Raw genomic sequence first — 56,686 nt, 5'->3', positions numbered from 1 at the left:
GTTGGAGCTGGCGCATTCGGGAAGAGCACGCGACGTAGGCCGACTAATGCGGGCAGCCGTGTTCGTTGGATTGCGGCGTCCGATTTGCAATGCTGGCGCAGCTCCACATCGATCGCCGCGAGCAGCGCCTTTGCCTCGGTTGGACGAAGCTCGCTGTCCCCCGACGCAAACCATCGGAAGGCGTGCGACAGCTTGGCGGGGAGATCCCCGAGAGTCGTGCTCCGCTGGCCGTTAACGCTCACCACGCTCGACTTTAAGTCGAGCAAGTCCAGGCCCATCTGCAGCGCGGCCAGCGAGCGGCCGGCTTCTGCCTCTACATCCGCGCCGGATAGCGCCAATCTTGGAATGACCAGGCCGAGACGGTCGAGCATCACGCCCACCCACCGCTCTCGGCTCATCGGTCGGCGGGCGCCGGCGAGGATCGCCAGGTCGACCCATCCGTGCCGGATTAGGCGCCTCGCAGCGTGCTTTGCGGTCACCGAGCGGAATGTGCGGACGGCCAGGAAGGCGGCAATGAGGCCGATGAGTGAGGCGGCATTGGTGTTGGCGAACGAAGCGAAGTCGGCCGAGAACCTGTTTTGAAGATCAAGCGCCCCGATCAGACCGAGGCCGAGGGCCAACGCTTTGAGGATGTGACGCGGATTGGCCTGCAGATAACCGATGATGAGGAACGGCGGAGCCAGCGCGGCTGCTAACATTGGAAATCCGTCGATCGCTGGAAAGATCAGAAACAGGTAGATGGCCGCGATCGGCAGCGACGCCACTGTCCAGATCGTATAGGACATCAGGGTCGGAGCGGGATCGTCGAGGCTGCTGTAGAGCGCTGCGGCGATCGTGGCTATCTGCGCGGCGATGCCACCTTCCGGCCAGGCGGTTGCGATCCAAACGGCGCTGCAGCCAAGCACGGCCGCGAAAAGGGCGACGACGGACAAGGCAGCGAGCCCCTGGTCACGATGGAGAGTTCTCTTGGCGCGGCGGACTTTCGGGCGAGATGCCGTTGTCGGGTTGGAAGTAACTTGCGAGCCATGGATGATCGCGGACAGTTCGTGAGTTGCAGCCAGTGCTTCGATTAATGCCGCCGACTTGGCGATCATGCTGGATGCGAGAAGCCTGTCCCATTCGTCTTGCGCGGCGGGCAGTGCAGCGTCAAATTCCGCGCATCGGCGGAGCAACTCGGTCGCGCTCAGCCGCGATTCAATTGGATCGCGCGCCCATTCGCCGAGTTGCGAGAGAAGTTGATCCAATTCCGGCGTGCGTCGCGCGCCGAGCGCAGCGAGCCTATCTTCGATCGCCGTGAGCATGGGTAGCACGAGCGCGAGCTTGTCCTGCAAGGCACGAATCGCCCACAGCTCCGGCTTTGTCGCGGCTGTGTCGTAGCTGAGGTGGGTTGATAGCACTTCGAAGTGGGTGATGTCAGCGGCCAACCGCCAGCGCGCGGAGTTTCCTTGCGTTGGAGTGTGATCCAGCAAGACATCCGCCGTCCAAGCAAATGCATCACGAACCGCAGCATCGATTGCCTTGGTCAGGGCGCCTGTGACATCGCTCGGAAACAGCAGCGTATGGACGACTGTTGCACAGCAGATCCCGAGCGCGATTTCCTCGACGCGCGCCAAGGCGACGTCGAAAACCAAATGAGGAGCAGCTACGCTTGAGAACGCGACGGTCGTCGCCGTGTATCCCGCCAGCATGAAGGCGTAACTGCGGGGAGTCCGGTCTTGAAGGGAGACGTACAGACAGAACGCTGCCCAGCCCGTGATGGCAACGGTCATCAAGGTCGGCTGATCGACCAAGATCGGAACAAGCGCCACGGCGGCGCAGGCGCCGAGCAGACGGTAAACGGCCCGTGAACGGACCGCGCCGGCGAGTGGTTGGGCAGTAAGATAGACGGTGAGCATTGCCCAGTAGGGTCTCTGTAGGCCGAGACGAAACGCCAGATAAATTGCGAGCATCGCCGCAATGAACGAATTGGCCGATAGCAGCGCCCACTTGGGGTCGAGGGTACCTGGAAATGCGATGTCTCCGAAAATTCGGGACAGAGTGATTCGTGTCATGGTTCTACGCCGGGTCCGTGAAGCACCCGAACGATAGAACTTGCAGCGCGGCAGGAATTTCGCCACTTTGCCAAATAATTGCTAAGTTATGACAATGCGTGGCTCTCTCCTCCAATACTACCGTGAATTGGATCCGGACGCGCTGGACCGTCCGGTCGCTGCGCTCATGGTCGATACTCAGGAGAAGGAAGACGAAGTTCCGATCCACACACATCGGAAAGGACAGTTGGTTTTGGCGCACCGCGGTGGCGTGACGTGCGAGGCCCCCAGTGGACTTTGGATGGTGCCTCCGCGATGCGGCGTCTGGATCCCCGGCGGCATGCCGCACAGCAATCGAGCGACCGCCAACGCCAGCATCTATTTCCTATACGTAGACATGAATGCGGCATCCGTTCCGAAGGAGTGCTGCACGCTGTCGATCACCCCTCTTCTGCACGAACTAATCCATCGCTTGGCGACGCTGCCGCCCCTCTATAATCCGGAAGGACCAACGGCTCATATCGCCGCGGTTCTGCTGAACGAGCTTATCGAGATGCCGACCGAGCAATTGCATCTTCCAGTTACGCGCCACTCAAAACTACGCGCGATCGCCGATGCCTTGATGGAAAATCCTGCGGATCGCCGCACCGTAGCAGAATGGGGCGAGGCCATTGCGCTCGGCGAACGGACGCTCATGCGCCTCGTCGTCGCCGAGACCGGCATGACGTTCAGTCGCTGGCGTCAACAACTCCACATCATAATCGCTCTTCAGCGGTTATCCGCGGGAGAGTCTGTGCAATCGGTATCTGAAGTTCTCGGCTACGATTCCGTTAGCGCATTTATAACAATGTTCAAGAAGGCGCTCGGCAAATCGCCGGCGCGGTATTTTTCCGATCGCGTCAACAAGCGGGGCGAAGGGGCGGCGGAACCGTAGTTCAACTAGATCCTGCAGCAGCGAGAGATCCGGTGCCGAGCGCGAAGCACGAGATCGAGCGCTCTTTCCGGCATCGATATATCTTCAACGACGGCCGCCAGCCAATCGCACGAACGAGGAATGTTCCCGATCGCACCCCGTCACTAGGTTGCTCGGTCGATCGAGCAGCGTCAAAGATTTCCGATGAGGCGACCAGCCGTCTTTTAAGATCACTTCCCCTGAGGATTGAAATCAAAGTTCTTCGTTTCGAACGATCTCGATCCCGAATCCGGACAGACCTTTGAAGCGATGGATTGACGATGTCGCTAAAAGCTGGCTGCATTATGATCAAGTGTGCGCGAAGTCTCGATGCTCATGCCGGCGTCGATCCTCGTCTGAGGGGCTGCGTCGTATTGTGGCTTAGCCGGCCTCTCGATGCGCTTGGAAGCCAGGTTGCATGACTTGATCTGAACTGGCTGGTTTGAGTCGATAGGAAGTACCGTTTTGTGAGAAATCCGCTTCAAAGCCAAGTTTGAACGAATGCTCGAAACACCCGGTATGCGCGAGAGCTTGTTGACGATGAGGTCTTCAAGAGCCTCGATGTCGGACACCATCACGCGGAGAAGATAGTCGCTGTCTCCCGTCATCAGGTAACACTCCATCACCTGGCTCAAGCGATCAATTGTGCGCGTGAAGTTCTCAAGTGATAGCTGGACTTGCTTTTCAAGCTTGACTTGGATGAAGGCGGTAACGCAGATGCCGAGGACCGCTGGATCCAGTACGGCAATTCGTCGATCTATCACCCCGAGCTTTTCAAGCGTACGAACTCGGGCGAGGCAGGGCGACGGTGAAAGATTGACGCGGGAAGCAAGCTCGACGTTGGTTAAGTCGGCGTTCTGCTGCAGTTCATTCAGAATCTTTATGTCGATCCTGTCGAGAGCCGTGGTTGTCATATCGTCTTCTCCCAGGGCAAGCGGTAGCTTTATCGAGGCCCGGCCCCGCGCGTTATCTCGCGTGGTGACATCTCGATGACAGAGATGCTAACCGCAGTTGCGACTGCGAAATTTCGACAAAATGACGACTTATATCGAAAAACCGTCAATTTCTCAGGGCTGGCCGTGCAGGGATGAGGCAACCCGTGGCGGGGTGCCGTCCACTCGAAAACAAGTGTGCGTGCTCAAACGCCTGCGACCGAACGGCTAGAGTCCGAACACAAAAGGCGGATCCTGCGACCGATAGAAGAAATAAAAAGCAATCGTCTTAATCTGCCACTGACGCCTGCTCGGAGCGTTCTTGAAAGTATTTGGCAGGAGATTTCCCCAGAGCCTTCTTGAACATCGTAATGAATGCAGTGGTAGAGCCGTAGCCCAACGTGGCTGCAACCTGATGGACCATCGCGCCACCGGAGAGTTCCCGCAACGCGACCATTAGGTGTATTTGCTGTCGCCAGCGTCCGAAGGTCAGACCTGTCTCCCGCTCGACCAGCCGAGAAAGCGATCGTTCGCTCATCGCTACACGATCGGCCCAGCCAGCCAATGAAGATCTATCGGCTGGAGTTCTGGTCAGAGCGTCGGCTATGAGCTGAAGTTTTGGGTTACCGGAAATGGGCAGCGAAAGATCCTCGACCGGCTGGACGGTCAATTCATCAAGCAGAACTCTGGCAAGCCGACCACAATGACTGTCAGGATCATAATGTCGCGGCATGACCGCGAGCCGGAGAATCATCTCGCGGACCATCGGGCTGATCGACAATGTGCAGCATCTTTCCGGAAGGGCCGCTGAATCCGGCTCGACGAACAGAAGGCAAATCATCGCGTTTGCTGTTGCCTTGTTGCTGTGCTCAAGGCCGCCCGGGATCCACACGCCGGACTGCGGAGGTACTATCCAGCGAGTGCCTGGAACGTCGCAGGTGATTCCACCACGGAGTGCCAAAACGAGCTGACCTTTTCTGTGACTGTGGATCGGCGTCTCGTTCTCGTTATCTAAGACGTCCATTCGAACGGCAGTGGCCGCGACGGGACAATCGTCCGGATCGAAGTCAGAAAAACCCAACTGCACGGTCATGTCCGCAATTGTCGATATTTGGAGATGATTTGGCAAGGTAACTTAGTCCTTTCGCCGCTGCGGAAGTGTAGGGAATAGCGCCATCTATTGAGGCAAGATGCAAATGCGCGTTCTCATTTCCCGAATGGTCAATTCGAATCTTCAATTGCAAAGTGAGCTCAGTGGAAAACTGTTCTCTCTTGAGGAAGGGCTGGAGAAAGCGCGTCTGAAGGTATCGGGGCCTTAGAACAGGTATACGAGCGATGGACCTTCTCGGTAGCCTCGGCATTTTCGTGCGCGTAGCGGAAGTTCTTTCGTTCTCGGCCGTGGCGCGCGAGCGCGACGTAAGCCAGGCCGCCGTCGCCCGCCAGATTTCGCAGCTCGAAGAGCGTTTTGGCGTTCGCTTATTCCATCGCACTACGCGAAAGATCAGCCTCACCGATGACGGGCAGATGCTTGTCGTCCTTGCACGACCGATATTGGACGGCGTCGAGGATATGCTGACGGCTGTGGGACGACAGAGTACCTCTCCCATCGGATTGGTCCGGGTTGGCGTGACGGGTACCGCTGGTCGCTTTCTGGCGCAACGTCTGCCCGAGTTACTGGCGGATCACCCGGGGTTGAAGGTCGAATTGGTGGTGAGCGATCGAATCGGCGACATGATCGAAGATCGTCTCGATCTTGGGATGCGTGTTGGCGAGATATCAGATGCGTCATTGATTGTTCGTCACGCCGGCACATTTTCACGCGTTGCCGTGGCCGCGCCCAGCTATATCGAAAAGCACGGCGAGCCTTCCTTGCCCGCGGAACTTGCACAGCACACCTGCATCGTCCACGCCAGCAACCAGAACTCCGACATGTGGACGTTCGTGACCAATGAGAGTGCCCAGCAATTTCGCGTGTCGGGCGGATTTCTCGCCAATGACGCGAGCGCCGTGCATCTGGCTGCACGAAGCGGATACGGGATCGCCCATCTCGCGCTGGTCGACGTGTTCGACGATTTGCGCAGCGGCCAGCTCGTCCGTGTGCTGAACAACTTCCCGTCTCCGAACATTCCGTTCAGCCTGGTCTACTCCTCGCGCCGGCATCTTGCGCCACGTACGCGCGCGGTCCTGAATTTCATCCTGCAGGAGCTACGAGAAATTCGCGCTTTGCTTTCCGCGGATCCAGGCGAAGGTCGAGACCAAGGAAGCGACCGAAGCACTCCGGCTTTCAGCGTATGAAGTTGCACGACGTTCTGGTTCGACAGGATGTGGTTGGGGTCGCTGGCATGTTCCGCTTTGTTCGCGTTGGTGCGTGAGAAGTCGAAAAAATAGGCGCGTACTGCACAAAGCAATGACGATTTGCTCAGTCCAAGAGCAGAAAGCATCGATAAGTGTCCAGGGAACAGCATCGAGATGGCCGGCGATGCGATGACATCAAGTATGGCAAGCGCATTTGCGATCCAAACAGGTCGAAACCCAGCAGAGATAAATCGCCTCCGCTCGCCGCGCGCGCCGGTGCGTAATGATGCTAAAGTCTGTGTGCTGCAGCATAAAATGCTGATCAGCTAGGTGGGCGACAAACTGTTTGAGCATTAATGCTGAGAAAGCGGCGGCACAATTGCAGGACAATTGAAGTTTTCAGAGATCGCAGATCGACGGCCCGCTCGGAATCGGGAGTGAGAAAGTGAAGCTTAAGCAAGTCTATCTTACTGCCGTCGAACCCGAAGGGTTAGCCAAGTTCTACGAGGCTCTCGGATTGACGATCCGCTTCGCTGATCGTGGCAAGTGGATCCAATTCGTAGGAGAGAAAGCTGCCTTTTGCATCGCAAGCCCGGCTGAATCCGTATCCGAGCAGTCTCACAATGCGGTCCTCGTATTCGAGGTGGATGATTTGGAAATGGCTGTCGAACGCGCGCGGGCGGAGGGGGCTGAGGTGCTTGGTGAAGTCCGGGACATGGGAGCGCATGGCCGGGTGGCCCATCTCAGGGACCCGCAACATAATACGATCCAGCTCATTCAAGTGGCGAGTAGGGCGGCAGATCAACCCTCTGAATGACTTCAGTTCTATGTGTCGGGGCAATTTATCACCATGAACTTCCGAGTGACGCCTATGCCTAGTCAAGAAACCCCGGTGTTCAGCAGCACAGAATTCCGCAGCGCAATGCGCAACGTGCCGGGCGCCGTGTCTATCGTAACTACGGGTACGCAGCCGGGCAGGCACGGCTTGACGCTGACAGCGGGCTGTTCGTTGTCGACCGAGCCATCGAGCGTGCTCGTCTGCGTCAATAAATCGGCTGGCGCCCACGATACGATAAAGCAGAGCAGATCATTCTGTTGGAATATCCTCGCGGCAGATCACGTTGCGCTGGCGCAGAAATTCGCGGGGCAGGACGGGAGCAAAGGCGATATACGTTTCAGCGAAGGTGTGTGGCGCGAACTCGCTACGGGAGCGCCAAGTCTCATCCAGGCAATTTGTAGCTTTGATTGCCGGGTTTCAGATTCGTACGACGCTGGAAGTCATACGATCTTCATCGGCGAGGTAGTTGCACAGGCGACAAACGCTGATCTCGAACCTCTTGTCTATGTGAATGGCGAATTCACTGTACCTAAGCGCTAAGCGACCGCCGGCGAGTACCCTTCTTATGTCGGGCCCGAGCCCGGGATCTGCGTTCGAAGCTTTGCAGATCGTCGCGAACGCGGTTATCCGCGGGAGATCATCCATCAAGTCGACCAACATGGAGCCAATTCTGATGTACGGGGGGACGATAAACGTCGACGAAGGCGGCCGCAGCAACAACGCCAGAGTAGGTTCGATTCAAGCGAAGGAAAGCCAGCCGCAAGTCGTCGGGGGTTTGAGCATCGCCGTATTCAAGCCGCGGTCTACACTCGTACCATTCAGTGTCCGCTAATGTTGTCGCTTTGGCTCAATGTTCTCGCGAGTGGCATTCTGCTCGGTCTCGTCTACGGCCTCGTGGCGCTCGGCTTGACGATCATTTTTGGTGTCATGCGGGTCGTCAACTTCGCGCACGGGGAGATGGTCGTCTTCGGCGTCTACATCGGCTATTGGGCGGTCCGCCTTTGGGACGTTCCAATCATTGTCGCGGCGGCAATCGCGGCGGTCGTTATGTTCGTCTTCGGATACTTTTTGGAAACCCTGATCGTAAAGCGGTTCGTCAACCGGCCCCATCACTATCAGTTCATTGTTTTCATCGGTCTGTCGCTGCTCTTCAGCGGCGCGCTGCTGGTGGCGTTCGGACCGGATCCGCGCCCGACTCCTTCTCAGCTGTCGTTTCAAACCGTATCGCTCGGTTTCGTGACATTGGACCTGGCGAGACTTCAAGCGGCGGCGACTGCCGGTCTGCTCATTGCCTTGTTAGGAGCGTATCTGAAGTTTTCATCGTTCGGTCGGTCTTTGCGAGCGTCCGCAGACAATCGGTTGGGCGGCCTGATCGTGGGGTTAAACATTCCTCGGGTCTATGCGGTGACCTTTGGTGTCGGAGCGGCCTGCGCGGGCGTAGCCGGCGCATTGATATCTCCTTTGTTCGACGCCCAACCATATCTAGCTGTCGACTTTACTCTGCTGGCTTTCGTGACGGTTATCGTCGGCGGCCTCGGCAGCTTCAGTGGAGCACTCTTGGGTGGATTGGTGATCGGCGTCGCCGAGGCAATCGCGGCGTTGATGTTCGCTCCGTCGATGAAGACGGCGCTTCCTTATGCGCTCCTGATCATCATCCTGATTTTCCGTCCGAGAGGGCTTTTTGGTGCAAAAGAGATTTGATGGTGCGACTGAAATGGGGCCGTGGCTCGCTGGAGCAATGCTCTTCGTTGTCCTCGCTTTAGTCGGTGCTCTGGCAAGCCCGTACGTCATCTCGTTGATGACGATTGTATTGCTCTTCACTTTCTTGGGGCAATCTTGGAATTTGATGCTCGGGATCGGTGGGCAACTATCGATCGGTCACGCCCTATTTGTCGGCCTAGGAGCTTATTCAGTGGGCGTCCTCGATGTAAAGTACGGCATTTCTCCGTGGATAGGCCTTCTGGTCGGAATGTTCATTGCCGGATCCGTCGGCGCGGTGCTGGCGTGGTTGAGTTTCCGGTTCGAAGTGCGCGGTATCTATTTCGCGCTGCTGACGGTTGCTGCCGCGGAGTTCGCCAGGATTATGTTCAGTGGCTGGGAGTTTGTTGGCGCAATGCAGGGGCTGTTCTTTCCTGCGCCAACCGGCGCAATCGAAATCTCGATGCTTCGAGGGGATGCGCGTTTCTACTACTTTATCGCTCTTGCTCTGGCGGCACTGGGGATCGTGGGAACTGAACTTATCTCGCGATCGTATTTCGGATATGTCTGGCGCGCAATGAGGGATGATGACGGGGCTGCACGCGCGCTCGGCGTCCGCACATTCCGGCACAAAATCCTCGTGATCTCGATATCGGCGGCGACGGCGGCGGTGGGTGGTGGAATTCTAGCACTCGTGCAAGGATCGATATTTCCAGATTCGATTATGGGCATGGGGCTCTCCGTTGACGTCCTGATAGGGCCCGTGGTCGGCGAGTTAGGCACGACGTTCGGTCCGCTGGTCGGATCGCTCACGGCTATTCCTCTGAACCATTTGATGAGCGCCCTCGGCGACAGTCTTCGGATCCCGGGGCTGAACAATATTACGTACGGTATCGTTCTGATTTTGGTGATCTGGTTCCTACCCGACGGCATTTGGCCGGCGATCGTCCGGCTCTGCAAGGCAATCCAGGTGCCGTCCCGAGTGTGGCTCCCGCAACCGAGGAGGGCCGAAAAATGACAAGTCTGCTCGAGGTAAAGAACCTCTCCCGATCGTTCGGGGGACTGGTCGCGGTGAACGACGTGAGCTTCGCACTGGAAGCCCGAAGTATCACCGCGCTGATCGGGCCGAACGGGGCAGGAAAGACGACATGTTTCAATCTCGTTGCCGGCGCCATGAGGCCGACCAGTGGGCAGGTGTTCTTCGAGGGGCGTTCGATCGAGAATACACCGCCTGAAATAGTCTGCAGGATAGGTATCGCGCGAACATTCCAAATCGTGCGACCGATGCGGGATATGTCAGTACTCGAGAACGCAATGGTCGGAGCCTTCAGCTGGACCAAGAACGTAAACGAGGCGAGATCGAAGGCATACGATTCTCTCGAAAGCGTTGGACTCGCCGGCAAAGCGGATGCGAGGACGGACCAGCTGACGCTGCCGGACCGGAAAATGCTGGAGATGGCCAAAGCGCTATCGACGCGACCCAAACTACTGCTGCTGGACGAGGTAATGGCGGGCCTCCGACCCACCGAAGCTGCGGGAGTGGTCCGCGTGCTGCAGAAACTTGCCGACAGTGGACTAACGATCCTGCTCGTCGAGCACGTTATGCGGATCGTGATGGAAATCGCGTCGAGCGTAGTAGTACTTCATCATGGCGCCAAAATCGCGGAAGGAAGTCCTAGAGAGGTGGTCGCGGATCCGAGGGTCCTTGAAAGCTATCTGGGGACGGGCTTCCATGCTTGACGAGGCGCTTTTATCGATCGACGGGCTTTGTGTCGCATACGACGGATCGAATGCCTTGAACGGCGTCTCCTTGCAGATCCACAAGGGCGAGTTGATCTGTGTCGTGGGTGCGAATGGTGCGGGAAAGACTTCGCTGATCAGATCAATCTCAGGCATCGTTCCGTCTTCGAGTGGTGTCGTGAAGATGAAGGGCGTTGATATTACCGGGATGCCGCCGTGGGACATCTGCGAACTCGGCATTGCGCAGGTCGCCGAAGGTCGACAGATTTTTGGAAGCCTTTCCGTCGAAGAAAATCTGCTCCTGGGCGGATCGCTTAAGCGCGCGAAGGCCAACCACCTCGAAACGCTCGAGTTCGTCTATCAATTGTTCGAGAGGCTTCGAGAGCGTAGGCGACAATTTGCCGGGACGTTATCCGGCGGCGAACAGCAGATGTTGGCTATTGGACGCGCAATCATGTCGAAGCCGGAAGTAGTCATGTTCGACGAGCCGTCTATTGGGCTGTCGCCCGCTTTGACGGACGTGATGTTTGGAGTAGTGAAGTCCTTGCACGAGCAAGGGATAACGGTGTTGTTGGTCGAACAAAACGTCGCGAAATCTCTCGCGTTGAGCAATCGCGGCTATGTCTTGGAAAACGGCTCTATCGTACTCCACGGATCGAGCCACGAACTGCTGAACAATTCCGAGATTCAGCGCGCATATCTCGGAATGTAGTGAGCGCTTCGCCCTCCGGGTGTCAGGCCGCTCAACGAGACCGGCTCTGTCCTTCATGGCTAACCGGCTTTGCAGGTCGGCGGAAGCGCTGGGAAGCCGGAGCATAAAATGCCGCGATACGGCGCTCCGGCGACTGTTTGTGTCGATATGCGCTGACACGGAAACGGTGTACAGCAATCAATTCGGAGGCATGTCGCTTAAGCTTTCCCTATGGAAAACGATGACGACCTCATAATCGAGCGCGACCTCGACATAGTCACGCTGACCATGAATAGGCCACCAGCAAATGCCGTGAATAACGGACTAATCGATCGCTTGCTGAACACTATTCGTGCATTGTCTACTCAAGTGTCGCCGCCAGGCATTGTATTGACGGGTCAAGGTGATCGCTTCTTCAGTGCGGGCGGCGACATAAAGGAAGTGGCCGGCCTCGAAATATCTAGACCCCGCATGAGGGTCTTCCATGCGCTTCTTTGCGAGATGGAGAGATATCCAGGCCCGGTCGTATGTGCCGTGCGAGGGTATGCGGTCGGAGGGGCGCTCGAATTTCTTCTTCATGCCGACTACGTCGTCGCAAATCGCGAGTGCAAGATCGGGTTTCCGGAAATCAACCACGGCCTCTTGCCCGCAGCCAAAGGAATGCGGCAAGCAGTCCAGAAGCTGGGGCTTCGTGAAGCACAAGCATTGCTCTATTGGGGCGAGTTAGTCGACGCGCAGAAAGCGCTCGAAATTGGCGCGATCAACGAGATCACAACCACCGCGAAAGTGATGGGCCGTGCCGTGGAGGTATGCAAGCATCTTCGCGGAAAGGAGAAAAAGCTGTTTGCCGCGATCAAGCGCTCGTTGAACTTGACAGGACAAATGGATGACGCCTCGCTCGAGGTGATGACGATTGAAGATCTCAACGCTTATCTGACCGAGAATAGTTCAGCGGACGCGCGTGCCCGCTTTCTATCGAAGAATTCGAAGAAGGAATGAATGACCGCATTGGCATCTCCTGAAGAAATCCGCCTGGAGTTCATGAGCTTCGAGGAGGTATCGGCTGCCCTGGCGCAAGGAGGTTCGACGGTCCTAATCCCATGCGGCGCTGTCGAGCAGCATGGACCGCATCTTCCGCTTTGCATGGATGCCGATCACGCTGACGCGCTCGCGGCGAAAGTGGCGCGGCATCTTGGCAATGCCCTGATAGCCCCTACGATCAAGGTCGGCTGTTCAGCTCACCATCTTGTCTTTCCCGGCACCATCTCCCTTCGCCCGGAAACGTTTGAAGCAATCTGCCTGGACTACTGCACAAGTCTCGCGCTGCATGGTTTCAGGCGGATTCTGCTCTTCTCCGGACATATCGGAAACTTTCCCGTCCTGCGCGACATTCTTCCTCGGTTGAGGCGCGCGGTTCCGAAAGATGTTGAGATCGACGCATTCTGTGACTCTATCGCTTGGATCGACAGGTGGCGAAGCGCCGTTAAAGATGCCGGAGGTGACCCGAATGCAGTCGGTGGGCATGCCGATATAGCGGAGACATCTCTCATGATGTGTCTCCGCCCCGATAGCGTGCGGCTGGATCGGTTCGAAGTGGGACACCTAGGCGTGCTATCTGAAGAGCAGCTTCACTCCATGTGGAAGAATGGGATCAAGTCGATCACGGACAACGGCGTCATTGGCGATCCGCATGGTTCGACCGTCGAAATCGGCGAGCGATGCCTTGAGGCGATAACAGATCTTCTGGCCGCCTCGTTCGGTAAATAAGTTGACGCCGGTTGCACCTCATGTGTGCCGCCAACACAGGAAGCTGCCAGCGAAGGAAAACGACGTTGCGGCCCGCAACAAGTGTTGGTCAGGGACAGGAGCGTAGTCTGGCTGCTTACAGCACAAAATTTGGAAAGTTATGTAACGACGACCAGCATTCGAACGAAAATGTTGCTCCGCCTATGAAACGCTGTGCCGATCTCGAATCTCCCAGAGGATTTAAAAGATGGCACTTACGTTCGGGTTTTGGTCGGAGCAAGAAACCCAGGTCGGGCAGAGCTATGCTCGCCGACTTCATGAATTGGTGGACGAGGTGCGCCTCGCGGAAAAGGTCGGGTTCGACTGCGTCGCGCTTTCCGAGCAGCACGTAGCGCTCGGTGGCATCTCGAGCTCAGCGCCTGAAGTCGTGTATGGCTACCTCGCCGCCGTGACGTCGCGCGTGAAGCTGCGGTCCGCGGTTACCCTGATGCCGCACAGGATCAATCATGCTTTGCGGTCGGCAGAGCGATTGGCGGTCACCGATATCCTATCCCATGGCCGCATGGAGTTTTACGGCGGCCGTGCCAATACGACCATCGCAATGCGCGCGTTCAATGTCGATCCAAGTGAAACGCTTGCGCAGATGGAGGAAGGTCTCGCGCTTCTGAAGAAGTCGATGCGCGAGGATATCTTCACTTTCGAGGGAAAATATTACCAGATTCCACCGCGAATGCTCGTCCCGAAGCCGGTTCAGAAGCCGCATCCGGTCATCGGCATTGCCGCGACCAGCGAACGCAGTCACAGCTGGGCCGGCTCCGAAGGGCTGGCCGTGATGAGCAGCAACATCTACCAAGGATGGGAAATCCAGGAAAAGCTGATCAACGCGTATCGCAGTGCTTGGAGACGGGACGAGTTCGGCCCGCTTGAGCGTCCTCGCATCGGCATTCCGCTCTTCTTCGGCATCGGCCCCACGGACCAGAAGGCGAAGGACGACTACGCTGAGCCTCTGATGCACTATGCGAGGATCTCCACCGACGCGTATCCCCGCTTGGCGAAACTTGCTGATGACTATGCGTACATGAGCGAAAGCGTCCCAGCGATGGAACGTGCCGCAAAGGACTGGGACTATCTGCTTAACCACTCCGCGACGACGGTCTGCGGAAGCCCCGACACCGTCATTCGCCAGATCGAAAAGTTCCAGGCGCTGGGGATCGATGAGGTGCTTCTTCATCTCGATTCGGTGAACCACGAGAAGATCATGGAAGCGATCGAGATGGTCGGGCGCTATGTGATTCCCCATTTCAACGACAGAAACAACGTCGTGCGGCCCACGGAAGACATCCTCGGGCAAATTCGAGCTATGCGGCCTCAGAAGTAAATTCGCAAAGAAATAAAAGGGAAAGACCAATGCAACAGCATGGCTACAAGTATCTGATCATCGAGAAGCGCGCCAGCGGCGTTGCCGTCGTGACGATGAACCGGCCGGAAATTCTGAACGCGATCAATTGGGACATGCACGAAGAACTGGAGCAGGTCTTCGTGGATCTCGATAAGGACAAGTCGGTCCGTGCGATCGTGCTGACCGGTGCGGGGCGCGGCTTCTGTTCGGGCGGCGATCAGAAGTCGCTCGACAAGGGCAAACTTCCGTCGCCGACAAGGAGCGGACGTCACCTTATCCGCAACATGCTCGAAGTCGAGGTGCCGCTCATCGCGGCGGTCAACGGCGTTGCCGTCGGGCTTGGCGCAACGCTCGCCCTGTTTTGCGACGTCATCTTCGCAAACCCGACCGCGCGATTTGCTGATACGCACGTAACCGCCGGCGTCGTTGCAGGCGACGGTGGTGCGGTGATCTGGCCTCTCTTGATGGGGCCTGTGCGCGCGAAACACTATCTCATGACGGGCGATTTCATTTCCGCAGAGAAGGCAGCGTCGATGGGGATGATCAACGAAGTCATTTCGAACCGGGACGTCAAAGACGCTGCGATCGAATACGCCGAGATGCTTGCGGGGGGCCCGCAGGAATCGATCATTTGGACGAAATACAGCGTCAACAAGATCATCAAGCAGTATGCACACCTGCTTCTCGATACTTCGGCCGCGCTGGAGATGCTTACCTTCGCATCGCCAGAGCGTCGTGAGGCTGTAGCCGCATTTGCGGAGAAGCGGAAGCGCTTCGCGGAGCGATAAGATGAACGTCGAATCCCTTACGTCGGGAGCTCAACTCGTCGACGTGACCATTCCGCAGCTTCTGGGCGCGCGAAGAGCGGAGCGCCCGGACACGGTCGCGTATCATCAGAAGCGTCACGGCGAGTGGATCGCCGTGACGTGGAAGCGGTATTCGGATCGGGTCGCGAGCCTGGCGGTCGCCCTGCAGAAAGCCGGGCTCGAGCGCGGCGACCGCATCGCCATCATGGGGGACGTGTCCCAGGAGTGGCTGCTTGCGGACATGGCGACGATCTGCGCCGGCGCAGTAATGGTCGGTGTCTACTTTACCTCATCGCCGGAAGAAGTCGGCTACTATCTGAGCGATTCCGGAGCGTCCTTTGCCTTCGTCGGCAGCGAGCTTCAGCTCGGTATCGTCCTTGGATCCGGCCAGGCTGAAAAGCTGAAAAAGATCATCATGCTGGATGGTGCATGGAACGGGACCGGCGGAGCGGCAAATGTCGTCTCCCTGAAGGAATTTTGTGGGACGGCTCCAGTCGACACCGACGCATTTTTGCGGGAGCAGGCGGCGAAGGCCAAGGCCAGTGACCTGGCGAGCATCGGGTATACCTCCGGCACGACAGGCTTCCCGAAAGGTGCGATGCTGACCCATCTCTCGTTGCTCGCCGGCGCGCACTGCGTGACGACGTTTACCACGCGCATGCGCACCGACACGCATCGCGTTGTCGTCCATCTGCCGATGTCGCATACCGTCGCGCGCGCGCAAGCCACGACAATGCCATTGATCGCAAAAATGGTTCCGTATTTTGGCGAGACGAGCGCGGATTTCGCTCAAACGATCAAGGAAGTCAGGCCGACCTACTTCATGGCGCCGCCGCGGTTCTTTCAGCGGTTTGCCACGCAGATCCTCAGCAAGGTTCATTCCGGATCTGCGAGGCAGAAGCAGGACTATCAATTCGCGATGAAGATCGCCCGCAAGGCGCTTGATGATCGTCAGGCTGGTGGTGAGCCAGACCCCTTCATATCCGGGCTCTTCGAGGTCTGCCGGAAACAGATATTCCGTCCATTGCTTGCCGAAGTCGGATTCGAAGAGCTCACGGTTGCCTTCACGTCCTCGGCGGCGATGCCTTCCGAACTGATGTCTCTGTGGCAATTGTGGGGACTTCAGCTCAAGGAGTGCTACGGCCAGACAGAACTGGTCGGAGCCAACCTGGTCCAGATGGCAGAATGGCCCGAGGCTGGCACTGTCGGAGTGCCTTTGCAGGATCCGGCGTGGGAGACAGCGGTTCTTGAAGACGGGGAAATGATCACCCGCGGACCGGGGCTCTTTGTTGGATACTGGAATAAGCCCGAGGAAACCAAGTCGGCTCTGCGGGACGGTTGGCTCTATACCGGAGATATCGTCGAAGTCGGGCCGACCGGGCTTTTCAAGCTGATTGATCGCAAGAAGGAAATCATCAATACCTCCAACGGAAAGTCAATTAGCCCGACCCAGATCGAAAACGAGATCCGGCATAGTCCGTTCATCTCCGAAGCGGCGGTGATTGGAGAAGGAAAGAAGTATCTCACCGCGTTGATCGAAGTCGACGCGACCGCGACGATGGATTGGGCGAAATCGCGCGATCTCAAGATCGCGCAGTATTCGGACCTGGCGAATTCCGAGGTGGTCGTCCGAATGATTGAAGGCGAGATTGCCAAAGCAAACAGCCGGCTGGCGAGAGCCGAGCAAATCAAGGCCTTTCGAATACTACCGGAGGAGCTGTCTCCGGAGAATGGCGTGATGACGCCGACACGAAAAAAGCGCCGAAAGCAACTGATGGAACGATACCGGTCGCTGATCGATACGCTTTACGACGACACCGAAGAGAACCTGATCAAGACCGAGATGGGAATGTGATCTGAACCATTGCCGCTTATGCGAATCATACGTGTCTGGCGCGCCTCGCAGCAGCTTTCGAGCTTCAACGCGCACGGTTATCCATAAAGTTTCCTACCGAACCGCCTCATATTCGTTGCAGTCAACAGAAGGGGACATCACATGAAGGATCGCATCGGAAACCGGATAACGCGCCGCACCGTACTCGGCAGCGGCGTTGGCATCGCTGCCGGGCTTGTATCGTGGCCGGTCAAGGCGGCGACCCCCGCCAAGGTGCGAGTCGGCGCGATCATGCCCAGCAGCGGTGTGTTGGCGTTCCCCGGACAGGCTTGCGTGCGCGGTATCAACGTTGGTGCGAAGTTCGCCAAAGAGAAGTTCGGAATCGACATCGAAATCATCCATGCGGATACGCAGAGCAGACCGGAGAACGGGCGAATCGCCGCCGAAGGCCTCATCAGGCAAGGTTGCACGGTACTCATTGGAGCCTGGGACTCAGGAGCAACCATCTCGGCGCTTCAGGCCGCGGAGGCCGCAGCCGTTCCGATGGTGGTGCATATCGCAAGCGCGACCCAGGTGACATCGCAAGGGTTCACCCAGGTCTTTCGCTACTACCCCACGTCGCTGACGATCGTCAGGAAGTCTCTCGCCGACTTGAAGTCGGTCCTGTCGACGCTGAAGGATCCGCCGACGAGCGTTGCCGTTCTACATCTCAACAACACGATGGGCCAATCGACCGCGGCAAGCATCGATCAGGCCTGGAAGGAAGAGAACGTTCCGGTGAAGATCGCTCAGTACGTTCCGTATGACGAGCGGGCCAAGGACCTCTCGGTTGAGGTCGCGAAGGCCAAGGCGTCGGGGGCCGATGCGCTTGTGTCGGTGACGCGCGTCAATGACGCCATCATGATCATTCGGGAATGCATCAAGCAGGGGTGGAATCCCAAGATGATCTTCTCGCCGAACTCCAACGGCGTGCAGGATAAGGCGTATTACGACGCGCTGGGCAAATATGGCGACGGCGGAATCGCGACAGGCTTGTGGTGCAACCCGAAGGCACCGGACACCGAAGCCATTCTCAAGCGGTTCGCCGCCGACTATCCAAACGACTGGTTCGATGGAAACGCGGGATGCGCGTTCGAAGCCGTGCAGATTGTCGGAGATGCGGTGACCCGCGCAGCTTCCCCGGAATCTGCAGCAATCCATGCTGCGCTCAAGACGACTGACATGACGCCGTTCCTGATGTCGAGCGGCAAGATCAAATTTGATGCTACCGGCCAGAATATGGGCAGCGACATAACCATGCTGCAGGCGCAGAATGGAAGGCCTCGTGTAGTCTCGCCGCGGGCCGTTGCGGAGGCGGAACTGCAGTATCCGCTGGTTCCGTTCAACGCGCGGTAAACGAGAGAAGCGATGCGGCCCCGACAATCGCGCCGGGGCCGCAGCTCTTCGATGGTCGAGCTCTCTGACTCTCCGATTATCGCGTTATACGAACGGCTCCCGGCTGGCGAAGCTGGACCGCTCAGCGAGGAAGCGACGGGGGCTCTTACCCATTGTCTTCTTGAACATGGTTATGAAGGCGCTAGGCGTTTCATAGCCCAGATCGAGTGACACGGCCTGGACGGAAGATCCGTCCGATAGTCGCTGCAACGCGACCAAGATGTGGAGCCGCTGTCTCCAGCGCCCGAACGTCAGCCCGGTTTCCTTGAATACCAGACGGGCGAATGTGCGCTCGCTCATCGCATATCGAGCAGCCAACTCCTCGACCGTACTCCGATCGGCAGGATCATTGAGAAGGGAGGCGGCCAGATGCTGAAGTCGACTATCGGAGGAGATAGGTAGGTACATATGTTCGGTGGACATCTGCACCAGTTCGTCGAGCAATACGCGCCCAAGTCGACTTGTCGGTCCCTCGATCGGATACAAGGGCGGAAATACGGACAATCGATGTATCAACTCGCGGACGAGCGACGATATCGTGAATGTGCAGCAGGTGGTTGGAAGCGTACTCGCCTGCGGATCGATGAAGACGACGTAGACTTTTCCGTTGTCTGACACGCAGTTGCTGTGCAGAACGCCGGCGGGTATCCATACGGCACCCTGCGGCGGAACGATCCATAATCCGCCCGGTACACGGCACATGACCGATCCATGAGAGGCGACCACCAACTGCCCCTTCTTGTGCGAATGAAGTGGCAGCTCGTCGTTGTCCTGACCTGTCTCGAGGCAGAAGGAGACGACTGGTCGGTCGAACTGGTCTGGATCGATCGGATCGTAATTGATCCGAAGGTCCGGCAAATTCATTCGGGCAAAGCCGTCATCCGTTTCAAAAGCGGGTGACTTGCGCATCGAATTCACTCGTTGAAACTGCAGTTCCAATCTGTCGGGCGGCGATAAGGCGAAGGATCCCCTCAAAGGATAGCTCGCTGAAACATGATCGTCACGGAAAAGTAGGGCGGCGGAGGAAAAATTTCGCGGCAGAACACTGAATGCGGCCCGTCCGGCGCGCGGCCGCGAGGCGATCGGTCCCTGGTGGTCGCGGTCGCCGCTTGGCATCCTGCCTGCGGATCGTTGAGAGAGCCTCGACCCGGTTGCGCGACGAAAGCGACTGCAATTCATGCGTGCGAATCCGGCCGCGGCAGAATGGCGCGTTTCACCCGTCTCCGTGCAGAAGAGTTCTTATCGGCTCTGCTCCTATGCGCGGTGCGGCAGAGAATGCCGGGTATAGACGATAGCGCGCCCCCTTTAGCTGCGCATTCTGTCAGATGGGTTGGATCTTCGGCAAAACATGCCGGACAACTCAATGCTACCAAGGAAGGAGTTCGCTGGAACCAACGAGAATGACCGTTCACAGCGATCCGCTGATCAAGGTGGCCGATGCGCAATCGTGGAATGACGAAGTGCTGACCTTCGACCAGGAGACGCATTGCATTGTCGGCGGCGTCATCGTTGGCCCGCACGCTGCGACATGATCGGAGAGATATAGCTGGGATGGGCGCCGATGCGATTGATATCGGCAAGACCATTTATCCGCATCCTGCGTTTGGAGAGACGATAGGCATGGCTGCGGAAATCTATGAAGGTGTTTGCATGGACGTGTTGCCGAGCGGGAAGAAAGCGCCGAAGCGCGTGAGCCATTAGAAATCGAAAAGCGAAAGGCGGCATGCGGCTGTCCCGCCGCCGGCTGGCATAAAGGACCCGGAATATGGCGGAAGATGCTCGGAGTGTCTTCAGCATACCTTTGAGCGCTCAAGAGGAGGAGTTTGCGGCAGCATGCCGAGACTTCGTTCTGGAGAGGGAGCCTAATCTAGCGTCGTCCATCGTCGTAGTGAACAACCAGCTCACGATAGCCAATGACGTACATGTTCGGGAGGCATTTATGGAAATCGGTCTCGCTAGATTGATCCGAGTTCTACATCTCGCAATCGATGGCAAAGCGGTTGCGGTTAAGAGAGTGCCAAAACTTTTCTTCGACCTGGCGCGCTTCAGAACAAAGATTATCCGCACGCTACGCAGAAACAATTGAGGATAGCCACTCAGAGAATATCTTCACTATGGCGACATTGATCGCACCTGACCTGCCCTGCACGCGTTGCGGAAGTCGCCCGCGCCGCTGGCTGCCAAATGTAAGAGGGAGGTGCATCACCTCGTGCGGAGCGGGGGCGCGGCCGGCTTAGCGAGGAGGACGTGGAGTTCTTGGCCTTAGACAACGTTGTGGAAGACGCGTTCGCCGCTCACTCGCGCCGTCGTGTTCTTCGCGTGGCAGTGTCGGAGTCGGTATGTGACTGAGATCTGTGCGATTAAGATGCCGGAAAAGTTATGCAGTGGCATCGTCTTCAGCACAAAATGCTGTGCGGAATGTCTGATAGTTCTGCTGCTGAGATCGTTCGTTGAGCTGTCTTCGATCGAAATCCGCATTCGGCGTTTCGCGAGAGATCACCATCTTTCGCTTCCTCCCTTTACTTGGCCCGGCTCCATCGCCGGGCCATCTTGTCTCACCGCAGTCGGCTGAAATGATTGGCCAACGATTCGGCTCATCGATGATCGTCAATGTGGACCACTGCCGGTTCAGCGGCGTATGATTTTCTTGAGAAGTTCGGTAAGCGTTCGAAATTCTTCCCGGGTCAAGGGAGCGAATGTCTCGCTTGAAATCTCACCAACAGTCTCGATCGCGGCATCCGCTACGCGCCTGCCCTTTTCAGTCAAATCGATTTCCCGCCGTCGTGGATCCAAGGGATCCTTGGAGCTCTTGATCAGGCCGCGTGATTTGAGACGATTGATAACGCCGGTGATTGTGGCTGAGTCGTAGTGAATCAGCCGTCCTAGGTGGTTTTGAGAACAAGGTCCGACCTCTCTCAATTTCGCCAGCGTTGAGAATTGGGGTGCAGTTAGTTCTTCAATCATCTTCGCGGCAAAGATGGACGTGTGAGTACGGAGCGCGACGCGCAATAAGAAGCCCGGTGCGTCATCCAGCCTGTAGGACTGTACAGCTTGCTTCAGCTTCTCCGCCGAGCGCGCCTTTGTTTTCGATTGCACGACTTTCGTCCCCTCGCGGTACGTTGCCTGAGCTCATTTTTAGAAAAGTGTGACTGTTCAGCTCCGAAAGTCTTCGGCGCTGGTCGATTGTCTACATTCGTTGAACTCAGGAATCCATCTTTGTTCGACCTCAGTCCTGCTTTATCGCGCTCTGCCGCGTCGAGGCGCTTCGGGCGATGGCGGGCCCCTTTTTCCGGCGCATCGGCTTCCGGGCGCTGAAATCTAGGACATCGAAGGATTGAAACCGCGCGGCGGTGAACATTGGGTGCAAGCGACTTGTCGCGCCCTGTCTCCGTTCTGGGGCCGATGCACACGGTCTCATTAGTTGTGTACAAGCGTAGCACTTGCATACGAGTGATAAATGGCTTAGCGTCCGCGGATTGCCTTCGAGAGGCGCCAAGCAGGCCCTGCAATCTTCGGCGGAGGCAGCCAGATACCATCGGATTTGCGGATGTCGGCAACTGACAACATGAGTTCCGTTCGACCCGACCTGATTGAGAAGGTCACGGGGCGCGCCGAGTACGTGACCGACCTGACGGTTCCGGGAATGCTGCATGGGTTTGTGGTTCGCTCGCCGGCCATTCATGCCCGCATCGTTTCGATCGACACGAACGCTGCACGATCGATGCACGGCGTCGTGGACGTGCTCATCGGCGAAGATGTCGCTTCGTTCGGTTGCTGGGGCGTTGTGCTCAAAGACCGGCCGATCATCGCGACCGACCGTGTGCGATATGTGGGCGAACCCGTCGCCGTAGTGATCGCGGAGACGATCGAGATCGCGGAAAATGCCGCAGAACTGGTCGATGTCGAATACGAGGAGCTTCCGCGCGCAACGACCATCCAGGAAGCCATTGCGGAAGATGCGCCGCTCATCCATGAGCGCCACGAAAACCTCGAAGACTTTTACTTCAAGGGCGGGGCCCGGCCGACCCAGAACAGCAATATATTCCACACTTACCGGAATAACGTCGGAGACGTTGACGCCGCGGAGGCGGCCGCGGCCTACATCCACGAAGACCGTTTCACCTTCCCGGCGATTTCTCACTTCGCAATGGAGCCGCATGCGGTCATTGCGGATTTCCAGCGGGACTCCCTGACGGTCTGGGCAGGTGCACAAACGCCGACCGCTGTTCAGAAAGTGCTGTCGCGGCTCTACGGACTGCCGTTGGCCAAGGTCCGGGTGATCGTTCCGTTTGTCGGCGGAGGCTTTGGCGGCAAGGCCTCGGTGAAGATCGAGCCGTTGGTTGCGGCCGCTTCGTGGAAGGTGCAGCGCCCGGTTCGGGTTGCCCAATCCATGGCCGAATCGATGCTCACCTGCCGAAGGCTGGGTGCCGACATCACGATCCGAACGGCGGTGGACGCCAAGGGGCGGATCCTCGCGAAGAGCGCCAAGCTGCTGCTCGATGGCGGGGCATATTCTGACACGGGCTCGGCCGTCGCCACGAAATCGGCAAATCGCATCATCGGCCCTTACGTGGTGCCCAATCTGCGCCTCGAGGCGTGTGCGGTCTACACGAACACCGTTCCAGGTGCGGCTTTCCGCTCGATCGGGGGGCCGCAAGCTGTTTGGGCCAAAGAATCGCACATGGATAATGTCGCGGCGGCAATCGGCATGGATCCGGCCGAGTTTCGGTTGCTGAACCTCGCGTCCCGCGGTGAGCGCATCCGACCCGATTTGCGGCCGCTCGACATGGATATGAGCGATCTGATGGGCCGGGTGACCCAGTCGTTCGCATCGGAGGTGAAGGCGTCCAACCGGCAGGCGCGCGGACTGGCAGTCGCCGCAACCGATCCCGCCAATACGCCGATCAGTAACGCGATCGTACGTCTCAAGATCGACGGGTCGATCCTCGTTTCGGTCTCCAGCATCGAAGTCGGGCAGGGGGCGCACGCGACCATGGGACGGATCGCGGCGCAGACCTTGAAGCAGCCGATCTCGGCGGTAACCGTCTTGCGCACCGATACCTCCGTGGCCCCTTACGATTGGGGCACAGGCGCAAGCCGATCGACCGTTGTCGTCGGCCTTTCCGTCGAAAATGCCGCACTCGACGCGGCTGATCAGATCCTCGAAATGGTTGCTGACGTCTGGGAGCTTCCCCGGGAGAACCTGTCGCTTGTTGAGGGCGGTGTCTCGACCGGATCAGAGGTTCTCACTTTCCATCAAATTTTTCACCGCACGTTGGGTGTCGATTCGGGAGAGGTCATCGGCCGCGGTGCGATTACGCCGCGCTCGAACAAGGGCGCTCTGGTCGAGTCCCCTCTGTTCTGGGAGACTTCCGCGGGCCTCGCTGAAATCGTTGTCGATGAAGACACCGGCGAGATCCATGTCCCCCGATATGCCAGCGCCGCTGACGTCGGCCGCGTGATCAATCGCGTCGCGGCGGAAGGGCAGGACGAGGGGGCTGCCATCATGGGCCTCGGACACGCGCTTTATGAAGTGCTGGAGTTCGAGGATGGCCAGCCGATCAATGCGACGCCGATCGATTATTCGATACCGCGCATCTCCGACGTTCCTGCCGTGTTTGACACCATCCTTGTCGAAAACGGCGACGGTCCTGGTCCAGGCGGCGCCAAGGGAATGGGCGAGGGGGCGATCCTTCCGGTCGCGCCAGCGATCGCCAACGCGCTGTTCTCCACCTACGGCATTCGGATCACCGACCTACCAATGACGCCCGAAAAGGTATGGCGCGCCCTGCAGAAGAGGAGCTGAATTCATGGAATTCAATATGTCGATGGTGGTGCCAGCGACACCGGCGGAGCTTTGGAGCACGCTGCTCGACGTCCCTCGCATATCGGGTTGCATCCCCGGCTGCGAAAACGTCGAGGAAATCGAGCGGCTTGCAACTTACAAAGCGACCGTCAAACAGAAGATCGGCCCCTTCAAGCTCGAGGTCCCGGCCGACATCATCGTTGAATCGATAACGGAGCCGTCTCACGTCCGCACGCGCGCCACGGGTCGCGACAAGATCACCGGGACGAGGCTGGCGGTTGTTCTCGACGTGACCGTGACGCCGGAAGGGGCGGGGTCCACATTCGCAGTGGACGCGAAGGTCGACGTGCAAGGTCGCCTCGCGACTATGGGGTTCGGCGTCATCAAGCGTCGCGTCGATCAGAACTTCGAGGAGTTCGAGAAGCGGCTCAAAGAAATGTTGGGCGCGGCCTGATCATGCTGCCTTCACCCTTCGCATTCGAGAGGCCTTCGACGATCGCCGACGCCGTGCGTGCGGTCGGAGAGTCCGGCGACGGCATGTTCTACTCCGGCGGAACCGAACTGCTGCTGGCGATGAAGATGCGCGTCATCCATACGGACCGGCTTATCGACATCAAGGGAATCCTTGGACTTGATCGCATTGTTCTCAGCGATGCGAATGACATCGAAATCGGTGCGCGCTGTACGCACAACAAGATCGCCAGTGATCCTGTTATTCGCGAGCATGTGCCGGCGCTGTCCTCGCTCTGTGCCAACGTCGCGAACGTCAGGGTCCGCAGCGTCGGAACGATCGGAGGCAATCTGTGCTTCGGTGAGCCCCACGCCGATCCGCCGACGATGCTCGCGGCTCTGGACGCACGGCTGGTGCTTAATGGCCCCGGCGGCACGCGTGTCGTTCACGCTGACGATTTCATCCGGAGTGAGCTGGAAACGGTGCGGGAGCCGGATGAGCTACTGACGGTCATTGTGTTTCCGCGCCCGACCGGACCTGTGACCTATCGGCGCTTCAAGCATGGTGAGAGGCCCTCGGTAAATGTCGCGATGGCTTGGTCGCTGGGCGCCGGCGGAAGGACGATCAGAAGCGCCCGCGTGCGGGTCGGAGCGCTCGGTTCTCGACCTCAGCCTTTGAAGGCCATCGAAGATGTCCTCCAGGGCATATCCGTCGCCGAAGTCCGCCCGGCTATCGAGGCGGTGCTCCCGACGGCGCTGGGTGAGCTGGAAGTCAACGAGGATCGGCATGGCGGCGCCGACTATAAGCGCCACCTTGCGGGTGTCTTGCTTCTGCGAAACGCGGAAGAGGCGATCGCCGCAGCCGGGAGCGTGTGAAATGACAGATGTGTTGCGAATCTCATTCTCGTTGAACGGTCAGGCGATCGCGATCGACGTTCCAACCCATACGCTATTGATCGACCTTATCCGGGATCGCCTTGGCCTGAAGGGAACCAAGCGTTCCTGTGACATGGAGGTGTGCGGCGCGTGCACCGTTCTGCTCGACGGTGAGCCGATTTCGAGTTGCACCACACTCGCCGTCGATGTCGATCAGCGCGAGGTCACGACCATCGAGGGCGTGACGCCGCCCAATGGCCTGTCACGGATTCAGAAGGCGTTCGTGCTTCACGGCGGCCTTCAGTGCGGCTTCTGCACGCCAGGCTTCATCATGGCGGTCACGGCGTTGCTAAAGGCGACGCCGCACCCGACCGACGAACAAATCCGTCACTACCTGCACGGCAACCTCTGCCGTTGCACCGGCTACACCAAGATTTTCGAGGCCGTAAGGAGCCTTGCCGCCGAGCAAGTCTCCGAAGATGCCGCCTAACCCGTTGCGAGACAGCGCAATTATCGTTTGGAGATGTCATGAGCATTGAACAGGTCAATAAATCAAGCGTCCTCATTGCCGGCGCCGGCATTGGCGGCTTGGCGATGGCGCTATCGCTGCTTCGTCGCGGCATCGATTGTGATGTATTTGAGCAAGCGTCCGAGTTGCGCGAGGTGGGAGCGGGTCTTTGGATCTCCATGAACGGCGTGCGCGTTCTTCGGGATCTCGGCCTCACCGAACAGGTCGAGCAGAACTGCATCGCGGCCGAGCGACGCTCGATCCGGCTCTGGAACACCGGTGATAGGTGGCCCCTCTACAACCGCAGCTCCGACGCGGCGCGCAACCAGCCCTATTTGCTGCTGCGTGCTCACCTGCTGAAGATCCTCGTTGACGGCGTGCGCCAGTTGAAGCCGGGCGCCATTCATCTGAACGCCAACGTTGTCGGGTTCAGTCAAAACGATGAAGGGGTTCGGGCCAAGCTCGCTGACGGCTCCGAAGTCGAAGGGCGCGCCCTGATCGGCGCTGACGGTGCTCATTCGAAGGTCCGTCTTGGCCTGATCGGCAACATCGAGAGCCAGTACACGAAGGCCATCGCCTGGCGTGGTCTCGTGCCGGTCGACCGCCTTGCGCCGCATCAGCGCGAACCCGAGGTGGCAACCTGGATCGGGCCCACCGCTCACGTCACCGCCTATCCGGTGCGCTGGCAGAACACGGTCATGATGACCTTTTCGGGCCAGGTCGACCATAACGACTGGCTGCTCGAATCCTGGTCGGAGAAGGGCTCGGTCGAGGACTGCCTGAAGGACTTCGAGGGCTGGCATCCGGATATCGTCGAGCTGGTCAGGAACGTGGATACCCTGAACAAGTGGGGCCTGTTCGTGCGGCCGTCGCTGGGTACGTGGTCGAAGGGACGCATCACCCTGCTCGGCGACGCCTGCCATTCGATGCTGCCGTACCTCGGGCAGGGTGTGAACATGGCCCTGGAGGATGCATCCGTCCTCGCCCGCTGCTTCGAGGAGAATCCCGATGACATCGCGGTGGCATTCAAGACGTATCAGGGCCTGCGGCTCGATCGCACCACCATGGTCACGAAGTCCGCGGCCGGCATGCTGCCGATCTTCCACAATCAGGCGCTGTGCAAGCCGGAAACGGCAGGTGACTACATCAAGACCCAGTGGGCGCCGGAAGCGACGGCTGCGCGGTACGATTGGATCTACCGGTACGACGCGACCACCGTGCCGCTTCACTGACATGCCCGCGAGTGTGACCGCTGGAGCGCAGCCGTGACTGGCACCAAGCAACCCTGGGACGATGTGATACCGCTGGACGAGCGCGAGACCTATGCCCTCGCCGGGCTGGGTGGCGCGGCGGGATTCGGCAAACGACCGGCATTGCTGGTCATCGACGTGCAGTATCGCTCGGTCGGCAACCGGCCGATGCCGATCCGCGAAGCGATCAAGCAATACCCGACTAGCTGCGGCGAAGCCGGTTGGCACGCCATCGCACACATCGCCGAATTGGCGCGGCTGTTTCGCGAGAAGAAGTGGCCGGTGATTTTCCCGCATGTCGCACGGAAGGTGGGCCAGGACCAGGGCGCGTTCTCCTCGAAGATTCCGGGTATCATGCGGATCCCGCCTGAGGGCTATGACTTTGTCCGCGAGGCGGCGCCGGAGCCCGGCGAGTTGCTCCTGCCGAAGACTCAGGCAAGCGCGTTCTTCGGCACTCCGCTTGCGACGTATCTGATCGGTGCCGGCGTCGACTCGCTGGTGGTGACCGGCTGCACGACCAGCGGCTGCGTGCGGGCCTCGGTCGTGGATGCGTGCGCGCTGAACTTCAAATCAATTGTGCCGAGCGACGCCGTCTACGACCGCTCGCCCACGTCCCACGCCGTCAACCTGTTCGATATCGCCAGCAAATACGCGGACGTCATGCCGACGCAGGCCGCTATCGAGCGGCTTCACGCGCTGTCGGATGACCACACAGAGGATCAGAGAACGTGAGCGGCGCCGCAGCATCCGGATTGCTTTACGGCGCGCATGTGCGTGCCAACGGCATTCGGCAGCATTATCTGCGGTTCGGCGGGTCCGGGCCGGCGGTCATCATTGTCCCCGGCATCTCGACGACTGCGGCGCAATGGGCCTTCATCGCAGAGCGTCTGTGCTCCGGACACGACGTTTTCGTGCTCGATGTCCGCGGTCGCGGCCTTTCCGAAAGCGGCCCGCATCTCGACTATTCGCTCGACGCGTGCGCATCCGACCTCATCGGATTCGCTGAAGAGCTCGGAATGGGCCCTTACGCGCTGCTGGGCCACTCGATGGGTGGACGCATCGGGATCCGCGCCGCACGTTGCCGGCCGTCGTCCATGGAGCAACTGATACTGGTCGACCCGCCGGTCTCCGGTCCTGGACGTCGCGCCTATCCGATTCCGGTCGAACCGCTTCTCAAATTGCTTGAAAGCGCGAAGCGCGGAGAAGCCGACGCGGCGCTGCGAAGCCCCTCTGCTCCGCGGTGGCCCGAGCAGCACATCCGCACCCGGGCCGAGTGGATGCATACCTGCGACGAGCGTGCGCTCATCGAGAGCCACAAGGGCTTTCATCACGATGACATTCATCGCGACCTCGCCCATCTCAGCGTTCCGACCGCGTTGATCGTCGCGGGGCGGGGAGGGGTCATTCTGCCCGAAGATGAAGAAGAAATTCGCGGATTGCTGCCGTCAATCGCGATCAGGACGCTGCGAAGCGCCGGTCACCAAATGCAGATCGACGACACCGAGGGCTTCCTTTCGATCGTTGAAGAGCTTCTAGCGCGACCGCGCGATCGGTTCGACGGCCGCTTGTCTAGGTTCGGCAAACAGGAGATCAGTGAAGATGTCCCGACAAATCGTTGATGTTGAAATGCTCGAGCTCTTCAAGGCCGAGCTGGCACTCTGCAAGGTGAAGAAGGGCGAAGTCGTTGCGGTCTTGAGCGGCGGCGAGGATCAGCAGGAATACGCCCAGGCCTTCATGCTGGCCGCGCAGAGCCTGGGCGCAACGACCTTTCATCTCAACGTGCCCAAGTACGGCCAGGGCAAGGTCGCGGGCTTGCAGGGCCGGCATGCGCTCACGGGCAACCAGCCGGCGATCGATACGCTGAAGCGCGTGGATATGGTGATCGATCTCCTCGGGTTGCTGTTCTCTCGTGAGCAGCTCGAAATTCAGGAAGCGGGCACGCGCATCTTGCGCGTGATGGAGCCATTCCACATCCTCAAGAAGATGTTCCCGACTGAAGATCTGCGCCGGCGAACGGAGCTCTCTCGAACCCTCCTGCAGTCGGCCCGCAAAATGCGGATCACGTCGCCGGGCGGAACGGACGTAACTTATGGACTGAAGCAATACCCCGTCATTTCGGAATACGGATACACGGATGAGCCTGGGCGCTGGGATCACTTCCCGTCAGGCTTTGCCTTCACTCAGGCGACCGACGGCGAGGTCAACGGCACGGTGGTTCTGATGCCCGGTGACATCCTCTGCGCGTTCAAGCGTTACATCCAGTCGCCGGTCACGCTGACCATCAAGGACGGCTATATCGTCGACCTCAAGGGCGAAGGCACCGACGCGCTGCTCATCAAGAATTATATCGACAGCTTCGGCGATCCGCGCGGCTGGGCGATCTCGCATATCGGCTGGGGGTCGAACGAGCGTGCCGCCTGGCACCACATCGCGGCTTCCCAGGAGCTGTCGTCGGAGCACATCATGAATGCGCTCTCCTTCTACGGAAACGTCCTGTTCTCGACGGGGCCGAACACGGAGCTCGGCGGTACGAATGACACGCCGTGTCATTTGGACATCCCGCTTCGCGGCTGCAGCCTGTGGCTCGACGATATCTACATCCTCGACAAGGGCGAGTTTGCTTATCCGGAGCTGAGGGCGCCGGGCCGCTAGACCCTGCACATCAAGCACGCAACCCGGAGTCGCGAATGCGACTTCGAATGATACCGGAGCCGCGTTCGCGACTCCCAACGATGCCGAAGTCGCATTTCGACTCTCAAAGACGCGGCAAGCGTCTCGGGCACGTCTATCGACTTCAATCCTCCAACAGGAAACGCGTCACATGTCGGCAACCATCTCGAGTTCGGAAGACTACACGCCGGGGCAACGGTATTCGATTATGATCTCAGCGATGCTGGGCTACATACTCGATTTCTACGGTGTTCTGATATTTCCGTTCCTCTTGCCTGCGATTCAGCGATCGATGTCGTTATCGTTGACCGAGGTCGGCTCGCTGCAAGCTCTCACATTGTTCGGATCGGCCATCGGCGGAGCGCTATTCGGCGTCATCGGTGATCGACTTGGCCGAAAGACCTCGCTTCAACTCACAATCGCATTGTTTTCGGTTGCCGCGATCGTTTCGGCGTTCGCATGGAATTACTGGTCCCTTGCCGTGCTACGGTTCATCACCGGCATTGGTCTTGGCGGCGAATACGGCGTCGGCATGGTGCTCTTCAACGAGGCCTGGAAGAAGAACAGCCGCGGTTTTGGTGCGGCTGCCCTTCAAGGCTGTGCTGTGATCGCGTCATCCACAGCTTCAATCGTTGGCATCTGGCTGATTGCGACGTTTAGCGACGAGTGGAGCTGGCGCATCGGCCTGCTGAGTGGCGGCGTACCCATCCTGCTGATTATCTTCATTCGCTTCTTCATGCCTGAATCCAAGATCTGGCTGGAGTATGAGGCGCAACGCAAGGCCGGCCGGGCTACTGCAGAAGCTCGTACACTTCCTCTTGCGGATCTATTCCGCAACGGGCTGGCACGGCAGACCGTCATCGCCTTCGTATGGCTGATGAGCTACATGCTCTGCTACTATAGCGTCGTCTCCTTTATTCCGACGCTGCTGCTGCGGGATATGCATACGCCGGGTGATGTTGTTCGCACGACGGCAGTTCTGCTCTCCGTGGTCAGCGGCATTTGCTATCTCGCGAACGGCTTTTTCAACGACAGGGCTGGCCGCCGCTTCGGAGCGCTTGTGCCCGCGCTGTTTTGGGTCGGGTCTCTGGTCGGTATGGCCGTCTGGGGCAGCCAGCTCTACGCCGGATCGAAGACTGAATGGCCGATGTTCTGGCTCTACATCGGCTTCGGCATGGGCAATGTGGCGCTGGGCGTGACCGGTGTCTGGATATCCGAGCTCTATCCGGTCAACCTGCGTGCGACGGCGGTGTCGACGTTCTATATGGGCGGTCGCGGGCTCGGCAGCATAGCGCCTGTGATTGTGCCTCTTGCGGCCGCTCACTTCGGTGGAAGCTTGCTCAACGGAATGGTTGCGGTGGCCCTTCCTGCTGCGACTGTGTTCATTATCGCCTCTCTTCTGCTTCCAGAAACCCTCGGTCGCGATTTGTCCGCGAAGGGCTTTAAGGTCGACATGGAAACGGAACCCACAATGAAGGCCGCTTCGGTGTCGGGTGTTTGACCCTGGTGGAGGGACGCTTGACCGGCGAGATAGGCGTTGTCGACCCGCTTGTCTCGTCGATGCATGCGGCGGAACTCATGCACACCCGCTGACGGGACGGCACAGCGCTTTCAGAATCGCCAGGCATTGCTTGCAAGTTTTGCGCTTGCGAACAAGTTTTGTGCTTGTACACAAGTAATGATCAAAATATCGTTACGCTCGCTGATCTTGGGTCAACGGCTCCTGGATAAGGGGCGAACTTGCGCGTCCGGAGTTGAGGGCGCGCCTGGTCGATAGCCGGCCTCAGATCATTCGTCGGACAATTCGAGGATCACTCAAGATGCGCATGTTAGTTGTAATGACCATCGCCGCCAGTCTTTCCCCTGCCGTGTCTCTCGCGCAAGCTGCCGACGACCCGTTTCCTGCGAAGCCGGTCACCCTGACCGTCAATTACGGCGCAGGCGGCGGATCGGACGCGATTGCCCGCGCGCTCGGACGAGCACTTGAAAAGCCGCTCAAGCAACCGGTTGCGATTGAGAACATTGCCGGGGGAGCCGGAACGCGCGGTGTCACCGCCGTCGTCACGGCCGAGCCGGACGGATACCAGATCGGTGTCGCAACGAACAGTCCGATGACGATCGCCGTGCATACGGTCAAGGGATTGTCCTGGGGAAACCCCAGCACGTACGATATTCTGGGCGGCATTGGCATCGTCTACAACACCATCTGCATTCAGGCGGACTCGCCGTTGAAGACGCTGGATGACGTGGTGAAGTACGCGAAGGAGAACCCCGGGAAGCTGAAGGTCGCCAGCATTGCGGGCGGAATCAATCAGTACACTTGGGACGCTTTCGCCAAGAAGGCGAACATCAACGTGAGGTTCGTCCCCTATAGCGGCGATGCGGACGGCGTTGCCTCCTTCCTCGGAAAGAACACCGAACTTGCGGCGCTCACCTGGCCGGGGCTGAAGGCCCAGGTCGAAGTCGGAAAAGCGCGTCCGCTGGCGGTGTTCGGTCCCGAGCGGATGAGCTCGAACCCGGATGTCCCGACGTTCAAGGAACTGGGCTACGACGTCGTCACCACCAGCGACTACGTGGTCTATGCTCCGAAGGGAATTCCTGAGGCCAAACGTCGCGTTCTCGTCGAGGCCGTGAAGCAGGCCGTGTCCGATCCCGACTTTATGCGGGTGCTCACCGCTCAGAACATTCAGGTGCAATTCACCGATGGCGATAAGATGACCCGTCAGTTCACGGAGATCTTCAACGCCACGGCCCAATCGACCCCGGGCGGAAAGTAGGCCGCAGATGGACCAGGCGATAGTCATCAAGACCGACGCTTCGACAGCGGCCAATGCTCCGGCATCGACCACCGGAATCAGGCTCACATCGCTCATCCTGACGGTCGCGGGACTGTTCTATCTCTATCAGGCCATCGAACTGCCGATGGGCGACCCACCGGGAACGGGCGTCGGCGCCGTACCCGTCCTGGTGGCGGTCTGCTGGGTGCTATTCGGCGCATTGGTGACGGTTCGTAACCGCGGCGTATCTGCTGATCTCGGTGCCTGGCCTCGGGGCAGCGCGGCGCTGCGCGTCGGGGTCGCCTTTTTCCTTTGCGTGATGTTCATCGTCGGGCTGCCCTTCTTTGGGATTTTCCTGACGACCGGGATCTTCCTCCTGTTGATGGGACGTCTTGCCGGCGCACCATGGACGAGTGCCGTCGTTCTCAGCGCGGCAACACCTGTTGCGTTCTGGATTGTCTTCTCATTGGGCTTGAAGGTATCGCTGCCGTTCGGCTCCCTTTTCACTGTCATTTTCAGGGGCTGACCATGGATCTGCTCGGTAACATGCTTGGCGGGTTCGCCGTGGCTCTCCAGCCCGTGAACATTGCGGCCGCACTGCTCGGGGCGCTTGTGGGCACCGCCACCGGCGTTCTGCCAGGTCTCGGCGTGCTGGGCGCGATGGCAATCCTGATGCCGATCACGATCCATTTTTCCGCAGTGACCGGTCTGATCATGTTGGCCGGGATTTACTACGGTGCCATGTACGGCGGATCGACCACGGCGATCCTCCTCAGAATCCCCGGCGAAAGCGGATCTATTGTCACGACGATCGACGGTTACGAATTCGCCAGAAAGGGACGAGCCGGCGCTGCCTTGATGATTTGCGCCGTGGGATCGTTCATCGCCGGAACGATCAGCATTGTCGGGCTCAGCCTGTTCACCACGCTGCTAGCCGACGTTGCGCTGCGCTTCTCGTCTCCGGAATTCTGCCTTCTGGCGCTTTTGGGCGGTTTGACGCTGGTGCGCATTACTGGAAACGATCCAGCCCAGAACATGGTCATGCTTTTGGTCGGCATGGCTCTGGCGACGATCGGCGTCGATGCCGTCAGTGGCGACACGCGCTTTACATTCAACACGAGTACGTTGGCATTGGGGTTCGATCTCGTGCCGGTCGCACTGGGCCTGTACGGACTGAGCGAGCTGTTCCACGTCCTCGCCTCGAACGAAGGATTTCCGCGTGCCACCACCGTGCGTTTGCGGGAAATGGTCCCGACGCGCCGCGAGTGGTCGCGTGCGTGGCCTGCCATCGTGCGAGGGTCGGGCATCGGCTTTCTTATCGGACTGTTGCCCGGCCCGGGCTCTCTGACATCGACCTTCGCCTCCTACGGCGTCGAAAAGGCCATCGCCCGAAAGCACCGGGACGAGTTCGGCAAGGGAGCGATCGAGGGCTTTGCCGGGCCGGAAGCGGCGAACAATGCGGTCGCAACCTCCGCGCTGGTGCCTGTTCTGAGTCTCGGGATTCCTTTCACGCCGAACGTGGCGTTGATGCTCGGGGCGCTTATCGTTCAAGGCATACAGCCCGGGCCGCTGCTGCTGTCCCAACATCCAAACGTCGTGTGGGGCCTCCTCGCGTCCATGTATATCGGAAATGTGGCGCTGCTCGCCCTGAATTTGCCGCTGGTCGGGATGTGGGTCCGGTTGCTGCGCGTTCCGCAATACACATTGATCGGCTTCATTTTCGCCGTCAGCTTCATCGGCGTCTACACGATGCGAAACAGCTACTGGGACCTTTGCGTTCTGGTCGGCTTCGGAGCCGTCGGGTCGGTTTTGCGCCAGATCGGTTTTGATCTCGCGCCGATGATTCTCGGCTTAGTGATCGGACCGATCTTCGAGAAGGCGTTGCGCGAAACGCTGTTCCTGAGTGGCGGGGATCTCACGATCTTTGTCACGCGGCCGATCAGCGCCGTGCTTTCGGCCCTTTGCGTAGTGGCAGTCGTCGGTCCCACCATTGCCGTGTGGATCACGCGCGGGAGCCGCGTTTCGCAGCAATCGTAAGGGATAGTTCGGCACCGCTTCGAATGCGGCGCAAGCCGCCAAGCGGTGCTGCATGGAGGGACGCGGGAGGGACCGCAGAGCGGTCGTTCGATTGTGACCTCGAACAGTGTCCTGTGAGAAATCGAGCGCCATAACGCCGCAACGGCCGTCACCGCCATGCGCCCGCGGGACGGCGCGCATTTATTTGCGCTCGACGCGTCCCGACATGTATGCGATCAATTGCGACTGACTGGGAATATCGCAAGAAGACGTGCTGGGGGCCTTGTGTCTGGGTTTGGTCGCATTGTCGGCAGCATCAAGCTGGCCGCACTGATTGTTTTCGCATTTCTTGCCGTTTCGACGTCAGCCCATGCGGCGCCCCCGACAGCGACTGTCACCGTTACCCCGAATCAGCTGGCGTATGGTCAGCCGGCGAACGTGACAATCTCGTTCTCTGAAGCCGTGACCGGCTTTACTCTCCTTGCCTTGACGCTCACCAATGCGACCGCGTCCAATCTCGCAACCTCGGACAACATCACCTACACCGTCGACCTCACTGCAAATTCGGGTGCGCCGGCGGCAACCAATCAGGTCGTTGTGGACCTGTCCGGGGTGGTGAACTTAGGCTTGGAAGCCGGCATCGGCACCGCCGTTTCAAATAACTATACAGTCGGACCGATCAGCCAGACCATCACCTTCGGCGCCCAGACGGGACGGACCTTTGTCAGCGGCGGCACGTTTGTGGTCAGTCCGCTGGCCTCGGCAAGCAGCGGCCTGGCGGTAACCTATTCCTCGCTGACCCCGGGCGTCTGCACGGTTTTCGGCGGTATCGTGACCATGATCAGCGCAGGCACGTGCACGGTGGCCGCCGATCAGGCCGGCAATGGAACCACCGTCGCGGCCGCGAGCCAGGTGACCCAGGACATCATCATCGCCAGGGCGATCAGCAGCATTACGTTGGTTGCGTCACCCAGCCCGAGTCTTCCGGGACAGGCCGTCACCTTCACCGCGACAGTGTCGGGCTCATCGCCCACTGGCACGGTGACGTTCCAGGACGGCACGACGACGCTGGGCACCGGCACCCTCAGTGGCGGACTGGCAACGTTCACCACATCGGCGCTGACCACCGGAACGCATGCGATCACGGCAGTCTATGGCGGCGATACCAACAACATGTCGAGTACGTCTTCGGTGCTGAACCAGGCTGTGAGCCAGGCGGCGACGGCGACAGTCCTCGTTTCGTCGGTCAATCCAAGCACGCCGGGACAGGCTGTCACCTTCACCGCAACCGTGACTGGCACCAGCGGCACGCCCACCGGCACGGTCACATTCATGGACGGTACGACGACGCTGGGCACCGGCCCCCTCAGTGGCGGACTGGCGACGTTGACCACATCGGCGCTGACATCCGGAACCCATGCGATCACGGCAGTCTACGGCGGCGATGCCAACAACACGTCCAGCACATCATCGGTGCTGAGCCAGGCCGTGACCCAGGGGACGACGTCGACGGTCCTCGTCTCATCTGCCAATCCCAGCACGCCGGGACAGGCGGTGACGTTCACAGCAACCGTGACGAGCGGGGGCGATACGCCGACCGGCACGGTGAGATTCGACGATGGCGGCGCTGCGATCGGCAGCGCGACCTTGGCCGGCGGGGTCGCCAGCCTGACGACCTCGGCGCTGACGGCCGGCACCCATACCATCACCGCAACCTATGCCGGCAATGGCACGTTCAAGGCCAGCACGTCGGCAGCGCTGCTGCAGGCGGTGAACACGCCACAGGACAGTCTGAAGCTGCGGGCCTTGCAGATCATCGCAACCAAGACCGTGGCGCAAAACTCCGGCGCAGCCATTGCCGGCGCGATCGACACCGCGATCTCCGAAGGCTTCAGCGATGGTGGCAGCCTGGTCTCGCCGGGCGGAGGCAGCATTCGTTTCAACTTCTCCGCCGATCCCGATCAGCCGCAGGCCGCAACCGCAGGCGCCGACGTGTCGGATCGATGGAATGGATCGTACGGGCGCAGCGGCGGCGGCCTGCCGGGCGGCGCCAACAGCTATGCGCAGTCGCAATTGCCGCAGGGCGCATCCCGGGTCGACAACGCGTTTGCGGCAATCAATCGCAATGCGATGCCCGCCAAGGCGCCCGCGTCTGGCTACGTCGCGCCGAAGGACTGGCTGTTGTGGGCGGATGTCAGAGGCAGCGGCATCGATCGCTGGGGCTCGTCGACATCGACACCGATTCTCTACGGCAGCCAGATCAATGCGCTGCTGGGCCTTACCCGCAGGGTCACACCGAATCTTCTGGTCGGTGCGCTCGGCGGCTACGAGACCTTCGACTACCGGTCCGATACCTTGAGCGGGCACCTCAAGGGCGATGGCTGGACCTTAGGTTCATACCTCGGCTGGAGGTTCGCGCCGGGACTGCGCTTCGACGCAGCCGCGGCGTATTCCGCCATCGGCTATGACGGCACCGCAGGCACCGCCACGGGCAACTTCAGCGGCCATCGCTGGCTGGTGTCGAGCGGGCTGACCGGCAACTACAAAACCCATGGTTTCGATATCGAACCTTCGGCGAAGCTCTATGCGCTGTGGGAGCGGGAGAACGCCTATACGGACTCGCTCGGCACTCTGCAGGCGGACCGCACTTTCTTCACCGGGCGCGCCTCGGCCGGCATCAAGCTCAGTTATCCCTGGCTCACCGGAGCCGCCGTGATGCTGGCGCCGTATGCCGGGGTCTACGCGGATTACTACTTTACCGGCGATGATGCCGCCGCCTTGGCGCTGGCCGGGGCCGTGCCGCTCGCGTCCGTCCCGCTGCTCGATGGCTGGTCCGCGCGCGTAACGGGAGGGTTGGCGGCGCGCCTCGGCAACGAGGCCACCGTCGCTCTTGGCGCCGAACTCGGCGGCATCGGCAGCAACGTGCAAATCTGGACTTTCCGTGGACGAGCATCGGTGCCGTTTTGAGGCGACGAAAAATTATACGTCAATTTCAATGGTATAGGAGTTCGCAGTTTCATTCTGAGTTGCGCGCCATTGCTCTACGGCACCTTTGAATTTTCAGCGTTTTTGGCTGTAGTTGTCCCACTCAAAAATTGGGTGGGACTTCGAAAGTCCACGCTGTGTTACTATTTCCGCATCAGCTCTATGAGACCGTCCGGAGGACCTTCGTCCGCTGTGTGATTCGGGATGGGACGGAACAGTGCGTTCAGAATGATCGCCCTATCTTGGTCCGACGTCGGTCGTTTTTCATCTTGCAAAAGGCCCATGTATGTCAGTGCCAGCGACCGTCGATGATCAGCATCATCCGCAAGATTTAGGTTTTGAATGAACACGCGGCTGATATTTTTCAGAAGCCACGCATAGAACAGCGCGGGAACGGAAATCGCGGCCAACCCAGAGATCGAGAAACCGCCGTTTGATGTCGCGGTAATCTTTCCAATAGCGGAGGCCACCGCATCCCAATAGATAAGCGCCGCGACGATCGGCGCTGCTACCATGAACGCGAAGAGCGAGAGCCAAAATCTCCACACGGTTGTCTTCTGGGCAGCGATGCTTTGCCAAGAAATAGCTGGTTCTTGGATTGTAAGCTGCTTTCGGTAGAGATTTTCCAACTCAGCTATTAGCTGGGTCTTTTCATCAATGAACGCGTCGAGCTTCTTTGCGGCGAGTTCGCTAGTCTCGTTAGCTTGCTTTACCTGCGTTGCGGTCTCTGAAGCACTCAAAAGATCATCAAACGCGAAGTTTGCAGGGTTTGCGAAAGCGACTGATTGAAAGATCGCGATTAGCTCTCGGCCTTGAGAATGACTAGGCTGTGCCCACTTAGGACAATAGACAGCAGCTAGTATCGCTGCGGCAACGTCACTCTCCTGTTTGAGTTGTCCTACTCTTTCCCCTGCCGGGCTGGCGCCAACCAATATTTGGCGTGAGTTCGCGTCATTTATGTATTGCTCAAGAGTCTCTGTTTTCTCCGCCGCAACGTCGGCGGCTATCTTCGATAACTCACTTGTGGCGCGCTCGCTTAGCCGAAGACTTCCGTACCCTTGACCGCCAAAATTGAGATTGATCCCGTTTATTGCAAGCTTGGTAAAGTAGGCTATCTCGTTATTGAGGAATTCTGTGACCTTGCGAGTGTCGCCATAGAAGCGGACGCCTTGGCGAGGGATGACAACTTTCCAACTTCCCATTTTATTACTACACCCCGTTGAGGATTATCCGAGCTTAACCATAGCAATGTCGGCCCTGCTGTTTGATGAGTGTCGGCGCCACGGAGCAAGTATCAGGATCAGTACAGATTGTCGCCTGAGTGCTCCGCCGCGCCTCGGGCGCAACATCCTATGAAGAGTCTTCCGACGTCTGGGGCTCGTCAGGGGTGATCCCATCGAAGAAGAAGCGCACAACATAGCGATCAAAAGGTCCTAGAGATTTGGTCGCCAGCACAGCGTTACTTCCCAAAAACTTGAATCGCTCAAGTGTTCTGAGGAGATCCATTTCAGGGTCTTCGAAATCGATGAGACCGGCCGCATGGATTTTCTTCGATATCATGCGCGGTAGGCCGTATTCCTCCAGATGGTACACTGCACTGGGGAGGAACGCGCGGCTCATCCTCCCTACGAACCCTGAAATATCGACAGAAGGGTTCACGATGATCTTATGAAGCTCATTTGCGTCGCCGAGGAGAGCAGACAACTTAAATGTAACAGTCCGCTCCAGTTTGAAGAAGTCCTCTATGCTTATACCATTTTGTCTCAAGGACGAAATTATCTGGGACAAGTCATCACGCCAATTGTGCGCAATCGCCTTGGTGACATTCACCACGTTAGACCATGTTGTATCCCAACCGCGGGGTTTGAGTTTGAGCACTTTATATAGCATGGAGTCCCACTGAGCAGGATTTGGCGAGTTGAGATAGCCGAACCCCTTCCACTCATCTGGGGCGTCCTTCATGTCTTTCGCCAAACGCAGCAGAAAGTCTGCGTCGCTGTCCTGCAGAACATTTTCTTTCTTGAGACGTGCGAATTGCTCCTCGCCAATGATGTTGGACATTTGGGTTCTGTACTCGACGATCCGTTCAATTTGACGGTCTGTCAGCTGGTCTGCATCGCCATCTTCGTCGAGAGTCCCCAGCATCTCATCTGGAAATGAGATTTCGAGTTGGGCATCTTCAGATTTCGGGGGCGCATCTAATAGGAAGATGTTGCCTACGAAGTACTTGAACATGCGCCCGCCGCGGCCGATGATATTTTTGTATGTAAAATCCTTGAGGTTGGTGCTGCCAACCTTACTGCGCCATACGATCACATTCTGTGCAGAAGTGTTGACGCCCTCAATGATGGAAGACGTGGAGACAATGCTGTCAAACCCGTCCTCATACTCAAACAGCTTGATCTGCAGCTGGCTGAGGCATCTGTGCATGCTGCCATTGTGAACCCCGACGGCTCGCTCAACCAGATCGGCCAAGAGCCAGTCTTTTTCGTAGTTTTCCCTCAGCCACTTGGCGAAAGCTGAGGTATATATCCGATCTACGGCCGGCAGGTTCTTGATTACAAGATCGGCAATTTTTCGGATTTCAGAGTAAGTACCAGCGTAGACGAGTGATTTTTGATCGCGGGGAGAAATCAGCTCAATAAGCTTCGCGCCTTTCTTGGCGGCGTCTCCTCCAAATTCCTTGTACGGTTCTCGAATATCCAAGTACACCGTATTGAAATCGAGGAGTTCAACAAACTCCATGTCGCGCGTGAACGCATTATCGTTGAGTTTCTTGATGTTCGGAGCAAGGTAGTACCGCTGGTTCGCCTTCTTCGAGAGTTTTAGAATCGCTTTTATGAGAGAGGGGGCACGATCGGGATCATGCTCTTGGCTCGCCTTGTAGAATTCATCTACGACGAGAAGGTCGATCTTTTCTAGGGACGCCAAGTATCCGAAGGCGCGCTCCTGCGGAAAGATGAAGATGTTCTTAGATCCAAGCCGCGTATCCGGTGCGGTTATGATCGTGTAGTGCTCGGAGAATTTCTTGAACAGTCGCCTTCGTGTTTCGTCCATTAGCGCGATTGTCGGAACGATGATCACAACTGTGTCGGGATGCTTCGCGGCTACAAATGCGTCGATGATGAAGCTCTTCCCGAAGCTCGTCGGGGCGCTTACCGCGATGCTCTTTCCGTTCAGGAGCTTGGCGAGGACAGTGGATTGCTCTCGGTGCAAGGTTGCCAATCGGCGGCCAACGTCGACCTCAAACGCGTGATGCACGTATTTCTGATCCCACGACGCGCTCTCAAGCTGCAGGTAGGGAAACAGGCCGGTCGCTCGGATCATATGATTCACTAACTGCGGGTAGGGCGTCTTGGCCCGATCCAAATCTGCCAGTAGTCGTATCAACAGATTTCTGGCAGCCATCTCATTCTGAATGGATAGCAGCCCATTGATCTCCTGACAGGTCTCAAAAATCTCCATCATTTCTGTCCTTTGTAGAAGGCCACGGCGTGGACAAACGCATCAACGATCTTCTTCTTGCTTGGGACCGGAAAGAGTATGATGTGGAAGTTGAGATCATCGTATTTATAAACTGAACTGGATTTTGCGATCTGCTTTGAAAAGTAAGACGCAGCCCTTTCCTTGTGAAATGCTGCTAGTGCCCTCTTGTAGTTCTCCGACAATTCGTTCGCGGCCGCTGTCGTGGCGCATTCGTGCAACAAAAGGATTGGTATATGAATTTTCGCCTTTAGATTGTCGATCGACTCGCGGTTGCTTAAAGCAGCTTTGATCTTCTCTCGAAGGCCTGCGGCAATCGGCAGTCCATCCAGGTCTGAGACGCTGGTTATTATCGCGTTTTCTTTTTTCAGCTTATCGGTCGACAGCGAGTTCAGAACGGAAGTCACTACTGCATCAAGTCGAGCATCCGCTATGGAGTTGTAAAATTTCGCTTCGCCGAACCAAAGTGTAAAGTCGTCGCCTTTCACCACAACATGTACGCTGTCTGCTCCCTTGGCATTGTCCTGAACATTCTGTTTGTAAAAAATCTTCGGAACTACCGGCAACGCGCCAAAGCGATGGCGCATCAGTCCATACAAGAACACTTCTGCTATTTCGCTGCCCTGACCCAGCTCATCCTTGTCAGTCAATCTGAGGTTCTGAGCAGCCGCTATAAGGCTGCTGTGACTCTGGTCAACAAGTGCGGATCGCTCTCTTTGCGACAAGGCGGTTTGAGCTATATTGTCCCAGAGGTAACTTTGGAATTTGAGATACCGCCACTCGGCGTCCTCGAAGTCGTTGATTAAGCTAAGAACCCGCTTGTTTACTAAAGTAGTGAGCTGAGACACGGAAGTGATTCCGGCAAGAGCGTCATCAATAAGGATCTCGAATGACAAGCCGGCCATTGATATAATTGTCCCCCCGAAAAATATACGCATAGTCCAAATTGATGTAGGTTCCTACCGCACATTCCTAGGTAGAGGGGGGAGCTGCACACATTTGCCCCGTTTTTTGTCTGATGAGAGTTGCGTTGGCCCAAAGCGTTGGCTCGGAGCTAGTGCAAGTAGACGCGGAGACCGCCGTAACGGCGCTGCCTGTAAGGTACTCCTGTGAGGAAAGGCGCCACCAAAACCCATAGTTGCGATCAAAATGCCAAGAAAGATCGCGGAGCCGTTGCCATCTATCGCGATCGGGAAATCGTCAGGAGGCGCCTCCCAGGGAGCGACGCTACGCTGGCCGCCTCAGGGCCGACCGAAGACTAGTCAAATCCGTAAAGAGTCTCGGGATTCTCAACAAAGATTCGATGTATCAGGGCCCTGTCTTCCACCCACACATGAACGGCCTGGACCAGGTCGCCGTCATCGGACATCGTTTCATATCGAACAGGATGCGGCCAATTGGTGCCCCACACGATCCTGTCGGGCCGAAAGTCGAGAAATCTGAGTGCGACCGCCGGCAAGCCGGCCGGTCCCTGCGGAAGCTGTCGCAGTGGACAGGCTTGCGCATTCCAGAGTTACTCCCAGCGCTGTAGCAGTGGCCACACCCGCGCTGTTCGCGGAAAGCCCAACTGCCCCCAGAATCAACAGACCACGGGAATATTTTACATGAGGACGAAAGGAGAGCACCCTCTCTCTTCCGCTACGGACATCCCGCTCGGCGAAGCAATCCTCGACTGGCGCTCCTCTCTGTGCGACACACTCAGCCAATCGGGTGGTTAAAACCTAAGTCTTTTCAATGCACTCTGGCCTCGCTCTCAGTTTCCCCTAGGTAGCGCCCGACTGCTCTTTGCAGACCCACTCACTTCATCTCTTCCAGCAGCTTCCGCGCTTCACCCAGCAACGCCTGAATCTGCCTTCGCTCGGCGATCGCATCCTTGGTGAACAGGCCGTGCACCGCCGGGGAGCGGCACGCGCCACTGGTGCGGGTTTTGGCGCCACAACGTGGGCTCGCCAGCATCGGGCCGGTATTTCTGATGTGATCGCTCATGCCTGTGCGTCCCGCTTGGCATCAGCGGAAGCTTGCCCTCGCTTGGAGCCAGCGGCCTTCGGCGGCTTCCGCGCCGCCGATGCCGGCCGATGCATCACCTGCTCTCGTCGCTTGGGTCATAACACCCCCGCGATTAGCCCGAGCTTCAGCGCCTCGTTCGCCTCGACGTACCAGTTCGATGGGGCGCGCCGGATGACTTCCTCAAGCGTCACGCTCGAACCGCTGATGAGGTTCTGAAACCCCTCGTTCTGGATATCGATCGAGCACTGAATTTCGTTGATGATCGCCTGCACGTTGGCAAGGCACACGGTGAGCGGCCCGTCGATATTCAGGGTCCGCGTCAGTTTGCGCTCGTGGATCATGAGGCGGGAGCCGCGGGTCAGATAGCGATTCTCGCGGGCGAAGAAACTCATAAAGGTCGTCCCGGCTGAATAGATCGCAGCCTTGCCGAGGAATACCAAACGCCGCGCCGGCTCCATCTCGCTCGCATAGCGGATGTCCTCGCCCATCATGCGCGCTACCTCCGGATCGCCGCCAAGGGTTGAAAGTTCGATCACGACGAGATGCTGGCCTGCCGCATTGTCGAATTGCTGGCGGAAGCTGACATACATGCTGTAGTCGATCACCCCTGAGAGAGCGACGGCGGGATTCTGGAAGGCGGATGCCGGAAGGATATCGGCGGACATCCTGATCACCTCAATATCGAGCGATGAAGAAAACCAGCAGAAGATCGCGGGGTAGCACCCTGCAACGCGATCTGAGCCTCAAGGTTCCGTTGAAAGCCGGGAATCGATAACCCAGCCTTCTCATTCCAGTTCGAACAGGCGCAGCCGCTGTGGCTGCACGAAAAAATTAAGGCGCAATAAAAAGCTCCGCTATCCGAACGCTATAACGGGGCCGGTCTTAGGGGGCGAGGCCTTGGCGCCCTCGCCTCATTCGCCGCAAAACAAAAGGCCGGCAGATGCCGACCTTTTGCCTTCGAGCTGTCGCTCGGGTTAGTACGTCACGAGGCCGGGGCCGCCCAAATTGAAGCGGTAGTTCAGGCCCGCCTTGACGGTGTGTTCGTCGTTGCGGAAGCTGCCGACCGGCAACCCCGCCAAGAACACATCGACGTTGCCGAAGTCATAGTACTGGTATTCGAGCTTGGCCGACCAGTTCTGGGCGAACATGTATTCGAGGCCGGCACCGACGGTGTAGCCGTTGCGATCATTGTCGCCGTTGAAGCCATTGGTGAAGCGCGTGTCAGCCCAAGCATAACCGCCTTTGACGTACAGCAAAGCCGGTCCCCAGGTATAGCCTAGACGGCCGGTCACCGAGCCGAGGCCACGATTGGCGAAGCTGCTGTTGGTATCGAGAAAACTATAGTTGGCTTCGAGGCCGAATACCCAGTTCGGCGAGAACTGATAGTCAAAGCCAACCTGTCCACCACCCATGAACGTGCCGTCGTCGTTGTTCCCGAAGCTCGGATCGAGGACGTTGCTGTCACCACCGAAGGCTCCACCAATGTGACCACCGATATAGAATCCGGTCCAGTTGTAGACCGGAGCGACCGCGGGGGGCGGGGCCTTCGTGTAGGGACGGGCGGCAAGATCAGCGGCCGAAGCAGTACCCGCCAACATAAGCAGTGCGGCGGAAGTCAAAAGAGCGCGTTTCATACGTTTCTCCACTAGCAAGCTCTAACTTGCACGGGCTAACGCGCCCAACGCATTTTCGACAATCGGAACCAGCCGACTTTTGACAAATCACCTGAAGTGTGGCGCTGTTGCATCATACCTGACAGAGGAAGCCGAGAAGCTCGTTGTACGCTTAAACGCGCTCGGACGATCGAACTATCCGCTGAATGGCGCCTGAAGCGGGCTCACACTGAGGTTAAGATCTGACGCACCCGAGCTTCAGGCGCGTGAAGGAACTGTTCTCGTGATTCAGTTCCGCCAGGTGCGATTAGCTGCAGCCGGGTATGCGAGGACCATCCGGACAGGCCGTGGCTGGGAGATCGCGCGTGCGATTGCGGCGGAGCCGGTGCGCCCTGCCGCTTCCAATCCCAATGACGAAGAGACCCTACCGATATGTCGACAGGGTTCAAAGCGGATCCAGTGGAAGGCGCGATGACGAATCGTCGCCTGCAAGTCACTTCATCTCCTCCAGCAGCTTCCGCGCGTCACCCAACAACGCCTGAATCCGCCTTCGCTCGGCGATCGCATCCCTGGTGAACAGGCCGTGCTTGCGCGCGTTCTGGTTTGCCTTTGGCGCGCCGGAACCCGGTGCGCCGCCGTGCATGCGGCAGCGTTTTTTGCCGTGCACCGCCGGCGAGAGGCACGCGCCGCCGCAACGGGTTTTGGAGCCACATCGTGGGCTCGCCAGCATCGGGCCGGTATTTCTGATGTGATCGCTCATGGCTGTGCGTCGCGCTTGGCATCAGCGGAAGCTTGCCCTCGCTTGGCGCCCGAGGCTTTCGGCGCCTTCCGCGCGGCGGAGGCCTGGTTCTTGTCGGAAACGATCACGCTCGCGTGCTGCGTGACGTTGCCGACAATGGCGTTGCCGCCGTCCTCCACCTTCACGTTCTGCACGGTGATGGCGGGCTCGCCATGGCTGCGGTAGCGGCTCAGCGCATCGATCTGGGCGGGAAAGGTGCGGGCGAGCCTGCCCAAGGCGCGCGCGGCGCTGTCGTGCTGGGCGAGGTCGTCGGCACTGGCGAGGTGATGGGCGCATCGCATCGCCATCACATGAACCGAAACCATCTGCGCCACCAGCATAGCCTCGATGGAATCCCTTGGGCGAATGCTCTTCATCATTGAAATCATGAAGGACAGGGTGACCTCGTCGGGGCTTCCGTCGCTCACGCTGGCCCTGACCAATTGCCGGAGGATGCCACCCATCGCATCGCGATCGGTCGCCCCCAGCGCGTTCGCCATCAGCTGTTCGCCGAGCTCCGGATCGGGATGGTCGATGGAGAATCCGTGCGACGAGAGCCTTATCCGCGGGGCTGCGGCAGTTTTGGCCGGGTCGGTTGCGGCGATCGCCGTTGGCATGGCGAGGCTTGGGGCGGTGTTCATGTCGAGACTCCCTGGCAGGTGCGCGGCAAGCGCGCGCGGTTCGGCCACGCGCGAGGCCATCGTTCGCCGCGCGGAGCCGGTGCAATTTCAATTGTGCGTGAGGATGCGGGTGAGGATTCCTGGACTGCAGGTCGCAACCGACACGCCCGCTATTGCGGGGCGACAGGCGTTTACAAGATTGCGGGATGATGAAGGAATGCCCCTGATTTGCCCGACGTGTCAAGTTGCCATTCGAGCGCTAGCTGCCGCCTGCACCTTTGCATGGGGTTGTTTTCGATATTCGGGCTCCTTGGTCACGTCGAAATTCGAGGAGGGACATTCATCATCCTTGTCCATGAAGGCGATGCGGCTCTCCAAATGCTGAGCGGTGAGGATGAAGTCCTCAATCTGCTTTCGACTAAGGCCTCCGAGCAGCCTGTCGTGTCGCTTCACGATCTCGACGAAACATCGATCGTTGAGTTCTTGGCCTTGACGCGTCAAGGCAATGACGGTCCGCCGCCGAGAGCTTCCGGACACGTTCTTGATCGTGACGATCTTGCGGTCGGACAGAACGCGAAGCGCGCGGCTGACGGCGGCCTTGTCCAGACTTCCAAGGGTCCAGATATCGTAGGCGCTCGAAGGCCCCTTTGCCGCAAGAAACGATATGATCCGCCAGTCCAGCCGCGTTATCCCGAACCGTTCATCGAAAAAGATCTGGGCCGATGCCCTCAAGCGGGTCATGAGGCGCGAAACGACAGTGGGAATGTAACGGTCGAAGTCGATGACGCGCCTATCGTGATCGATCGACGGCCTGAGGTCCCTCGACTTCCGCTTCATCGTACTTGTCGCAGAGGACTTCTTCGCTTTTGCCATGACTATCGCCAATTTTCTGTCTGCGCCTTGGAGCGGCCGCGAGACCATGTCCCGGGTTCTGCTGGCCTGACGGCTCAACGTACCGGATCGGTCATTCTTGCAATAGGTGTAAAAGCAACTATGGTGCCTCGCGAAGTGCCCCGACCGAGAGGGCGTACGCGGCCGCGTGACGGCCCGAAGGTGAGGAACAGTATGATAGACCGTCGACGGCTTCTCGCTGCAATGTCGGCTTTCGCCGGGTTTTCCGGCGCCAAGGCATCGGCGCAGGATCGATTTCCTTCGCACAACGTCCGTTTCATCGTGCCATTCACGGCTGGCGGGCCGACCGACGTCATCGCTCGAATCATTAGCGATGCAATGGCCGCGAAATGGTCCGTACCCGTGATCGTCGAGAACAAGCCGGGCGCGGGCACCTTGATCGGTACGGACACCGTCGCCAAGTCGGCTCCGGACGGACACACCATCGGCGTGGTCATCACCGCCCATGTCATCAATCCTGCGGTGCGCGCCCAGATGCCGTTCGACACCGTGCGCGACCTGCGCGGGCTTACCCAACTGGCCGAGGCCCATATGGTGGTCGTGGCCAATCCCTCGTTCCCGGCCGACGACATTCCCGGCCTGGTGAAAGCCGCCCGTACGCAGAATGAGCCGCTGGCCTACGCCACGCCGGGGCCGGCGACCGCTACTCATATGGCAGCCGAACTGTTGCAGAAGATGGCCGATATCAAGATGCTGCACGTTCCCTACAACGGGAGCGCAAACGCCCTCACCGACGTCCTCGCCAACCGCGTGCCGTTGATGTTCGACGTGTGGCATTCCGTACAGCAGCACGTGCGGGAGAAGACCATCAAAGTCCTGGGCGTCACCAACGCCACTCGCATTCCCAATGCGCCGCAGTATGCCTGCATCGGCGAGACCTATCCCGGCTACGAGGCGAACTCGATGTTCGGGCTGGTGGTGCCGGCCAAGACTCCGGACCTGGCAGTCAACGCCTTGTCGAGCGACCTGATTGCGTTCGTCAAGTCGCCGGGCTTCGCTGCCAAGGCCGAGGCTTTCGGCATGCAGCCGGTCGGTTCGACCCCGCAGGACTTCGATCGCTTCGTGGTCGGTGAAATCGACAAATGGAAGAAGATCGCCTCCGACGCCAACATTCGGCTGAACTGACCGACGAAAAGGAGCCGACAATGACTGTTCACCATCGTCCCGAATGCCTCGTCGATGACCGTCCCGCGGACAAGGCGTTTCATGTATCGCGCGATGCCTTTACCGATGTGGAGATCTTCGATCTGGAGATGAAGCACATCTTCGAGGCGACATGGTCGTTCGTGGGCCTCGAGTCCCAGATTCCGCGCCCGCACGACTACGTCACCACCTTTATCGGCCGTCAGCCGGTATTGCTGATGCGCGACGGGGAGGGCAGGATCGGATGCTTTCTGAACACCTGCCGACACCGCGCCACCGTCGTTTGCCCTTTTAAGCGAGGGCGGCAGAAGTTCCATGTCTGTCGCTATCACGGATGGGCTTACGACAGCGCAGGCAAGAATATCGCGGTGACCGACCGGGAGGATGGTCAGTACCCCGCCGGCTTCGACGGAGCTGATCGCGACCTCGTTCCGGTCGCGCGGCTGGACAGCTACCGCGGACTCGTTTTCGCCAGCCTGTCGGCCGACGTGCCGTCGCTGCCGGAATACCTCGATGACGCCAGGACATTTATCGACCTCGTTGCCGACCAAAGCCCCGTAGGCCAGCTCGAGTTCGTGCCCGGCGACATCACTTACACTTTCGACGCCAACTGGAAGCTGCAGTTCGAGAACGGCCTCGACTATTATCATTTCGCATCGACGCACAGTTCATACGTCGATATCCTGGCGCAACGCGTCAAATCCGGCGATACCGTCGGATTCACGAGCGAGAAGCCGGACGAAGTTGAGGGACAAGGGAGCTTCAATTTCAAGAACGGCCACGCGGTCAACTGGTCGATCAAGCGACAGATGCGCTACGGGCGTGCGCTGGCTGCAGATCCGGCAGGCCTGGCTGAAGTAAAGAGCCGGGTCGGCGACATCAGATTGAAGTGGATGCTGCGGCAGCGCAACCTTACCATCTTTCCAAATTTGCAGATCATCGACATCAGCTCCGCGCAGCTGCGCACATGGAGGCCGCTGTCGGTCGACAAGACGGAGATGACCTCGCATTGCCTGGCACCGGTCGGCGAGAGCGCCGATGCGCGTCGTTTCCGTATCAGGGCATACGAGGATTTCTTCAATCCAAGCGGGCTTGCGACCTCCGACGACAACGTGATGTACGAATTCTGCCAGACCGGATACGCGGCGCAGGCCGGTGACACGCTTGGGCATTTGAGAGGTCTTGAACCCATGGGGGTGGCCGGCGATCACGTGAGCGAGCTTGGCATCTCGCCGCAAGAGTACGCATTCGGTAAACCCGGCTTCGGCGGTGAAACCAACTTCCATTCGGGCTACCGGGAATGGCGCCGGTTGCTGGAACTCGCGACCAAGGGGGCGAACAATGCCTGACGCTGCGCCCCTCAATCATCGTTCGGCATCACTTCACGATCATGCCGAGGTGGAGCGGCTGTTGTTCGTCGAGGCGCATCTTCTCGACGACAAGGCCTGGGACGCCTGGGCCGAGCTCTACCGCGCCGATGCCGTGTTCTGGGTGCCGTCGTGGCTCAACGAATACGACCTGGTGACCGACCCGGATACCCAGATATCCTTCATCTATCACACCTCCCGAGCCCAGTTGCAGGAGCGGATCGGCCGCATCCAGTCGCGCAAGTCGATCACGGCATTGCCGTTACCTCGTACCCTGCACGTTATTACGAACACAGTGTTGTCGGAGCGGGACGAATCTTTCGTCGAGGCGCGGTCCTCTTGGACAACGCACGTGTTCGATCCGCGAACGCGGCGGCAGCATCTGCATTTCGGGGTCTACGAGCATACGCTGGTTCGCAGCCCCGAGGGCTACCGCATCGCTCGCAAGAAGATTGTCATCATGAACGACTGCATTCCAACCGTCGTCGATTTCTACAGCATCTAGGAGGCGTTTACATGACCGTCGAAACGACGAACGGCACGTGGTGCGTGGCAGTAGCGATGACGGATGTTGCGGTAGACGCGCCCGCTGCCTGCAGTGTGGGGCAGCATGAGATCGCGGTCTATTTGGTTGACGGAACATACTACGCGACGTCGAATATCTGCACGCATGCCTCGGCGCTGCTCGCCGATGGCTTGATGGATGGCTGCGAGATCGAGTGCCCGCTTCACAACGCTCGCTTCGATATACGGACGGGAGAAGCGCTGAGCAGCCCCGCCGAAGTGGACCTTGAAACGTTCATGACTCGCGTAGTCGGCACCAATGTCGAGGTGTTGATCCCAAGCTAAGAGTTCGCGTCGGAGAAAGTGGACGAGAATAGCGGACTTGGCGAAGGTACCTATTATCTATCTCGCAACGCCGCTTCGCTTGTCCAAGCCCACAAGGCATTTTGCGGCTGCATTATGCGCGATCCTGACAAGGCGGCCGCCGCCACGAGTCGATAAGGGAAGTGACGACGAATTCCGTCATTTTCAACGGGTCTGTCCAATTCATCGTGCGCGTGTAAATCGGAAACGCGACGATGCCGTGTACGGCCGCGATCAGGCTGTCAACCGCGCACTTGGCGTCGAGCGAGGAGGAGCCGCAGCCGGCGAGCAGATCCCTGACTATTCGATCGTAAAGAGAATAGGAGCGTGCCACGATCGCAGAGCGTCCGAAGGGAACTCCCGTTGCGTCCTTGACCGCAATCTTGTGTGGCGGAAGAGAGAACAGCATTTGATAATGGTCGAAATTGTCGAGCCAGTACCGCGCTACTCCAAGGAAGACTTTGATCACCCGCTGCTCGGGGTCTGGCTCGCTCGCGGCGATTCCCTCGAAGGCGACTACGGCCGACAGCATGTCCTCTTCGCGGATTGCAAGCAGCAGCGCGCGATGATCGTCAAAGTATTGGTAGATCGTTCCGGGCGAATAGCCGGCTGCTGCCGCGATACTGCGCAGCGACACGTTTTTTGATCCCCGATCAGCCAAAAGCTTACGACCTGCTTTGATGAAGGCCGCTCGGAGCTCGTTCCTAGCCTTGTTCGTGTTGGCGCGGGCTCGCGGCTCTCGCCGGGCCTTCGCAAGCTTCGCTGGACGTGTCTTGCTCAAGTGAACCTCTGGATGTGCTGCCTCTTTTATCCGGTGAGGAAGCCTTGCCGCAACAAGCCGTGCCCAAATAAATAAACGCGTTCATTTTTGTGATTGACATTATTGAACGCGTTCAGATAGTTTTTCGAAAGCTTCGGCGGTCGGTGCGGCCGTCCAAAAAGAACGATGGGAGGCTCGCGGTGGCTCAAATTGATGGTGGGCAGGCTTTGGTCGCAACGCTGAAGCGGTTCGGCGTCGACACCATCTTCACGCTGCATGGCGGTCACCTCGACTGCGTCTATCAGGCGGCGGTGGCGGAAGGCTTCCGCATCATCGATCATCGACACGAACAGGCGGCGGGGATTGCCGCGACCGGATATGCGCGAACGACCGGAAAGGTCGGTGTGGCAATGGTTACCGCAGGTGGTGGCATCACGAACGTGGTCACGGCGGTCGCCAATGCCTATTCCGACTGCGTCGCAAGCGTGTTTCTCGGAGGGGCGCCGCCATTGCGAGACTTCGACGCGCTGCCGGTCAACAGCGGCTACGACCAGTTATCGGTGATGGGGGGCATCACCAAATGGTCTCATCGTGTCACGCATGTCGAGAGGTTGCCAGACCTCCTCGGGCGGGCTTTCCACATCGCGCGAGAGGGGCGGCCCGGGCCGGTTTACATCGATCTCCCGAGCGACGTGCTGTTCGCTCTGGTCGAAGAGAGCGATGTCGCTTATCCCGATGGCGAGGCGAGGGTATCGCGGCCCGCGCCGTCAACGGCCGCGGTGGCGGACGCGCTCGAATTGCTGCGAAGTGCCGAGCGTCCCGTCATACTCGCCGGTGGCGGCGTCGCTTATTCGGGAGGCGGCCCTCTACTGACGCGGTTTGCAGATTTGTCCGGCATCCCCGTCGCGACCAACAACAAGTCGCGCGGCGCGCTGGCGACCGACAATCCTCTCTGGGTGCGGGGTTTCGGAACGCTGGGCGCAGCCGCAGCCCGCGGAGCCGGGCAGCCCGATGTCGTGCTGCTGCTGGGCGCGCGGCTTGGTCTCTACACCGGAGGCCGCCGCAAGTCCGTCATTCCGGCTGATGCCAAGATCATTCAAGTTGATATTGCGGCTGAAGAGATCGGCCGCGTGCGCGGCGTGGAGCTCGGCATCGTGTCCGACTGCCGGGAAATGCTGGAGGCGCTGATCGCGCAAGCAGGCAATGGCCCGTGGCCCGACCGCCGCGAGTGGTTGGCCGGCCTCCGAGGGGATCATGCGCCGAGACCTCCGGCTCCTAGCCCGAGCGAAGGGCTCACCCCCGCATTGTTGGCTTCCACGCTCGCCTCAGCTGCTCCGGACGATGCGATCTTTGTGCTCGATGGTGGCGAAACGCCGGCCTGGTTCGATGCCTTCGCCGCAAGCAGCAAGCCCGATCGTTGGCTCGGTCATGGCTATATGGGGATCATGGGCGAAGGTATGCCGCTCGCCGTCGGCGCGCAGGTCGCCCATCCCGACAAGCGCGTGATCTGCTTCTGCGGCGACGGTGCCGTCGGGTTCAACTTCGCGGAATTCGACACGATGGTGCGTCACAATCTCCCGGTCGTAGTGGTCGTCAACAATGACCAGCAGTGGGGCATGTCCGCCCACGGCCAAGATCTGATCTATGGGCCTGGCAAGCGCGTCGCGTCGGACCTTGCCGCGACGCGCTACGATCTCGCGGCCGCCGGGTTCGGAGCGCACCCGGAATACGTAACCAGCTTCGAGGAACTGGGACCGGCCTTAAAGCGTGCACTCGCCGCCGACCGGCCGGCGTGCATCAATGTAATGACCAAGCCGGTGATGAACCCGATCACTCAGCGCTTCATGGGACTTGCCGCGCAAGGCTTGCGCAGTCCCGAAGGCAAAGCGCGCGTTCCCTATGCCGATGTTTTGGAGGTGTGACGATGGCATCTAACCCTCGTTTGGATGGCAGAGTCGCAATGGTGGTCGGCGGGGGATCCGGCATGGGGCAGGCCGTCGCGCGCCGACTATCGCAAGATGGAGCGCGCGTTGCGGTGGTTGATCGCGACCTGGACGCAGCCAGAGTTACGGTAGGTATGTTGAAGGGCGAGGGGCTGGCCCTCGCCGCTGATGTGGTCAGTGAGGCCGCCGTCGCGAATGCGACAGATGCAATCGCGAAATCGTTCGGACGTCTGGATATCGGCATCAATGCTGCGGGAATCGGAATCAGCTTGGCGCTGACCGATCAGACGCTTGAGCAGTGGCAGCGCGTGCAAGACGTAAATCTCACCGGATTGTTTCTGTGCTGCAAATACCAGGCGCTGCAAATGAAGGTGCACGGCGGAGTCATCGTGAACTTCATCTCCACCAATGCCGAGCAGCCGGGTGAAGGTCTGTCCGCCTACTGCGCCTCGAAAGCCGGCGCGGCGATGCTGACGCGAGTCGCGGCCATGGAATTGGCAGCGCACAAAATTCGCGTCGTTGGGATCGGGCCAGGGCTCACCGAAACACCAATGGTCAGTCGGCTGCTGTCGTTGCCACAGGCTCGCGCCGAGTTCGTCGACAATATCTTGCTGGGCCGTCCCGGTCAGCCCGATGAGGTGGCGGCTGTTGCGGCGTTTCTGGCGTCGGATGAAGCAAGCTATATCACCGGCGATACAATCTATGTCGACGGCGGTGCGCTTAACCGTCGCTATCCCAGCCTGGCTTCCCGGTCGGCTCCGAGGACCGCCTCATGAAGGCGCTAATCTACGCAGGCGACCACTCGGTGCGCTTCGCCGACATTCCTTCGCCGCGACCGGCCGCAGGCGAGGAGATCGTCGACGTCCTGGTCGCCGGGGTCTGCGGAACCGACCTCGGTGCGGTCCGAAGTGGCCGGCCAGCGCTACCGATCGGCTTGACCATCGGACACGAATTCGTCGGTCGCAGGCAGCGGGACGGTGCGCTCGTCGTCGCTAATCCGATCCTGTCCTGCGGAGAATGCCGTGCCTGCCGCGAGCGGTGTCGCCATCTCTGCGAGAAGCGTCAGGTCTTGGGTGTTCATCGCAATGGCGCGTTCGCCGAAAGCGTTTTGGTCCCGGCGCCTAGTCTCGTCGAAGTAAGCCAGCTAGACCTGACGCGGGCCGCAATGGTCGAGCCGATCGCGACGGCGCTGCACGCGTGGCGGCTGTCGCCGATGCCGCGGCGCGACGTTGCCGTGCTGGGTGCCGGACCGATCGGCATGTCGCTGCTTCACGTGCTCAAAGAGAACGGAGTCGCGAACATTACCGTCACGGATATCGCCCCTGAGCGGCGGGCCATGGCATTACAATGCGGTGCCGATGTCGCCACTGAGACGGCGGAAGGCATCTACGATGCGGCCTTCGACACAGTCGGCGCCGTCACGACACGCCGAAATGCAGTCGAAAATATTCGCCCGGGAGGCACAGCCATCCTGGTCGGTCTGCATTCTCCCGAATTTGCGGTCGCGGGCGGGCCTGTGGTTGCAGGTGAACGCACCATACGAGGCTCCTTCGCCTACTCGCACGACGAGTTCGTCGAATCGATAGGCCTCGCCAAAAGCCTCGACACACGCTGGATCGCTTCCGTTCCATTCCATCGGAGTGCGGACGTATTCGCCGCCCTTTTGATGGGAGCCGGAGATCCGGCCAGCGTCAAAGTGCACTTCAGCATCGCGGACTAAGCCGACGGAAGATCGGAACCAATCGGGGGAAGGAAAAATGAAGAGACTGTTTAAGAATCTGTTAGCGGCGATGGCTGTGGTTGCCGCGTCGCATGCTGTAAACGCGGCGGACGATCCCATCAAGATCGGCATTCTGCTGTCGACGACAGGAGTCGTTGGCTTCATCGGCGATCCCGAACAGAAGGCCGTTGAGCTATATGTCAAGAAGATCAACGATGGCGGCGGGGTGCTCGGACGCAAAGTCGAACTCGTCTCGTACGACGACGCATCCGAACCTGCTCGGTCGAGCTCACTGACCAAGCGGTTGATCGAGTCGGACCGTGTGGACCTCATCATCGGCGGAACTATCACGCCGAGCGCAATGGCAATGATACCGCTGGTCGAACGGGCTGAGATTCCCTACATTTCGGTCGGCGGAGGGCTGCCGATCGTCGATCCCGTGAAGAAGTGGGTGTTCAAGACACCACACACCGATCGTCAGGTCGCTCAGCGCATTCTTCAGGACATGAAGGCGAAGGGCTACACGAAGATCGGCCTTCTGTCCGAAACGGCGGGCTTCGGGCAATCCGGCCGCAAGGAAATCCTGGAGAATGCCGCGAGCTACGGCATCACGGTGGTTGCCGACGAGAAGTATGGTCCGAAGGACACCGACATTACACCGCAGCTAACGACGATCAAGAATGCGCCAGGAGTTGAAGCTCTGTTGATCTTCTGCGGCGCCGGCACCAGTCCGGCGATGGCGGTCAAGAACAAGGCAAGACTGGATATCAAGCTGCCGCTCTACCTGCCGCATGCCGTCGTCAATCAGGAATTCTTGAACCTGACGGGTAGCGCTTCCGAAGGCGCGCGGATGCCGACGGCTGGCTTCGTCGTTCCGGATGGCGTCGCAGCCGACGATCCACAGAAGCCCGTGATCGACGGCTTCTACGCCGGCTACAAGGAGATGTACAAGGAAACGCCGTCGCCATTCGCCGGCAATTCGTACGACGCCATTGTCATCGCAGTCGACGCGATCCGCCGTGCAGGCTCGACCGACAAGGCAAAGGTACGCCAAGCGATCGAGGAAACGCGCAAGCTCCCAGGCCTTAATGGCGTGTTCACGATGTCCGAGACGGACCATCTGGGTCTCGCGTTGACGTCCTTGCGGATGCACGTCGTCAAACACGGAAAATTCGTGCCGGAAAACTAGTCCGATCCGCGAAACGGCTCGCCGACATCCTCTGATGACGGGATGCCGCGGCGTCGACGCAGCGGCCGATGTGTGCGCGCTGAAGAACGCCTCTTCAGCGCCTACGGAGCAACCAATGCTATCGCAATTCCTTCAATTCCTACTGGCAGGCCTGACCGTGGGGGCGACCTACGCACTCGCGGCTCTCGGCTACACCCTCGTCTATAACGCGAGCGGAATGATCAATTTCGCCCAGGGTGAATTCATCATGCTGGGCGCGATGACGGCCTCGGCGTTGGTCGCAGCCGGCTTTCCCTTGTTGAGTTCGCTTGCCATCGCTATCGCGTTCACCACGCTCGTCGGCTTCGCTATGGCCAAATTCGCTGTTGAACCGGCACGTACGACTTCGATGACTTCGCTGATAATCATCACGCTTGGAGCCGGCCAGGTAATCCGAGGCGCTGTCGAAATCGGGCTAGGCAAGGGGAACCATGCCTTGCCCGGGCTTTCCGATGACCGCCCTCTGAATGTCCTTGGCGCTGCGCTGGCTCCGCAGGCGCTTTGGATCATGG

The 56,686-nt window shown here is 59.0% G+C and carries 54 protein-coding genes and 1 pseudogene (2 of these 55 only partly in view); 39 read left to right on the top strand and 16 right to left on the bottom strand.

All coding sequences use genetic code 11. From position 1 onward, the window contains the following. Positions 1–2,117: the 5' portion of an FUSC family protein gene (locus ACZIRK_RS23730; RefSeq protein ID WP_474418532.1), read on the bottom strand. It extends 22 nt beyond the left edge of the window; only the first 2,117 of its 2,139 coding nucleotides appear in the window; it begins with the start codon at positions 2,115–2,117; its stop codon lies off the left edge, out of view. 28 nt (positions 2,118–2,145) lie between these two features. Between ACZIRK_RS23730 and ACZIRK_RS23725 the strand changes: the two genes are divergently transcribed. Next, positions 2,146–2,964, top strand: coding sequence for an AraC family transcriptional regulator (locus ACZIRK_RS23725; RefSeq protein ID WP_463328186.1), 819 nt, complete (start codon positions 2,146–2,148; stop codon positions 2,962–2,964). A 305-nt stretch (positions 2,965–3,269) separates the two neighbouring features. Here the strand turns inward: ACZIRK_RS23725 and ACZIRK_RS23720 are convergent, their stop codons facing one another. Beyond that, positions 3,270–3,896, bottom strand: a complete 627-nt coding sequence (locus ACZIRK_RS23720) for an Lrp/AsnC family transcriptional regulator (protein ID WP_130223043.1) — start codon at positions 3,894–3,896, stop codon at positions 3,270–3,272. Between the two features lie 307 nt (positions 3,897–4,203). Beyond that, positions 4,204–5,007 (bottom strand): AraC family transcriptional regulator, encoded by an 804-nt coding sequence (locus tag ACZIRK_RS23715; protein WP_463328185.1) that lies wholly within the window; start codon positions 5,005–5,007, stop codon positions 4,204–4,206. A 242-nt stretch (positions 5,008–5,249) separates the two neighbouring features. On the opposite strand from ACZIRK_RS23715, the gene ACZIRK_RS23710 reads away from it, so the two are divergent. The 13 genes from ACZIRK_RS23710 to ACZIRK_RS23650 all read left to right on the top strand — a co-directional run bounded on the left by ACZIRK_RS23710 (position 5,250) and on the right by ACZIRK_RS23650 (position 18,356). Continuing rightward, positions 5,250–6,209: a LysR family transcriptional regulator gene (locus ACZIRK_RS23710; protein ID WP_463328184.1), complete on the top strand. Its 960-nt coding sequence runs from the start codon at positions 5,250–5,252 to the stop codon at positions 6,207–6,209. Positions 6,210–6,654: 445 nt separating this feature from the next. Then, a complete protein-coding gene (locus ACZIRK_RS23705; protein ID WP_130223037.1) occupies positions 6,655–7,026 on the top strand; it encodes a VOC family protein in 372 nt (123 codons plus the stop codon). Between the two features lie 75 nt (positions 7,027–7,101). Then, positions 7,102–7,587: a flavin reductase family protein gene (locus tag ACZIRK_RS23700; RefSeq protein ID WP_130223075.1), complete on the top strand. Its 486-nt coding sequence runs from the start codon at positions 7,102–7,104 to the stop codon at positions 7,585–7,587. A 291-nt stretch (positions 7,588–7,878) separates the two neighbouring features. Beyond that, positions 7,879–8,748, top strand: coding sequence for a branched-chain amino acid ABC transporter permease (locus ACZIRK_RS23695; protein WP_028161635.1), 870 nt, complete (start codon positions 7,879–7,881; stop codon positions 8,746–8,748). Then, positions 8,732–9,763, top strand: a complete 1,032-nt coding sequence (locus tag ACZIRK_RS23690) for a branched-chain amino acid ABC transporter permease (protein ID WP_463328183.1) — start codon at positions 8,732–8,734, stop codon at positions 9,761–9,763. The genes ACZIRK_RS23695 and ACZIRK_RS23690 overlap by 17 nt, the downstream gene beginning before the upstream one ends. Continuing rightward, a complete protein-coding gene (locus tag ACZIRK_RS23685) occupies positions 9,760–10,485 on the top strand; it encodes an ABC transporter ATP-binding protein (protein WP_130223035.1) in 726 nt (241 codons plus the stop codon). The genes ACZIRK_RS23690 and ACZIRK_RS23685 overlap by 4 nt, the downstream gene beginning before the upstream one ends. Then, entirely contained in the window at positions 10,478–11,197 is a 720-nt protein-coding gene (locus tag ACZIRK_RS23680) for an ABC transporter ATP-binding protein (protein WP_130223033.1), read from the top strand. Before ACZIRK_RS23685 ends, ACZIRK_RS23680 begins: the two co-directional genes overlap by 8 nt. Before the next feature lie 210 nt (positions 11,198–11,407). Then, a complete protein-coding gene (locus ACZIRK_RS23675) occupies positions 11,408–12,175 on the top strand; it encodes an enoyl-CoA hydratase/isomerase family protein (protein WP_130223031.1) in 768 nt (255 codons plus the stop codon). Next, entirely contained in the window at positions 12,176–12,943 is a 768-nt protein-coding gene (locus ACZIRK_RS23670) for a creatininase family protein (RefSeq protein ID WP_130223029.1), read from the top strand. A 226-nt stretch (positions 12,944–13,169) separates the two neighbouring features. After that, positions 13,170–14,300, top strand: a complete 1,131-nt coding sequence (locus ACZIRK_RS23665) for an LLM class flavin-dependent oxidoreductase (RefSeq protein ID WP_130223027.1) — start codon at positions 13,170–13,172, stop codon at positions 14,298–14,300. A gap of 29 nt (positions 14,301–14,329) precedes the next feature. Beyond that, on the top strand, positions 14,330–15,109 hold the full coding sequence (locus tag ACZIRK_RS23660; protein ID WP_028161642.1) for an enoyl-CoA hydratase/isomerase family protein: 780 nt from the start codon (positions 14,330–14,332) through the stop codon (positions 15,107–15,109). Position 15,110: 1 nt separating this feature from the next. Beyond that, positions 15,111–16,982, top strand: a complete 1,872-nt coding sequence (locus tag ACZIRK_RS23655; RefSeq protein WP_130223025.1) for an AMP-dependent synthetase/ligase — start codon at positions 15,111–15,113, stop codon at positions 16,980–16,982. Positions 16,983–17,123: 141 nt separating this feature from the next. Then, the gene (locus tag ACZIRK_RS23650) at positions 17,124–18,356 is read left to right on the top strand and encodes an ABC transporter substrate-binding protein (RefSeq protein WP_130223024.1); all 1,233 of its coding nucleotides are present in this window, start codon (positions 17,124–17,126) and stop codon (positions 18,354–18,356) included. A gap of 84 nt (positions 18,357–18,440) precedes the next feature. Here ACZIRK_RS23650 and ACZIRK_RS23645 read toward each other — a convergent pair whose 3' ends face one another. After that, positions 18,441–19,511 (bottom strand): AraC family transcriptional regulator, encoded by a 1,071-nt coding sequence (locus tag ACZIRK_RS23645; RefSeq protein WP_245287145.1) that lies wholly within the window; start codon positions 19,509–19,511, stop codon positions 18,441–18,443. A gap of 284 nt (positions 19,512–19,795) precedes the next feature. Here ACZIRK_RS23645 and ACZIRK_RS23640 point away from each other — a divergent pair, with 284 nt between their 5' ends. Both ACZIRK_RS23640 and ACZIRK_RS23635 read left to right on the top strand, forming a co-directional pair. After that, positions 19,796–19,927 carry a hypothetical protein gene (locus ACZIRK_RS23640; protein WP_283813235.1) on the top strand — a complete coding sequence of 44 codons (132 nt, stop codon included), beginning with the start codon at positions 19,796–19,798 and terminating at the stop codon, positions 19,925–19,927. A gap of 19 nt (positions 19,928–19,946) precedes the next feature. Then, a complete protein-coding gene (locus tag ACZIRK_RS23635; protein ID WP_245474508.1) occupies positions 19,947–20,096 on the top strand; it encodes a hypothetical protein in 150 nt (49 codons plus the stop codon). A gap of 927 nt (positions 20,097–21,023) precedes the next feature. Here the strand turns inward: ACZIRK_RS23635 and ACZIRK_RS23630 are convergent. After that, positions 21,024–21,491: a MarR family winged helix-turn-helix transcriptional regulator gene (locus ACZIRK_RS23630; protein ID WP_130223022.1), complete on the bottom strand. Its 468-nt coding sequence runs from the start codon at positions 21,489–21,491 to the stop codon at positions 21,024–21,026. A 451-nt stretch (positions 21,492–21,942) separates the two neighbouring features. On the opposite strand from ACZIRK_RS23630, the gene ACZIRK_RS23625 reads away from it, so the two are divergent. The 13 genes from ACZIRK_RS23625 to ACZIRK_RS23565 all read left to right on the top strand — a co-directional run bounded on the left by ACZIRK_RS23625 (position 21,943) and on the right by ACZIRK_RS23565 (position 37,715). Then, positions 21,943–24,201, top strand: a complete 2,259-nt coding sequence (locus ACZIRK_RS23625; RefSeq protein ID WP_130223020.1) for a xanthine dehydrogenase family protein molybdopterin-binding subunit — start codon at positions 21,943–21,945, stop codon at positions 24,199–24,201. 4 nt (positions 24,202–24,205) lie between these two features. Further along, positions 24,206–24,655 carry a CoxG family protein gene (locus tag ACZIRK_RS23620; RefSeq protein ID WP_028161649.1) on the top strand — a complete coding sequence of 150 codons (450 nt, stop codon included), beginning with the start codon at positions 24,206–24,208 and terminating at the stop codon, positions 24,653–24,655. A 2-nt stretch (positions 24,656–24,657) separates the two neighbouring features. Beyond that, complete coding sequence (locus tag ACZIRK_RS23615; protein ID WP_130223018.1) at positions 24,658–25,527, top strand: FAD binding domain-containing protein; 870 nt, start codon at positions 24,658–24,660, stop codon at positions 25,525–25,527. Position 25,528: 1 nt separating this feature from the next. Then, complete coding sequence (locus tag ACZIRK_RS23610) at positions 25,529–26,017, top strand: (2Fe-2S)-binding protein (RefSeq protein WP_130223016.1); 489 nt, start codon at positions 25,529–25,531, stop codon at positions 26,015–26,017. A 38-nt stretch (positions 26,018–26,055) separates the two neighbouring features. Further along, positions 26,056–27,267 (top strand): FAD-dependent monooxygenase, encoded by a 1,212-nt coding sequence (locus ACZIRK_RS23605; RefSeq protein WP_130223014.1) that lies wholly within the window; start codon positions 26,056–26,058, stop codon positions 27,265–27,267. 33 nt (positions 27,268–27,300) lie between these two features. Continuing rightward, positions 27,301–28,017 (top strand): isochorismatase family protein, encoded by a 717-nt coding sequence (locus ACZIRK_RS23600; RefSeq protein WP_463328180.1) that lies wholly within the window; start codon positions 27,301–27,303, stop codon positions 28,015–28,017. Beyond that, entirely contained in the window at positions 28,014–28,904 is an 891-nt protein-coding gene (locus ACZIRK_RS23595) for an alpha/beta fold hydrolase (RefSeq protein WP_130223010.1), read from the top strand. Before ACZIRK_RS23600 ends, ACZIRK_RS23595 begins: the two co-directional genes overlap by 4 nt. After that, positions 28,885–29,937 carry a 2,5-dihydroxypyridine 5,6-dioxygenase NicX family protein gene (locus ACZIRK_RS23590; protein WP_130223008.1) on the top strand — a complete coding sequence of 351 codons (1,053 nt, stop codon included), beginning with the start codon at positions 28,885–28,887 and terminating at the stop codon, positions 29,935–29,937. Before ACZIRK_RS23595 ends, ACZIRK_RS23590 begins: the two co-directional genes overlap by 20 nt. A gap of 169 nt (positions 29,938–30,106) precedes the next feature. Then, positions 30,107–31,456 carry an MFS transporter gene (locus ACZIRK_RS23585; protein ID WP_463328179.1) on the top strand — a complete coding sequence of 450 codons (1,350 nt, stop codon included), beginning with the start codon at positions 30,107–30,109 and terminating at the stop codon, positions 31,454–31,456. Positions 31,457–31,793: 337 nt separating this feature from the next. Further along, positions 31,794–32,732, top strand: coding sequence for a Bug family tripartite tricarboxylate transporter substrate binding protein (locus tag ACZIRK_RS23580; RefSeq protein WP_165435040.1), 939 nt, complete (start codon positions 31,794–31,796; stop codon positions 32,730–32,732). Positions 32,733–32,739: 7 nt separating this feature from the next. Continuing rightward, positions 32,740–33,258 (top strand): tripartite tricarboxylate transporter TctB family protein, encoded by a 519-nt coding sequence (locus ACZIRK_RS23575; protein ID WP_463328178.1) that lies wholly within the window; start codon positions 32,740–32,742, stop codon positions 33,256–33,258. Positions 33,259–33,260: 2 nt separating this feature from the next. Then, the gene (locus tag ACZIRK_RS23570; RefSeq protein WP_349645046.1) at positions 33,261–34,769 is read left to right on the top strand and encodes a tripartite tricarboxylate transporter permease; all 1,509 of its coding nucleotides are present in this window, start codon (positions 33,261–33,263) and stop codon (positions 34,767–34,769) included. Between the two features lie 156 nt (positions 34,770–34,925). Next, complete coding sequence (locus ACZIRK_RS23565; RefSeq protein ID WP_463328177.1) at positions 34,926–37,715, top strand: Ig-like domain repeat protein; 2,790 nt, start codon at positions 34,926–34,928, stop codon at positions 37,713–37,715. A 161-nt stretch (positions 37,716–37,876) separates the two neighbouring features. Here the strand turns inward: ACZIRK_RS23565 and ACZIRK_RS23560 are convergent, their stop codons facing one another. The 10 genes from ACZIRK_RS23560 to ACZIRK_RS23515 all read right to left on the bottom strand — a co-directional run bounded on the left by ACZIRK_RS23560 (position 37,877) and on the right by ACZIRK_RS23515 (position 47,155). Next, the gene (locus ACZIRK_RS23560) at positions 37,877–38,935 is read right to left on the bottom strand and encodes a DUF6161 domain-containing protein (protein WP_463328175.1); all 1,059 of its coding nucleotides are present in this window, start codon (positions 38,933–38,935) and stop codon (positions 37,877–37,879) included. Positions 38,936–39,083: 148 nt separating this feature from the next. Beyond that, on the bottom strand, positions 39,084–41,198 hold the full coding sequence (locus ACZIRK_RS23555; RefSeq protein ID WP_130222994.1) for a DEAD/DEAH box helicase: 2,115 nt from the start codon (positions 41,196–41,198) through the stop codon (positions 39,084–39,086). Beyond that, on the bottom strand, positions 41,198–42,121 hold the full coding sequence (locus ACZIRK_RS23550) for a HamA C-terminal domain-containing protein (protein WP_463328173.1): 924 nt from the start codon (positions 42,119–42,121) through the stop codon (positions 41,198–41,200). Before ACZIRK_RS23550 ends, ACZIRK_RS23555 begins: the two co-directional genes overlap by 1 nt. A 353-nt stretch (positions 42,122–42,474) precedes the next feature. After that, entirely contained in the window at positions 42,475–42,675 is a 201-nt protein-coding gene (locus tag ACZIRK_RS23545; protein ID WP_165435038.1) for an amidohydrolase family protein, read from the bottom strand. Positions 42,676–43,013: 338 nt separating this feature from the next. Beyond that, positions 43,014–43,202, bottom strand: a complete 189-nt coding sequence (locus tag ACZIRK_RS23540) for a hypothetical protein (protein WP_130222990.1) — start codon at positions 43,200–43,202, stop codon at positions 43,014–43,016. Positions 43,203–43,318: 116 nt separating this feature from the next. Continuing rightward, positions 43,319–43,888 carry a peptidase S14 gene (locus ACZIRK_RS23535; protein WP_130222988.1) on the bottom strand — a complete coding sequence of 190 codons (570 nt, stop codon included), beginning with the start codon at positions 43,886–43,888 and terminating at the stop codon, positions 43,319–43,321. 309 nt (positions 43,889–44,197) lie between these two features. Then, positions 44,198–44,857, bottom strand: coding sequence for an outer membrane protein (locus tag ACZIRK_RS23530; protein ID WP_028161675.1), 660 nt, complete (start codon positions 44,855–44,857; stop codon positions 44,198–44,200). Between the two features lie 472 nt (positions 44,858–45,329). After that, positions 45,330–45,596 (bottom strand): HGGxSTG domain-containing protein, encoded by a 267-nt coding sequence (locus tag ACZIRK_RS23525; protein WP_130222986.1) that lies wholly within the window; start codon positions 45,594–45,596, stop codon positions 45,330–45,332. Continuing rightward, positions 45,593–46,255 carry a hypothetical protein gene (locus ACZIRK_RS23520; RefSeq protein WP_463328172.1) on the bottom strand — a complete coding sequence of 221 codons (663 nt, stop codon included), beginning with the start codon at positions 46,253–46,255 and terminating at the stop codon, positions 45,593–45,595. Before ACZIRK_RS23520 ends, ACZIRK_RS23525 begins: the two co-directional genes overlap by 4 nt. A 219-nt stretch (positions 46,256–46,474) precedes the next feature. Next, complete coding sequence (locus ACZIRK_RS23515; RefSeq protein ID WP_463328171.1) at positions 46,475–47,155, bottom strand: MarR family winged helix-turn-helix transcriptional regulator; 681 nt, start codon at positions 47,153–47,155, stop codon at positions 46,475–46,477. Positions 47,156–47,299: 144 nt separating this feature from the next. Between ACZIRK_RS23515 and ACZIRK_RS23510 the strand changes: the two genes are divergently transcribed. Genes ACZIRK_RS23510 through ACZIRK_RS23495 form a run of 4 tightly spaced genes read left to right on the top strand, consistent with a single transcriptional unit; the run spans position 47,300 to position 50,505 of the window. Then, positions 47,300–48,271: a tripartite tricarboxylate transporter substrate binding protein gene (locus tag ACZIRK_RS23510; protein WP_165435036.1), complete on the top strand. Its 972-nt coding sequence runs from the start codon at positions 47,300–47,302 to the stop codon at positions 48,269–48,271. Next, the gene (locus ACZIRK_RS23505; protein ID WP_130222982.1) at positions 48,229–49,638 is read left to right on the top strand and encodes an aromatic ring-hydroxylating oxygenase subunit alpha; all 1,410 of its coding nucleotides are present in this window, start codon (positions 48,229–48,231) and stop codon (positions 49,636–49,638) included. Before ACZIRK_RS23510 ends, ACZIRK_RS23505 begins: the two co-directional genes overlap by 43 nt. Continuing rightward, entirely contained in the window at positions 49,631–50,161 is a 531-nt protein-coding gene (locus ACZIRK_RS23500) for an aromatic-ring-hydroxylating dioxygenase subunit beta (protein WP_130222980.1), read from the top strand. The genes ACZIRK_RS23505 and ACZIRK_RS23500 overlap by 8 nt, the downstream gene beginning before the upstream one ends. Before the next feature lie 11 nt (positions 50,162–50,172). Next, on the top strand, positions 50,173–50,505 hold the full coding sequence (locus ACZIRK_RS23495; protein ID WP_130222978.1) for a non-heme iron oxygenase ferredoxin subunit: 333 nt from the start codon (positions 50,173–50,175) through the stop codon (positions 50,503–50,505). A 112-nt stretch (positions 50,506–50,617) separates the two neighbouring features. On the opposite strand, the gene ACZIRK_RS23490 is transcribed toward ACZIRK_RS23495, so the two are convergent. Continuing rightward, on the bottom strand, positions 50,618–51,304 hold the full coding sequence (locus tag ACZIRK_RS23490) for a TetR/AcrR family transcriptional regulator (RefSeq protein ID WP_283813233.1): 687 nt from the start codon (positions 51,302–51,304) through the stop codon (positions 50,618–50,620). Positions 51,305–51,483: 179 nt separating this feature from the next. Here ACZIRK_RS23490 and ACZIRK_RS23485 point away from each other — a divergent pair, with 179 nt between their 5' ends. The 6 genes and pseudogenes from ACZIRK_RS23485 to ACZIRK_RS23460 all read left to right on the top strand — a co-directional run. Further along, a complete protein-coding gene (locus ACZIRK_RS23485) occupies positions 51,484–53,205 on the top strand; it encodes a thiamine pyrophosphate-binding protein (RefSeq protein WP_130222974.1) in 1,722 nt (573 codons plus the stop codon). A 2-nt stretch (positions 53,206–53,207) separates the two neighbouring features. After that, the gene (locus ACZIRK_RS23480) at positions 53,208–54,002 is read left to right on the top strand and encodes an SDR family NAD(P)-dependent oxidoreductase (RefSeq protein WP_130222972.1); all 795 of its coding nucleotides are present in this window, start codon (positions 53,208–53,210) and stop codon (positions 54,000–54,002) included. After that, positions 53,999–54,304 (top strand): annotated as a pseudogene (locus tag ACZIRK_RS23475) (alcohol dehydrogenase catalytic domain-containing protein); the annotation flags it as partial. The gene ACZIRK_RS23480 and the pseudogene ACZIRK_RS23475, both read left to right, overlap by 4 nt. Before the next feature lie 87 nt (positions 54,305–54,391). Further along, the gene (locus ACZIRK_RS23470) at positions 54,392–54,946 is read left to right on the top strand and encodes a zinc-binding dehydrogenase (RefSeq protein ID WP_245474504.1); all 555 of its coding nucleotides are present in this window, start codon (positions 54,392–54,394) and stop codon (positions 54,944–54,946) included. Positions 54,947–54,983: 37 nt separating this feature from the next. Next, positions 54,984–56,135, top strand: a complete 1,152-nt coding sequence (locus tag ACZIRK_RS23465; RefSeq protein ID WP_456643708.1) for an ABC transporter substrate-binding protein — start codon at positions 54,984–54,986, stop codon at positions 56,133–56,135. A 115-nt stretch (positions 56,136–56,250) separates the two neighbouring features. Then, positions 56,251–56,686, top strand: partial view of a branched-chain amino acid ABC transporter permease gene (locus tag ACZIRK_RS23460; protein WP_463328195.1) — the 5' end (the start) only. The gene runs 440 nt beyond the window's last position; only the first 436 of its 876 coding nucleotides appear in the window; its start codon is at positions 56,251–56,253; the stop codon falls past the right edge of the window.

Source organism: Bradyrhizobium sp. Leo114, assembly GCF_055229415.2.
The sequence above is the reverse complement of the archived record's forward strand: the minus strand, read 5'-3'. Positions and strand labels throughout refer to the sequence as shown.

Bases quoted from the DNA above. Each gene is read 5' to 3' on its own strand.
- ACZIRK_RS23725 (WP_463328186.1), top strand. From the start codon at position 2,146: ATGCGTGGCTCTCTCCTCCAATACTACCGTGAATTGGATCCGGACGCG.
- ACZIRK_RS23720 (WP_130223043.1), bottom strand. From the start codon at position 3,896: ATGACAACCACGGCTCTCGACAGGATCGACATAAAGATTCTGAATGAA.
- ACZIRK_RS23715 (WP_463328185.1), bottom strand. From the start codon at position 5,007: ATGACCGTGCAGTTGGGTTTTTCTGACTTCGATCCGGACGATTGTCCC.
- ACZIRK_RS23710 (WP_463328184.1), top strand. From the start codon at position 5,250: ATGGACCTTCTCGGTAGCCTCGGCATTTTCGTGCGCGTAGCGGAAGTT.
- ACZIRK_RS23695 (WP_028161635.1), top strand. From the start codon at position 7,879: ATGTTGTCGCTTTGGCTCAATGTTCTCGCGAGTGGCATTCTGCTCGGT.
- ACZIRK_RS23685 (WP_130223035.1), top strand. From the start codon at position 9,760: ATGACAAGTCTGCTCGAGGTAAAGAACCTCTCCCGATCGTTCGGGGGA.
- ACZIRK_RS23680 (WP_130223033.1), top strand. From the start codon at position 10,478: ATGCTTGACGAGGCGCTTTTATCGATCGACGGGCTTTGTGTCGCATAC.
- ACZIRK_RS23675 (WP_130223031.1), top strand. From the start codon at position 11,408: ATGGAAAACGATGACGACCTCATAATCGAGCGCGACCTCGACATAGTC.
- ACZIRK_RS23670 (WP_130223029.1), top strand. From the start codon at position 12,176: ATGACCGCATTGGCATCTCCTGAAGAAATCCGCCTGGAGTTCATGAGC.
- ACZIRK_RS23665 (WP_130223027.1), top strand. From the start codon at position 13,170: ATGGCACTTACGTTCGGGTTTTGGTCGGAGCAAGAAACCCAGGTCGGG.
- ACZIRK_RS23660 (WP_028161642.1), top strand. From the start codon at position 14,330: ATGCAACAGCATGGCTACAAGTATCTGATCATCGAGAAGCGCGCCAGC.
- ACZIRK_RS23655 (WP_130223025.1), top strand. From the start codon at position 15,111: ATGAACGTCGAATCCCTTACGTCGGGAGCTCAACTCGTCGACGTGACC.
- ACZIRK_RS23650 (WP_130223024.1), top strand. From the start codon at position 17,124: ATGAAGGATCGCATCGGAAACCGGATAACGCGCCGCACCGTACTCGGC.
- ACZIRK_RS23645 (WP_245287145.1), bottom strand. From the start codon at position 19,511: ATGCCAAGCGGCGACCGCGACCACCAGGGACCGATCGCCTCGCGGCCG.
- ACZIRK_RS23640 (WP_283813235.1), top strand. From the start codon at position 19,796: ATGACCGTTCACAGCGATCCGCTGATCAAGGTGGCCGATGCGCAATCG.
- ACZIRK_RS23635 (WP_245474508.1), top strand. From the start codon at position 19,947: ATGGGCGCCGATGCGATTGATATCGGCAAGACCATTTATCCGCATCCT.
- ACZIRK_RS23625 (WP_130223020.1), top strand. From the start codon at position 21,943: ATGTCGGCAACTGACAACATGAGTTCCGTTCGACCCGACCTGATTGAG.
- ACZIRK_RS23620 (WP_028161649.1), top strand. From the start codon at position 24,206: ATGGAATTCAATATGTCGATGGTGGTGCCAGCGACACCGGCGGAGCTT.
- ACZIRK_RS23615 (WP_130223018.1), top strand. From the start codon at position 24,658: ATGCTGCCTTCACCCTTCGCATTCGAGAGGCCTTCGACGATCGCCGAC.
- ACZIRK_RS23610 (WP_130223016.1), top strand. From the start codon at position 25,529: ATGACAGATGTGTTGCGAATCTCATTCTCGTTGAACGGTCAGGCGATC.
- ACZIRK_RS23605 (WP_130223014.1), top strand. From the start codon at position 26,056: ATGAGCATTGAACAGGTCAATAAATCAAGCGTCCTCATTGCCGGCGCC.
- ACZIRK_RS23590 (WP_130223008.1), top strand. From the start codon at position 28,885: ATGTCCCGACAAATCGTTGATGTTGAAATGCTCGAGCTCTTCAAGGCC.
- ACZIRK_RS23585 (WP_463328179.1), top strand. From the start codon at position 30,107: ATGTCGGCAACCATCTCGAGTTCGGAAGACTACACGCCGGGGCAACGG.
- ACZIRK_RS23580 (WP_165435040.1), top strand. From the start codon at position 31,794: ATGACCATCGCCGCCAGTCTTTCCCCTGCCGTGTCTCTCGCGCAAGCT.
- ACZIRK_RS23575 (WP_463328178.1), top strand. From the start codon at position 32,740: ATGGACCAGGCGATAGTCATCAAGACCGACGCTTCGACAGCGGCCAAT.
- ACZIRK_RS23570 (WP_349645046.1), top strand. From the start codon at position 33,261: ATGGATCTGCTCGGTAACATGCTTGGCGGGTTCGCCGTGGCTCTCCAG.
- ACZIRK_RS23565 (WP_463328177.1), top strand. From the start codon at position 34,926: ATGCGCCCGCGGGACGGCGCGCATTTATTTGCGCTCGACGCGTCCCGA.
- ACZIRK_RS23560 (WP_463328175.1), bottom strand. From the start codon at position 38,935: ATGGGAAGTTGGAAAGTTGTCATCCCTCGCCAAGGCGTCCGCTTCTAT.
- ACZIRK_RS23555 (WP_130222994.1), bottom strand. From the start codon at position 41,198: ATGGAGATTTTTGAGACCTGTCAGGAGATCAATGGGCTGCTATCCATT.
- ACZIRK_RS23550 (WP_463328173.1), bottom strand. From the start codon at position 42,121: ATGGCCGGCTTGTCATTCGAGATCCTTATTGATGACGCTCTTGCCGGA.
- ACZIRK_RS23540 (WP_130222990.1), bottom strand. From the start codon at position 43,202: ATGAGCGATCACATCAGAAATACCGGCCCGATGCTGGCGAGCCCACGT.
- ACZIRK_RS23535 (WP_130222988.1), bottom strand. From the start codon at position 43,888: ATGTCCGCCGATATCCTTCCGGCATCCGCCTTCCAGAATCCCGCCGTC.
- ACZIRK_RS23530 (WP_028161675.1), bottom strand. From the start codon at position 44,857: ATGAAACGCGCTCTTTTGACTTCCGCCGCACTGCTTATGTTGGCGGGT.
- ACZIRK_RS23525 (WP_130222986.1), bottom strand. From the start codon at position 45,596: ATGAGCGATCACATCAGAAATACCGGCCCGATGCTGGCGAGCCCACGA.
- ACZIRK_RS23520 (WP_463328172.1), bottom strand. From the start codon at position 46,255: ATGAACACCGCCCCAAGCCTCGCCATGCCAACGGCGATCGCCGCAACC.
- ACZIRK_RS23515 (WP_463328171.1), bottom strand. From the start codon at position 47,155: ATGGTCTCGCGGCCGCTCCAAGGCGCAGACAGAAAATTGGCGATAGTC.
- ACZIRK_RS23510 (WP_165435036.1), top strand. From the start codon at position 47,300: ATGATAGACCGTCGACGGCTTCTCGCTGCAATGTCGGCTTTCGCCGGG.
- ACZIRK_RS23505 (WP_130222982.1), top strand. From the start codon at position 48,229: ATGGAAGAAGATCGCCTCCGACGCCAACATTCGGCTGAACTGACCGAC.
- ACZIRK_RS23500 (WP_130222980.1), top strand. From the start codon at position 49,631: ATGCCTGACGCTGCGCCCCTCAATCATCGTTCGGCATCACTTCACGAT.
- ACZIRK_RS23495 (WP_130222978.1), top strand. From the start codon at position 50,173: ATGACCGTCGAAACGACGAACGGCACGTGGTGCGTGGCAGTAGCGATG.
- ACZIRK_RS23480 (WP_130222972.1), top strand. From the start codon at position 53,208: ATGGCATCTAACCCTCGTTTGGATGGCAGAGTCGCAATGGTGGTCGGC.
- ACZIRK_RS23470 (WP_245474504.1), top strand. From the start codon at position 54,392: ATGGTCGAGCCGATCGCGACGGCGCTGCACGCGTGGCGGCTGTCGCCG.
- ACZIRK_RS23465 (WP_456643708.1), top strand. From the start codon at position 54,984: ATGAAGAGACTGTTTAAGAATCTGTTAGCGGCGATGGCTGTGGTTGCC.